We start from the raw sequence: 57,671 nt of genomic DNA on the forward strand, positions 1-57,671 counted from the left end.
AACGCGCGGATGCGCCGGCAGACTTCCATGCCGTCGAGATTCGGCAGCATCAGATCGAGTATCACGAGGGCCGGCTGGTGCTCGCGCACCGCAGCGACGGCGAGGTCGCCGCGCCGCACGACCGTCACCGAGAATTCATAGCCGTCGAGGTATTCGCGGACGAGCTGCGCGAGGCGATCGTCGTCCTCGATCAGCAGCACACGGTATTTGAGCGGAACTTCGTTCATGGTCTCCTCAGGATGCGCGCGCCATCTCGTTCCCGGCAGCCCGATGCACGGTGCGGCACGCGAATTCTATCCGGCGGACCGGCTGCCGGGGCAGCGGGGCGACAATCTCGAACAATCGAACACAATTGCGCACAGATTCTCCGCACATTCAGGACAGTCTCGGCGCAGGGCGGCCCCTAGACTGCGGGCTTCGTCACTTGGATCTCGATATTGTGCGCCCATCCCTTCGCCGCTACCGCTATTGCATGCCGCTCGCCGGCCTGACCCTCGCTGCCGCCGCCCACGCGGAAAACCAGTATTCGTTGTCGCTCGGCGGCGGATTCGCACCGCGCTATCAGGGCAGCAACCAGTATCGCGGCGTCGTCGCGCCGTCGTTTTCCGCCACGTTCGGCAACGGCTTCTTCGTCGACAGCACGCAGGGCGCCGGCTACCGGCTGAACCTGCCGCACGGTGCGTTCGTTTCGGCGGCGGTGAGCTACGACGCGGGCCGCGCGGACGAGAACCGCTTCGACCTGCCGGGCTCCGACTACCTGAAGGGGATGGGCCGGATTCCCGGCTCGGTGCTCGTCGGCGTGCGCGCCGGCGTGACGCTCTTCGATGCGGCGGAACTGAGCATCACGGTCGACACGCCGGTGACTCACACGTCCCGCGGCGTGTCGGGGCACGTCGATCTTGCGGTGCCGGTACTCAAGACGTCGCAGCACGAGATCGTCGTGACGGGCACCGTGCATGCGGGCTCGGGACGCTACATGCAGACCTTCTACGGCGTGACCGACGCGCAATCGATGACGAGCCGGTTCCGGCCGTATTCGGTGAGCGGCGGGATCGACAGCGCGGCGATGGCGGTGGCGTGGAACTGGACGCTGACGCGGCACTGGTCGGTGCTCGCGACCGGCGGCGTGACGCGGCTGCTGGGCCGCGCCGGCGACAGCCCGATCGTGCAGTCGCGCAACACCTACTACGGCATCGCGGGCGTGACGTACAAGTTCTGAGCGGATTGCCGGCGCGGGCCGGCGTGCAGGTGCACAGGATCCAGCTGCGTCGCGCCGTCGCTGCGAGCCGCGTGCGGTAACATGCGGGCGGGTTCGGCGTCAGGCCGGCCCTGCGACGCCGGTGCGCCGAGGCGGCTCGGCCGGGTCGCGAAAAGCCGCCGTTCGCCGGCCGGCTCCATCAGGAAACGGCCGGCAGCGTGCGGAACCGATCACGCATGCGATGCCCGGTCGTGCACGAATGCCGCACAGGGACCGCCGGGCCGCGACAGGGAGAAACCGATGAAGAACACGATCGCGATGCTCGTTGCACTCGTTGCGGGTGCAACCTTTGCAGGATGTGCGGACATGGACACGAAGCACCCCAACGCCACCGCGGGCGGCGCGGCCAGACCTCCTTTGGCGCCGGGCGCCGCGCAGGTATGCAAGGCGAATGCCGCGCCGGACGATGCGCTGGTCGGCAAGACCGAGACCGATGCGACCGCGCTGCTCGACGGCTGTCTGTGGCGCGTGCTCGAGCGTGACGGGAAGTCGTTGCCGGGCACGATGGATTACCGGGAGGAGCGCCGCAATCTCGGCATTCGCGACGGGAAAGTGATCTGGGTGCGGCGCGGGTGAGGCATTCGGCCGCCGACGAAAATCGGTTGCGGTTGATGTCGCTTTCGTGAGTGCGGCTATTGCGGGTATGCACATCGCGCGGCCGATCGGTCGGCAGCACGCGTCGCGATTCATCGCTGCGGGCGCGGTATCGATGGCCGCGGCGGTCGGGCGCCGCGATCCGTTGTAGACGGGGCACGCACGACGCGTCCCGTCACGCCGCGACCGTTCCGGATTGCGGCACCGATGCAGGGGTGTCGACAGTCGTCGCCGGCGTGACGAGCATCACGCCCCGTGCGAGCGGGTCGCTGACCGATGCCGCCAATACCGCTTGTCCTTCCTCTGTCGCGTGATCGGCGGCGACGGCCAGCACAGCGAGCGCGAGCGCCGCGCCGCTTGTCCCGTTGGCGAGCCCGAGGTGGCGACTGCGCTCGGCGGCATCATCGCCCCAGATCTGCTCGCTGACCGTCATGACTTCGGTGCGGCGGCTGCGGCGTTGATCGGCGTCGGTGACGAATCCGGGTGTCGACAGGTCGGGGCGTAACGTCGACAAGCGCGTACCCGCCGTAACAAGCAACTGTTCGAGCGTCGTCGCTTCGGCCTTGCCGTGATCGGCGGAACCCGCGCGGCGCGCGGCCGCGAGCCGGTGGATCGACGGGGCGGACATCGCATGCGGTGTGTCGGGATGGCCGAGCAGCAACGCACATGCGCCTTCGCCGGGCATCATGCCGTTCGGCCGATCGCGGCCGTAGAGCCGGCCTGCGCGATCCAGCGCGTCGACTGCGTCCTGGCTTGCGGTGGAGTCGAACGCGAGGACGACGTGCAGCTCGCCGGACGATTGCAGGTGCAACGCCTGGATCAGTTCGTCGACGACTGCCCATGCTTGCACGGGATCGGCGACCGTGCGCAGTTGCGCACGGACGATGCCAGGCGCGACGGCTTCCCGCGCTGCATGTGCATCGAGCCATGCCGCGAGCGTGGTGGCGACCGGTTGCCAGCGCTCCGGCATCAGCAGATGGAGCCTGAGCGGCGGCGCGTCGGCGGCCGCGCCGGACAACACGGCATGACGCTCGCGCAATTCGTCGAGTGCGTCGGCGGCCAGCAGCAGCCCGCGCCAGTGCTCGTCCTGCAGCGTTTCCTGCGCGTCGGGCGCAAGCAGGCTCGTATCGAACCGGTCGAGCGACACCGATTCGACGGTGCTCGCGAATACGCCGGTTCCGTCCGGGCGTTGCAGTTCGGGATGAAGCGCGACGGAACGCTCTTCACGGGCCGCCGCATCGATGTCTGCGGTGGTCGCCCCCGTCGGCAGCCTCACGCTGCTGTCGAGCAGCAGGGCCGACCACGTGTGCGACGTTGAATCCCGCGGGGCAGAGGCGTCCGTCGATGCGGACGAACTCGGCGGTGCGGCGGCCGCGAGCGCCGGATGCGGGCCGAGCCCCCGGCGCAGCCATGCCAGGCAGACGGCGAGGGCCGCCGGCAGCACGAGCCCGCACGACACCAGTTCCCTGGTGGTGGGTGCATGCCGGGTCGTTTTCCACCAGACGAATACGGCGATCCACACTGCGATGAACAGCGCGGCGACGAATGCCGTCTTGCGCAAGCGCGTGATCATTTCCGTCGATTCTCCCCGTGACGTGCGGCCTCGCGTATCAATTGCCGTCGCTGCCCGCCGTCCGGCTTGCGAGCAGCACGGCGCCGCAGGCCGTCTTGTAGCCGTCGCGCGCGACGCCTTCGCCCTGTACGATCATCGTATCGTCGCCGTCGACGATGTAATTCTGGCCGTGGATCGGACACGTCACCGTGTCGTTGCGGCGCGCAATGCCCCGGCCGTCGACCGACGACAGCGTCGACGCACTGGTCACGGTGCCACCATGGCTGTGCTTGTCCCCAAGGACGATGAAGGGTTGGGTCATCCGGATAGGCCTCCTGGCTGGAATCATCGACGATGCATCGCGACTTTCGCCGCCGGGTGCGGGAGCGCATCGGTCATCGGCAACGTTTTTCGAATCGATTTCGGCTAAATCGGGCATTTATTACCTTTCGGCAATAATTGCCTGTTTCCGATTGAGCCGTAATATAGCTTTCGAACCGAAGGCCGTCATTATCGGACGTGATGCCCGCACGTCAAGGGCTGCTTTTTTAAATCTAGGTCCGTTTGCCTATGGTGCAGCCCGCCTACGTAATCTAAAATAGTAAGCTTGAAATAGGGGTCGCATCATCTGGTCCAGTTGGCGTGCGTTCAGCCAGACAGTGGACGGTGTTGCGGGGCCGCGTGTGTCCTGCCGGTTCGGCATGGCGATCGCGAGGCCGGCAATCGTGCATCATCCCGTGTTGGTCGCACCAATATCTAATTTAAAAACGTCAAATCCTGAGAGAGCGGGACCGCATGAGCGTCATCACGGAATTTGCGTCTCTTTTTGGCGCATTCAATCGCTTGTATTCGCTGGACGGATCCGGCGCGCTGGCCGCATTTCAAATCGAGCGCTGGACCGGCCGCGAATCGCTCTCCGATCTCTTCGAATGGAACGTCGATGCGCTGTCGACGGATCCCGCACTGGATCTCGACGCGATGCTCGGGCAACGTGTCGCGATTCGTACCACGCTCGCGAACGGCACGACGACGCTGCGCAGCGGTCTCGTCGCCGAGGCCGAGTGCAGGGGTTACGACGCAGGCCTCGCTCGCTACCATCTGCAGATCGTGCCGTGGCTCGCCGCACTCACGCATGCGCGCGACGAGCGAACCTTCGTGAACCAGACGCTTGCCGACGTGCTCGACACGGTGTTCGCGCCGTACGCCGGGATCGCGCGGTGGCGCCTCACGCCGGATGCCAGCCGGCGCCTGGATGCGCTGGAGCCCGTTGCGTATCGCGTGCAGTATCGAACCCATACGCACTACGAATTCGTGCAGCATCTGCTGGCCGAGGCTGGCCTCGGGTTCTGTTTCGTCGAAGACGAGGACGCGCCCAGCGGGCACACGATGCTGGTCTTCGACGACAGCGCGCAACTGGCCGAGGACGATACGTCCGCGCGACGCGGCGGGGTGCCGCGCCGCTCGAGCGGGACGGCGACCGGCACCGACGACGTGATCCTCGGAATCGGGCAGTCGCTGTCGCTGACGGCCGATCGCATCACGCTGATCAGCAGCGACTATCGCGTGAACCGGGCGACTACCGCGAGTACGACGCTCGGCCGTCCGGACGGCGCGCGGGAACTCTACGACGACGTCGGCCCGGAGGCGTTCGACAGCTTGCGCCAAGCGGAAGATACGGTACGGCGCCAGGCCGATGCGATCGTGTCGCGCGCCAGTTTCTGGACCGGCTACGGCACGCTGCGCACGGCGCGCGCAGGACGCGCGCTGAAACTCGTCGATGCCGGTTGGCAGCCCGTGCGCGGCGTCGCGGCACCCGAGGATTTTCTGCTGACGCGCGTCGAGCATGTCGGGATCAACAATCTGCCGTCCACCGTCATGGAGGCCATCGAACGGCAACTCGGGCCGTTGCCGGCGACGGCGCTCGATCCGCGCGTGGTTCGGCAAGCGCAGGCTTGCGGCTATGCGAACCGGTTCGATGCGGTGCCGCGAACGCAGGTCTGGCGGCCCACGCTGGCCGACGAAACCGGGCAGCGACTCAATCCGGTTCCGACGGCGCTGGGCGCGCAGACGGCGATCGTCGTCGGGCCGGCAGGCGACGCGCGGCCCGGTTCGACGGGACCGGTGCACGTCGATGCGCAGGGGCGGTTACGCATTCGCTTCCACTGGCAGGCGCAAGACGATGCGGGTACGTATCCGACGCGCGCCATACAACGTCTCGCGAGCGACGGGCACGGCCTTCAGCAGGTACCGCGCATCGGCCATGAAGTCCTCGTGCAGTTTCACCACGGGCTGATCCACCGGCCAATCGTGCTCGGCGGTCTGTTCAATGGCCGCGGCGAAGGCGGCGAGTCGCCTTCGCCGGGCGGAGCGGCCGGCAAGCCGCTCGACGCGTCGATCTACACGCAGGCAGGCGATCATGCGCCGAGCGCGCAGGGCAATCTGGCAAGCGGGCTGAGCCCCGCATGGCATGGCGCCGGCGGCGGCACGGATCGCCACAATCACGCCGGCGCGCTGTCGGGTTTCAAGAGTCAGGGTTTCGACGGGCAAGGCCACAACCAGCTCGTCGCCGACGATTCCGACGGCATGGGACGCCTGCAGATGGCGACCACGCACGCAGCCACGCAATTGAACCTCGGTCATCTGCGTCATCAGGCGGACAACTATCTCGGCAGTTTCCGTGGCCAGGGCGTCGAATTGCGCTCGGACGCATACGGTGCGATGCGTGCGACGCGCGGCCTGCTGGTGTCGAGCTATGCGCCCGCTGGCGCCGCGCAGCCGGTGGGCGATGCGTCCGCGCTGCGGGGGCTGCTCGCGCGGCACACCGCATTGGTTCGGCGATTCGACCGGACGGCCGATACGCATGGGACGCTGCCGTTCGCCGCGCAGCGCGGTGTGGAACAGGCGGGCCAGTCGTCGCTGAACGGTAGCGCCGCGCCGCTCGATGCGCTTGCGCAGAGTTTCGCGACGACGGTCGGCGCGGACGGTTACGCGCAGGCGTCGGCCGACGCCGCCCGGCGGTCGACGGGCAACGCATTGCCGCACACGGGCGACGCCGTGCTCGGCATCGAGGCACGGGGCGGGTACGGGCTGGTTGCCGGGCAGGCGCTGCAATGGGCGGCCGGCGAAACGCTGTCGCTCGGCAGCGGTGGCGACTTCAATCTCGCCGCTGCGCAGCAGCTGCGCATTCACAGCGGGCAGGGCATCGGCTGGCTGGCCGGCGCGAGCCATGCACAGGGTGTCGGCATCGGCATGATCGCCGGCAAGGACGGACTGACGTTGCAGGCGCAGCGCGATGTGCTGGGCCTGCGCGCGCGCGACGATCTGAAGCTCGCCTCCGCGAGCGCGGACGTCGAGATCGCCGCGAAGAAGACCGTGCATCTCGCGGTGAGCGGGGGGGCGCACGTGACGATCGAAGGTGGCCACGTCACGTTCGGTTGCCCCGGCAAATTCGTCGTGTATGCCGCGCAGCATGCATTCGTGGGCCCTGAGCAACTGAATACGCCGTTGCCGCAGTTTCCCGAAAAGGTTTGTGTCGAATGCCTGCTGCACGCGATGCAGTCGGGCAGCGCGCTCGCAGGCAAGGCGATCTGAGCATGACGATCGAGACGACCGACTGGATTGACCGCTATCCCGACGACACGCCGGACCGGCTGAATGCGCTGTTCGAGCGCGTGCCGGCCGACCGGCGCTGGCACCTGCTGCTCGACATGGGTTTCGCGCCGGCGCTGCGTGACCGGATGCCCGCGGTCGAGCGCGACGATGCCGTCGTCGTGTTGTACGAAGGTGTGTACGACGGCGACGACCTGCTGGCGATGTCGCCGTGCCTCGTGCCGTTGCCGGCCGACGCGGCGGCGCGCCGGGCGATGCTGGACACCGTGCTGCGCGAGACGTCCGGACGACCGATGGTGAGCCTGCTGCGCGGCGCGCGCGATACGGCCGCACTCGCCGCGCATCTGCGCGGACAGATGGAGGCGAGTGCGGCGGCCGACGGCGAAGCGTTTCTGGTGCGTCTCGCCGATACGCGTTGCCTGCCCGCATGGCTCGCGGCGCTGACGCCCGCACAGCGCCGCCGCTTCACGGACGGCATCGACGCGTGGCACGTATTCGATCGCACCGGGGCGCTCGTTGCGCTCGATTTCGACACCGTGGGCGAGGCGGCGGGCGGCGATGCGGGCGCCGGGCGCGACGGCGAGCCATACTTGCTCGACGACGAACAGATCGAACGGCTTCGACAGGCTGCGAAGATCGACACGCTGATTTTTCATGTTCGCCAGCGTCCGGAGAGTTTCGGCCGTCTGGTGGCTGTGCCCTCGCAAGTCCATGCGTGTGTGAGTGCGGCATGGGCGCGGCACGACGGTCCGCCGGCGGCGGCGTCGCGAGCCGCGCTCGATGCACTTGTGGCGGCCGGGTATCTGGTGACGGAGCTCGCGCCGGCGATGTCGTCCACATAGAACGATGCGGGTTCGCGTGCATGCGACAGCGCACGTGGTTGATAGCGATCCGCGCCGGACGGCGTCGGAGAAGAGGATGAAAAGATGAGTTTGAATGCCGGTTCCACGACGTTTGCCGCTCGGCTGCTGATGTTCACGGCCATCCTGCTCGGGACGGCCGGATGCTCGCGCGCGACCGACGTATCGCCTGCCGAGTCCAGTGCAGCCGGGGCGTCGAGCGTCGCGAGCGCGGTGGCCGCATCCGGCACGTTGGGGCTGAAGCTGAATGCCCTCAACTACACCGACGTTCCGATCGGCACGTTCTACGTCGACGGCACCTGGGGCGGGACGGTACCGGCGCGTATCGGCAGCGGCGGCGGCGCGATCATCTGCTGTGTCGCGTTGCCGAAACAATGGCATCCGGGGCTGACCGTCAACCTGCAGTGGCGGGACGACGACCTGTACAGGAAGGATCCGAAGGCGCTTGCGAGCCGGGTCGTACCGGTCGAGCGCTACGACACATTCTCGGACGGCTTCCTGTGGGTCCTGTTCTTTCCGCACGATCGAATCAAGGTCTATGCGTCTCAGTGGATGCCCGGCTACCGCGGCTTTCCTGAAAATCTCCAGGCGCCCGACGAAGCGTGCCCGGGGAACTTCACGTTGCGCAACAGCGACCCGCAGTGCCGGAATCCCGACAAGAGGATCACGCGATGAGTTTCCGCTTCGCGAGCGCCGACCGACCTGACGTCGGCGTCGTCACACGCGAGGAGCAGGACGCGATCATGCGTCGGCTGCACGACGACGACGGGATGAGCTGCTGCAAGACGCTGCATGTCGGTATCTTTTTCGACGGCACGCGCAACAACGCCGATCGCGATCGCGCGGGCGGCAAGCACAGCAACGTCGCGCGGCTGTTCGACGTGTTTCCGCGCGACAAGTATCACAGTGCCATTTACGTGGCCGGCGTCGGCACGCCGTTCGTCGACGAGATCGGCGACCAGGGCGTTGGGCTGCAGGCCGCCGCCGGCGCCGCGACGGGATGGGCCGGCGAGGGGCGCATCAACTGGGCGCTGCTGCAGATCCACAACGTCGTGCATGCGCACGCGTTCGGCAATTCGCTGTCCGCGGCGCTCGGCAAGAGCGACAAGGAACTCGCGAAGGCCGTCAGCGTCGACCTGAATTTCAAGGGCATCGATCTCGGCGGCAACCCACCCAAGCCGGGCAGTCTCGGCGACATCAACGCGCGCGGCAGTTCGAGCGTCGGTGCGCTCAAGCTGATGGCCGCCGAGCAGAACGGGATCGAACTGACGTGGGATCGCGACACGATCTGGGCGCAGCTCAAGGGCGAAGTCGATACGGCGAACTGGACCGCGACGATGCGCGCGTGGGACGAGAAACGCCGCGTCGCATTGCGGGCCCGGTGCGCGCAGCTGCAGGCGCGCGTTGGAGATCTGCTGGTGAAGGGCAAGCCGAAACTGCAGCGCATTCGTCTGTACGTGTTCGGTTTTTCGCGCGGGGCGGCTGAGGCCCGCACGTTCTCGAACTGGCTGGCCGACGCGCTGGACCCCGATTTCAGCCTGTGCGGCGTGCCCGTGTCGTACGACTTCCTCGGCATCTTCGATACGGTCGCTTCGGTCGGCATCGCGCAAAGCACGGCCGCGACGCTGTTCGACGGGCACGGCGGCTGGGGGCGCAAGGAGCTGATGGGCGTGCCGCACTACGTGCGCCGCTGCGTCCATATGGTCGCGGCCCACGAGCCGCGCGGATCGTTCCCGCTCGACCTGATCGATGCGTCGCGGGACGGGCATGAGGAGATCGTCTATCCGGGCGTGCATTCGGACGTCGGCGGCGGTTACGGGCCGGGCGAGCAGGGGCGCGGCACCAGCGATGCGGACAAGCTGTCGCAGGTGCCGCTGCTCGACATGTATCGCGAAGCGCGCAAGGCCGGTGTGCCACTCGATATCAAGGGGCCCGGTGTCGCTGCCGAAGCGGCGGCGGCGTTCGCGATTTCTCCCGCGCTCAAGCGCGCGTTTTCCGCCTATGTGAGCACGAGCGCCGACTATTACTACGCGAAGGAGCACGGCACGCCGGGCCTGATGCGCGCGCACTACGGGCTTTACCTGCGCTGGCGCAAGATGCGGCTCGACAATTTGCGTTCGCAACCGTCGTTTCTCGCCGCCAAGGCTGCCTATCCGCAGGATGCCGTCGATCTCGACAGCGCGAACGAGGAGCTGCGGCTCGAATGGCGCGACCTGCTCGAGTGCGAGAAGGAAGGCGGACCGACCGTGAGTCGGTACGCAGGCAACACGGTCAGCCGGAAGATCACGCAGAACCCGAAGGCGGCGGCCGTCATTTCGCCGGCCGTCCTGCCGATCGCCGCAGGCCTGCAGTCCGCGATTCCGTTCGTCGGCCCGCTGGTGCGCGCGAGCGCCAAGCGTGCCGAGGATTTCTTCCAGTTGCAGCTCGAAGAGAAATGGAAGCAGTGGCTCGAGGTGCGGGGCGACTGGAACATGGGGCCGCCGCAAGCGCCGATCAGCGCGCTGTACGACAACTTCATGCATGACTCGCGCGCGTGGTTCAAGCCGCTGGGCGACGATGACGACGTGTGGAACCTCAAGCAGATCAAGGCGCTGAAAACCCGTCAGGCCGAGTTCGAGCGCCGGCACGCCGAATGGAAGAAGCGCCAGCAACTCGGCGTGCCGGGACCGGCGCAGATCATGCAGATGATGGGGGCGGGTGCGCTCGGGCTCGGACCGGCCGCCAACGTCGCGCCGGAGCCTGAACCGCGTTCGCCGCTGACCGCGCAGCAGGCCGACATCCTGAAACGTTACGACGCCGCGCAGCAGGCTGCACGGAAAGCCCGTGCGGCCCGGGATGCCACCGCGCCGACCGACAGCGCCGTGTTGACCGACCCGAAAGTCACCGGCGGTCTCGCGCTGCAGGACTCGGGGCGCGAGTTTTCGTTCGTCTGGGGATATCTGCGCTGGCGCACCGTCTACGTGAACGGCGTACGCTGGGACGCGCCCCATGTGCCGAGCGTGCAGGAAGACATGGAGGCGATGCGTCAGCAGATGCAGCGCAACGTCGACATGAGCAAGCTGTTCCGATGAACCGATTGGATACGAACCAGCCGGCGCGACACGCATTCGCGCGCGATTGCCGAGAAACGACATGGATCTAGTTGCCGCATTAACGGGGTACGGGCAAGCGACCCGTCATATCCAGATCGATACCGCGATGCCGGGCGCCTTCGTGGTCGAGCGCTTTCACGGTCGTGAGGGGATCAGCGAATCGTTCCGGTTCGAGATCGACGTGCTGTCGAGCGAGCCGTTTCTCGATCTCGCGCCGCTGATCGGCAGCGCCTCGCGGCTGCGTCTCGCGACGGCGGCGGGCGAACGATGCTGGAACGGTTACATCACGCATGCCGCTTATGCGGAGAGTGACGGCGAGTTCACGCGTTATCGGCTCACGATGGAATCGTGGCTCGCGCTGTTGCAACTGCGCCGCAATTGCCTGTATTTCGTCGACCTCGATGCCGAGGGGATCTGCGAGCGCGTGTTCGGCGACTATCCGGAAGCGCACTGGCGCTATGAACGCGTCGAGCCGCTGCGATCGTATCGCTTGCGCGGCCAGTATCGCGAAACCGATCTCGATTTCGTGTTGCGGCAGCTGTCCGAGGCCGGGTTGTCGTTTCGCATCGAGCACGGGCAGGACGCGGGGAAGGCGCCGTCGGGCGACCATACCGTCGTTGTGTTCGACCGCCATGCACGGCTGCCCGACGGCAGCGCGATCGCATTCAATGCGCAGGACGTCGGCGATCCGGACGGCGTGATGACGCAATTCTCCGATCGGCGTCAGCTCGTGCCGGATCGCGTGGTGGCGACGAGCTGGAAAGCCAGGGAACTTCATGCGCTTGCCGGCCAGGCTCAGCAGCCCGCCGATGCCGGCGCGCCGCTATTGCCGGTGCGGGAAATCTACGACGGCCAGCGCGCCGGCCGCTTCGACACGAGCGGCGATGCGCAGCGTTACGCCGAACAGCGTCTCGACGCGCTGCAGCTCGCGAAGCGGATCTACCGTGGCGGCGGCTCGTCGCGCACGCTCGAGACCGGCAAGGTCCATACGCTGAACGACTATCTGGGAGGCCCCCTGCGATTCGTGCCGCTGTCGATCGAGCACGAGGCCGTGAACAACCTCGGCGCGCAAATCGGGCAGTTGTTCGGACGCGGCGAGCTCGACAAGGGCCTGTATCGCAACCGCTTCGTCGCGGTGCCGGAAGGCACGCCGATCGTGCCGCCGTTCCGCGACCGGCCGACTGTGTACGGGGTGCAGACCGCAATCGTGGTCGGCGAGCCGGGTGGGCGCGTCAGCAGCACGCGCGATCACCAGGTCCGCATCCAGTTTCCGTGGATGCGCGGTGTCGCGCCGCTGCCGGGCGGCTTGACGGATACGGCAAGCCGGTCCAATCCGGCCGGCCACGCGCCGGGCGATCACCGTTCGGGCATCCTGGCTCGCGTCGCCGAACAGGCGGCCGGGCCGAATTTCGGTCATGTGTTTGCGCCGCGTGTGGGGGCGGAAGTGGTGGTCGGCTTCGAGTCGGGCAACATCGATGCGCCGGTCGTGCTCGGCCAGGTGTACGGCGGGCGCGTGCGTCCGCCGTTCTCGGCCGGCGAGGGCAGCGATGCGAACCATTCGGGAACGCTGACGGGCCTGCAGACGCAAACCCTCGACGGGCAACCCGGCAGTCGCTGGGTGATGGACGATGCGGCCGGACAACTGCGTCACGAGTTGAGCAATTCGACTGCCGACACGCGCCTCGCGCAGGGCTATCTGATCGACCAGCAGGGTACGATGCGCGGCGCCTATCGCGGTGAAGGCTTCGAACTGGCGACGCAGGGCTGGGGTGCCGTGCGGGCCGGCGCGGGCGTGCTGCTGTCGAGTACTGCGCGCCGGCTCGGCGCGTCGACGCAGATGGATGTCGCCGAACGCGTGGAGCAATTGAAGGACGCGGCGAAAACGGCGCAGGAACTCGACACGGCGGCGATCGGTGCGCAGGCAGTCGGCCTGAGCGCGAACAAGGTGCAGACCGATTTCCTCAAGGCGATCGATCCTGCGCAGGACGGCAAGTATGCGGGCAGCGTGGGCGGTCAGAGCGCGACCAAGCCGACCGGGACGCAGCGCGACGGCGGCGATCCCGTCGAGCGATTCGCGACGCCCGCGGTGCTGATGGAGTCGCCGGAGAACATCGTGGTGACGACGCCGGACAGCGCGGTGTCGTATGCGGCGCAGCACGTTCATCTGACGTCGCAAGGCGACGCGCACGTGGGCGCTGGCGCCACCGTGGCCGCGGCGACGGGCGATGCGATGAGCCTGTACAGCGTGGCGGGCGGGCTCAAGGCGATCGCGGGGGAAGGGCCGGTGAGCGTCGAGGCGCATGCGTCGACGATGGAGATTCTCGCCGACCAGACCGTGCGCGTGACGTCGACCGACGAGCGCGTCGACGTGCTCGCGCAGGAAGCGATCGTGCTTCAGCAGGGGCCGAACCGGATCACGCTGAAAGGTGGCGACATCGTCGTCGAGACGCCGGGGCAGTTCGCGGTGAAGGCAGGTGGGCATCCATTCCCGGGGCCGCGCGCGACGAGCGTGAAGCTGCCGGCGCTGCCGGTGTTGCCGCAGGGCGATCCGTGCGACTTTCTCGTGCAGGCGCTGGCGGCGAGTCCGGCGGGGAGAGGGGCGGTGGCGGGGGGAAGTGCGGCGGGTGCGGCGAGCTCGATCGCCGGTGCGACGCTACCGACACCGCGCGGTGCCGTCGGCGCGGCGCAGGCATTTTCCCGTGCGCCCGGTCAACCGCTGCCCGCGCCTTCCGCGGCCGCACCCACGGTGGCGGATGGGGGATCGGGTCCCTCGCTCGGTTATTCGACGCCGCCACCTGTGTCAGGAGAACTGGGGGGCATGCCGAAAAAAGGTGCGGCTGCGCACAGTGGGCCGTGCAACCTTCACGTTCCCGCGATCAAGAAGGAAGAGCACACCGTCAGTATGGGGGCCGCGGACTATTATGAGACGGACGAGGGCGGCAATCCGAAGTTGAAGGATGGGAAACCCAACTGGCTTGAATATGCGGCATCGACCGGGACGTACGATATCGGCTATGCACCTGCGACGGCGACGTTGACGGCCACCGTCCGTATCAAGGTTCATTTGAAAGATCAATACTGGATCAACCAGGGGCGCGTCCATATGGATCCGTCGACGGGCAAGCCGTTTTCGGTGCCGTACAACAGCGATGGCATACGAGAAGGCTTGATCATCAGGGTAGTGGATCGACCCGGTGGTCTTGCTGCCGTGTCGGGCTTCAAGAAGCGCATCGAGGAAGGACTGAACCGGGGGAATTACTCGATGCAGCCGAAGGCGTGTCCGCTCGGCAAGGCATGTACATGCAAGGTCAAGGTGAAACTTGAAGTCGAGCTCGTTCAAACCGGGAGATGCCATGCTGAGATCAATCTCTTTCCCAAGGTGACGCGGGCGAACTCGGCGAATTGGGGGGAAGTGCAAGTCGAGTGGAACCCGCGGCAGCAACGGTATGTCCCGGTATCGACCCAGAATGCGATCGCGCATGAGAGCGGGCATCTGTTTGGCTGGCCGGATGAGTACTTTACTGACGGTGGCGCCGTGTTCGGGAAGTACATCAACTCGCGACATCTGGTCGACGTGACGATGGCGCAGCTTGACGACAACTGGCAACGCTCCACCGAAACGAACTTGATGGGCCGCGGAATGTTCCAGCAAAAGCCGGAAATTCCGAAGTACTACATGTACGGCTTCCGTGACTGGTTCAACGAAAAGACCGGAATTGACTGGGAAGTGCTGAAATGAAGCGCTCTTTTCTCGTCGTTGTGATGTCGATGATTTCTTTCGGAGTGTTGGACATGGCGCTTGCACAAGATCGCGCGGATTATTTCGAGATTCGTAGTGGACAGGGGCAGATGAATCCGTCGCCGTCGATGGTCTTCACAGCCGATGGCCACAAGGTGTCGTATTTTTCGCGGGGTCGGGATATCGACCCGATGCCGCCATCGAGTTACTTTGGAATCGGAAAATATACGGCGAGTCTCACAGGAACCTATCGCCAGCATGTCGATCTGGTGAAGGCGACGTTGAGCAGTAGGGCGATTCCCCAGATCCATGCAGTCAATAAGGGGGCCGTGCTCGTCTATTCGTTTGACAAGGGCGGCCACCATTACGAGGGTACGTACAACTACCAGTTCGACGATCAATTCAACGACAAGCTCTCGGTACTTTACGATCTTGCCCATGATTTGCTGGCGCACGGCACCCCGGAAATCAATCTGCATCCGACATTCTCGGTGCGGCCCGCGCAAGAGCATCTTGTGATCGAGGTAACGTTCTCGAACGATGGCAAGCAGGACGTGACGGTCGACGGTCCGGATCGTTGGTCGGCGGATTTGGCGCGTCCCGATTTGCAATATGTGCAGATCGGTGGCGGCAGCGACAATGTGGAATTCGACGTCAGGCTCGTCAGCAAATATCTGAGCGACACGTCCCGCCGTTACCGCCACGAAATCGTCGTCAAGCCGGGCCAGCCCGAGCGGGTGGAATTTGTCGTGCCGTACGCAGCGCTGACCTTTACCGATCATTCGGCAATGCGGCGTGTCGATGCCGGGAACTACCTCTTCGTCGGCACGGTGAACCTCGACATCCTTCGTCCGCAGGAAATGGACGGGCGGTTTTTTACGCCGATGGACCGGCTGGAAAACGTGAAACTGACGGGGAAGTGATCCTGACGTGATGCAGGCTACGCGGATCTTCGCCCCGAATTGTCGATTCGCTCCGACTCGAATCGCATACCGGTCGAACTCGAATCCAGGAGCGAAGGCGGCATGAGGTGCGCATCGATGGACCGGAGATGTGGACAAACAATCTTGCGATCCCGAGTCGGCAATGAGTCGAAGGCTGGCAGAGCAACAGCGCGGGAGCGGCGTGATGCAGATTGACGTTTCGTCGTGTGTGGTGCCGATCGGGATATGGACATCATGCCGCCGGCGAAGTATGCGGGCATCGAAAAATACACGGCAGAACTGATTTGAGACATAGCCCCGCGAACCCTGAACTCACCCATCATGTCGACCGAATCTAACCTCATCCAGACATTCTTCCGCGGCTGGTCGCAGCACGACCGGTTCCTGTGGCTGACCACGCCCCTCGGCGTGGACAAGCTCGTCGCCGAGAGCCTGCGCGGATGGGAGTCGCTCGATCGCGGCGGCTTCCGGTTTCAGATCACCGCGCTGACCGAGCGGCCCGACGTGCCGCTCGACAAGCTGATCGGTGCGCCGATCCTCGTCGAGTGGCAGGGCGCGGACGGGCAGGACACGCGGCGCCCGTTCCACGGCCATGTGACGGCCGCGGAACTCGTCGGCTACAACGGCGGGCTTGCGCGCGTGCGGCTCGTCGTCGAACCATGGCTCGCGCTGCTGCATCAGCGGGTCGACAGCTACAACTTCCTGAACGCGAGCGTGGTCGAGATCAGCGAGCAGATCTTCGCGCACTACGCGCGTGGCGCGATCGCGCCGGCATGGCGCTGGGCGCTCGCCGACCCGACGAAATATGCGAACCGCAGCCTGACTGCACAAGCCGGCGAATCGGACTTCGCGTTTCTCGAACGACTGTGGGCGGAAGAGGGCATCTTCTACTGGTTCGAACACGAAGGCGACGCGCAGTCGACGGACCTTGGCAAGCACACGCTCGTGCTGGCCGATACGAACCAGCGCTTCGCGCCCGCTGAACCCGAAGTCATCGGTTTCCACCAGACGAGCGACGGCGACCCGCGCGGCGGCATTCGGCAATTCCTGAACGCGCGCCGCTGGCGCATCGGCAGCGTGGCGCGCGCCAGCTGGGATCATCGAAGCCTGTCGACCCGCCCGTCCGGCGTGCGCGCGAGCGGCGCGGTCGCGCCGGGCGAGGATCGCGATGTCGCAGGCCCGTACGCGTTCCAGACCGCTGCAATCGGCGACCAGCGCGCGCAGCAGCAACTCGATGCGCAGCGCGTGGCGGCGCTGCAGACCGAAGGCAGCGGCACGCGTCGCGATTTGCGGCCGGGGCTGCACTTTGCGATGTCGCAGCATCCGTCGCTCGATCCATCGCGTGCGTTCGTGTGCTTGCGCGTCGAGCACGACGCGCGTGCGAACGTGAGCGCCGACGTGCACGGCGCGATCGCTCAACGGCTCGGCGCGATTCCGCCGATGCTCGATGCCGCGCCCGGCGAGCCGGGCGGCGCGCAGGCGCTGCACGCGGCATTCGACGCCACGACGCATGCTGGCGGCGCGTTGGTAGACGGCGACGAGGTGTACCGGAACCGCTTCGCCGCGCTGCCGTTCGACCAGGCTTACCGGCCGTTGGCGCCGAGCGGGCACGGTGCACGCGTGCATCCGGTCGCGGTGATGCCGGGCGCCCAGACGAGCATCGTGGTCGGCGGGGGCGATCCGGTTCATACCGAACGCGATCACCGGATCCGGATTCAACATCATGCGCAGCGCGGGCAGAATTCCGCGAGTCGCGAGGAACACCCGCGCGCGTCGAACGCGCCGGCCGACCGCGGCGCGGGCACCTGGACGCGCATGGTGACGCCAGTCGGCGGCGACAATTGGGGTGGGGTGAGCGTGCCGCGCGTCGGTCAGGAAGTCTGGACCGAATGGCTGGAAGGCCAGCCCGACCGGCCGGTCGCCGTCGCTGCGCTGTACAACGGACAAGGCAACATGGACGCGCAGCACAATGCGCTGGCGGGCGGCCCGAGCGGCAGCACGGCCAATGCGGCATCCTGGTTTGCCGGTAACGACCACGCGGCCGTGCTGACCGGCTTCAAGACGCAGGACCTGAGCGCGAGCCAGACCGGCACGGGCGGCTCGCGGCAATTCATGCTGGACGATACGGCCGGCCAGTCGAGTGCGCGCCTTTATACGACCGATCATGGCAGCAGCCTGACGCTCGGGCACATCAAGCAGGTGGAGGACAACCGGCGTTTGGCCGATCGCGGCTACGGCGCCGAACTGTCGACGCAGGCGGCCGCTGCGCTGCGCGCCGGCGCCGGCTTGCTGATCAGCACGGCGCCTGGCGTGAATCAGATGGACGCGAGTGCCGCGAGCCAGCTGCTCGCGCAGCAACGCGAGATGCTGCAAGGGCTCGCGAATTCAGCGCGCAAGCAGGGTGCGGAGCCGGGCACGAGCACGGCGCAGCCACGTGGCGCGACCGTCGACGGCACGACATCGCAACTCGCGGCGATCGAGGGCCTGCGGCAAAGCCAGGTGTCGATCGGCGCAACGCGGGAAGGCGGCGGCGCGGGCGGTGCCGGCGGCGGCGGTGCGGTTGCGTGGCAGCATCCGCATCTCGTCGCGCACGGCGCGGCCGGCGTCGCCGCGCTGACGGCGCAAAGCCACGTGTGGACGTCGGGCACGCAAACCGTGCTGAGTGCCGGACGCGACGTGCAGCTCACGGTCGAGGGCAAGTCGAGCATCGTCGCGAAGGAAGGCATCGCGCTGTACACGCACGGGATCCCGGGCGGCAGCCGCCCCGTGCCGGCCGCCGGGATTGCGCTTCACGCTGCGACGGGCGCCGTCACCGTGCAGGCGCAGAATGCCGGGACGCTCGACGCCAGGGCGCAGCGTACGGTGACTGTATCGAGCGCGCAGGCAAGTGTCGCGCTGCAGTCGCCGAAACGGCTGCTGCTCACGGCGGCCAACGCGTTCCTGAAGATGGAAGGCAACGATATCGTGATCGGCGCGCCGGGCAAGGCGACGTTCCATGCGGCCCAGCACACGCTGACCGGCCCGCGGTCCGCGAACGTCCAGTTGCCGTCGATGAACAAGCCCGCATGCGTCGAATGCATGCGGGATCTCGCGCATCGCCACGAAGCGATTGCTACGCGCGGATGACGACGATGACCGCGCTGCTCCAGGCATGGGAAACGACGGCGGCGGCCGAGCATGCGGCGTTTCCGGATGCCCATCGCTATCTGTTGACCGATGCGTCGCAGTTGCCGATCAACGCGGCGCCCTGGCGCGAGTTGATTGCGCAAGGACAGGTTCACAACGTGCTCGCTGGCCAGCCCGAGGCGAGCAACCCGGAGGTCTGCGCGCTGGTGTGCGACTATCGTGCGCCGCACGTGCCGGCGTTGCTCGAACGGCAACTCGCGCGGCGGCCGTTCGCGTTTCTGTCGCTGGTCAGCGTATATCCGCTCGATGAACTCGTGCCGAAACTCGGCGTCAGGACGCGCGTGACCCTGCCCGACGATCGCGACGGGCTGCTGCGGTTCTACGACGCGGCGGTGTTCCAGACACTGGCGGGCGCGCTGTCCGAGTCGCGCTATCAGGCGCTGTTGTCGCCGTGCGTGTCGTGGACCTGGGTGCGTCGCGATGGCGCCGTCGGTACGGTGCGGCATCCGCGCCGGCACGAACGAATCTTCTACGCATGCGTGGATGCCCGCGAACTCGACGCTTTGCGGCACGAGAGCCGGCCCGACGCCGTACTCGCCGAATTGCGACGCAACGGCCGGATCCCCGTCGACGCGGATCCGTTCGACACTTACGCACGCATGCGCCGTCTGATCGGTGTGCTGGACGCGCAGGGGTTGAGTGACGATCGACTCGCTTACCGGATCGGTGCGACGCTAGCGATGGTTGGCCACGTGGAGCTTGGCGATGAGAGCGTCGTCGCCGAGTGCATCGCTGCGTATCGGCATGATCACGACGCGTTGTGCGACGCATTGCTCGATCGCCTGATCGATCAGAGCGACCCCGCGGATGCCGAGACGAAACAGGGGGCGCAGCGATGAGCGTGCCGGCGTTGTTGTCACTGCGCGGCCGGGCCGGGCGCTTGCAATGGTGGTGCGTGACCGTGCCGTTGTTGCTCGCCGGCTCCGCGCTCGATGCGCTCGCCGATTTACCCACCGCGCAGCGGGCCCAGACGTTCGTCGATGTCGTCGGCTGGGCATTCGCGATCGTGATGATCTGGATGCTCGTGGCGGTGTCGGTCCGGCGATGGCACGACATCGGCAAGTCCGGATGGTGGACGCTTCTTCATGCGATCCCGGTCGGAGGCGCGTTCATCGCCATTGCGATGAACGGGTTCTATCGCGGGGACGACGCGCGCAACCGGTTCGGTCCGCCATCGCCGGATGCAGCTAACAACGACAGAAGTGTGTGAGGGTATCGATGAAATTCAGAGCAGGGATGCACGTTTTGGCGCTGGTCGGGCTCGGTGTGCTTGCCGCATGCGGCAAGCACGGCGTCGACGTATCGGCGGAGCCGCATAACGTGTGCGTCACCGGATACAACGAGTACGGTCGCAAGCTCCACGAATTCTGGCTCGACAACGAGCATAAGTCAGGATGCTTCGGCAATCCGTCGGCACGCGAGGACGGTGAGGCATTCGGCGGTGGCGGCGGTTTCGCCTGCGGCTGCAAGGTGACGCCGGGGCAGAAGGTGAAGCTGTTCTGGGAATTCGCGCAGCCGCTGGACGACATTCAGCGCGGTATCCAGCCCGAGCGCAAGACGATCGACGTGACCATTCCTCAGCCGGAATCGCCGACGTCGCGCTATTTGCGTGTGTATTTCCGCAAGAACGGCACGGCCGAGCTGCAGTGGGTCGACGACATGAATGCACCCGAGCTCAAACCGACGCAGGAGAAGTAACTGCCATGGCCGAAATCAACCTGAAGAAGGACGCCGTCTCCGCAGAGACGGACCGCGTCAAGGCGGAGGCCGAGCAGATGTGTCCCGCATGCGAACACATGCTGTGGGTCAGTTTCTATTTCGACGGATTCGGCTTCGGCGAGAAGGACGGGCCGCGAACCAATATCTTGAAGCTGTTCAACGCCGCGTACGACAAGAAGAACAAGAACATGCGGCGCTTCTACTATCCGGGACTCGGCGCGGATTTCGACCCCGAGGCCGGTGTGCTGCGCGAGGTCCTGAAGGACAAGGCGACGGATACGGTCAGCGAGAAGGCCGGCGACAAGCTCAAGGAGCAGACGGTCGACAAGGCCAAGGAAAAGGCGCAGAAGGCGGCCGAGGATGCGTGGAAGCAGAGCGGCAAGATCAGCAATCCGACGTTCGGAAATCGTGTGAGCGACACGTTCGATACGCTGGTCGGCAAGACAAAGGACGGCTTGGGCGACGCGCGCAAGCGGATCGAGCGCGTGATCGAGCGGCCCGGGTCGGAAAAGAATCGCGCGCTGCGCTATCTGCGGCACGAATGGAAGGGCTTCTGGCGCGACGTCGTCAAGTATCCGTACCGGATTCCGAAAACCGTGCTGAAGGAGGTCGGCAAGGAAACACTGGGCGCGGCGGCCGAGTCGTTCCGGCTCACGCGCGATACGAAGCTGGGCGCCGCACTGTTCAATACGGGCGTGGATACGCGCCTGAAGGCGGCCGAAGAGGATTTCAAGGCGGCGGTGGCCGGCGCGAAGCAGGCCGGCACGGTGAACAAGATCCATGTCGCGATCTTCGGCTACGACATGGGCGGCGGCCTTGCACTGGCCTTTGCCAAGCAATTGCTCGACGAGGTGGCCAAGGGCGGAAAATACGACGGCGTACCGGTGAAGATCAAATTCATGGGGCTGTTCGATTGCGTGACGAACCGCTTCGACGACAACCTGCTGACGGGCTACATCCCGTTGAGCAACGCGGTGTCGTCGGATCTGATCCTGTCGCCGGACATCGAGAAATGCGTGCACTACGCGGCCGCCCACGAACTGCGCGTGTACAAGCCGCTGACGATGCTCGGTGTCGACCCGTCCGACATGCGCGGTCGGCGGCAGGAACGCTTGTTTCCCGGCGCGCAGGTGGACGTGGGCGGCGGCGCGATCGAAGGCGAGGACGGTATTTCCGACAAGCTGGCGCGCGTGCCGCTCGAGATGATGTACCACCGCGCGTACGGCGCGGGCGTTCCGATGCCGAGCCTGACCGCGCTGGCGAACGAGGACGGTGCGCTGTATCAGCAGATCGTCGCACCGCTCGAGATCCAGAATTTCCAGCTCGACTACCGGCTGGCAGTCAAGAAGCTCGTGGCGACGACGCGCGAGATTCCGCCGCTGACGCCACTGGGCACGGGCATCGGCTATCCGTCGGCGACGCTCAAACCGTCGATCGGGCCGCTCGATTTCCTCAATCCGAAGCCCGTGCCCGACATGACGGACGGTTGCCGCGTGCCCGATCCCGCGCCGCCGCGCCCGATCGTCGTGACCGATCTGCCGAAGGACATCCAGGGCGAACTCAAGGGCCACATGGTCGTATATATCCAGTGGCTGCGCATGTGGTACGACCAGGCCGAGAATCGCACGGCCGCGGCACAGCGCAAGCCGGGCTGGCTCGGCGGTGCGGCCAATCCGCTGGCGTACGGACGTTACGAGAAGCTGGTGCGCGAGATCGATTACCAGAAGCAGCACGGTACGCGCCCGGGATACGGGTTCGATGGCAAGCAGGCAATGAAGCAGCTCGGCGGCGAACTGCCACCGTCGATATTCAACACCGATCCGCAGGCGCAAGCGCTGTTCTGGCTCTGGAATAATCCGGGCGAACGCCTGCCTCAGGTCGAGGCGATGTATCCGCTGTTCGTGAAGCACGTGCACGACAGCATGGCCGAGAGCGATGTCGAGGCGGTGTGGAGCCACCTCGTGTCGATCAAGAACTACATGAACACGCGGGCAATGCAGAAAATCGCGACCGCACCCGACAAGTCGTTCCTGGACCGAGTCGCGGACGTGTACCAGTCGCTGGTATCGACCGTATCGGCACCGTCCGGCACGACGGTCGTTCGATAGTCTGCCGCTTGCCGACTCACGCCGATTGCCGAGACGCAACCGGCCCGTACGTTACTTCGAGATATACCAGAGCGCGTCAGTGCTGACGCGCGTAGCCGGCGTTGCAGCAGCCGGCGCCTGGGGCATCGCCGGCGGCGGCGTATTCGACGTTACCGCGGTGGGCCACGTGGCCGGCATGTTCGATGGCGCCGACGCGGGCGCGCCATTCGCCGTGCTCGCTGTCGATGCCGATCCCGACGTCGACGGCGTATTCAGATACCACAGTGCGTCGGCCGACGCCGTGCGCTTGGTCGATGCATTCGCGGCCTGTTGTTTCGCCGCCGGCGCAGTGGCTGCAGCCGTTGCCGTCGTCGCGCCCGAACGCTGCGTTCCCGTTCCAGCCCCGCCCTGAGCGGTCATCCCTGCCGCACCCCGCTGCGCGCGCGCTTCGAACGGCCCGAGCTGGAAGATCAACGTTTGCGCGGGACGTGTCAGAACGGCATACGGGAATTGCAGCTCCCACGACATCAGCACGCGTCCCGACGACGTTTCGGTGAAGATCGCCGGTACGTGCTTCATGTCGCTGAACTGCACGTAGATCCGCGCGCCGTCGTCGAACACCTGGGTCGGCTTGGCCTGGTCGGCGCCGGTCACCGTCCATCCGAAGTTGTACGTACCGGCAGGCCCGGCGGGGCCGCCCTGCGGCGGCGGAGGCGGCGCGGCCGGCGATATCGACCGTGCACGCGTGACGGGCGGCGCCGACACGCTCAGGCTTGCGAACGGGTTGTACGTCTGCGCCTGTTGCGGCGGCGTGAAGGACGGTGGAAGGATGGGCATGGGAGTATCCGGCGAATCCGGCATGGTCCGGATTGCATCATAGACCTTGCGCGCGTACGCGAGGCGCTTGTCGGGCGACGCGGAGTTGTACGCGCCGATCGCGTTCCAGTTGGGGCCAAGCTGGCGGATGTTCTGCGACAGGATCCACGCGCCGACGTACGCGTTCGTGCACGCATCGAACAGGCTTTCCCGCGTGATGCCTTCGCGCGCGAGCGTCGGCAGCCACGTGCTGTTGATCTGCATCAGCCCGATGTCGACCGTGCCGTTGGTATTCGTGTTCACCGCGTTCGGATTCATCCCCGATTCGACCTGCGCGATGCCGCGCATCAGGCTGACGCTCACGTGCTGGAACGCGGCCGCGTCGTCCAGGCAATCGGCCCGCGCGACGCCGCAGAGCGCGCACGAGAGCGCGATCGTCGAGGCGACTGTCAGCGTGTCGCGGCTGAGCGGGCGAGTGATATGACGCGGCATGGCAGGATGGGGCGGAATCCGGCCGCCCGGTGCAAGGAAATTACGCAGACGCGAAGTGTGCCATAGCAAGCGGGCAAATGGCTCGCGTCAAACTTTCCTTTGCATTTGTCCACGCGTGCGCCGCGCATTTTTATCGCGCCGGATCACGGGTCGAGACGATGGCCGATCGGTAAAAATGGCTGGCATTTGCGCGCATGCGATTACAACGGCAGCGACTGGATCCTGACGTATTACGTCAGTTGCGCGATGAAACTGGCGATGAACGGAGCGAAAAGGGGAAATCGTCCAACAGCCGTTGCCGAGGCGAAGGAAAGCGGCATGAAAAACGGCGGCCGAAGCCGCCGTGTGCGCGATGCGAAGGCGCCGGCCACGCCGCGCGTAGCCGGCCGTCTCGAGCATGCCGTCAGAAGCGGTGACGCAGGCCGAGGTTGACCATCGTCTGCGAGCTCGTGCCCGCATAACCGTACGATCCGATCGATGCCTGCGCGGCCATCGAGCCGCCGTTGCCGTCGCCGGTCTGGCCGCTCGCGTGCTGGTACGCGGCGGTCAGGTAGACGTCGGTGCGCTTCGACAGGCTGTAGTCGGCGCCGGCCGATACCTGGTGATAGGTCGCCGACGTGTCGCCGCCCGAGCGCGTGTAGCTGTAGCCGACGCCGACGAGCAGCGCATTCGTCGCCTGGTAGTTCACGAAACCTTGCCCCGTGTTGTAGTGCTCGTTCGAGCCGAACACCGAACTTGCGTCGCGGCGGTACTGCGCGTTGCTGTAGCCGAGGCCGAACGTGAACGGGCCGGCGACGTACTGGCCCGCGATGCGGGCGATGCCGAGCGAGTGCGCGCTGGCATAGCCGCTGTTGATCGGGCCGTCGAACGTGCCGTCCGACGAACTGGTCCAGCCGTTGCGCAAGCCGTTCGACGCGGGGCTGTTGGTCGCGTGGAAGTAGCCGCCCGCGACGCTGAACGGCCCGTTGTTGTACGACACGGCAGCCGAGTACGATTGCGCGGCGCCGGTGCTGCCGGCGATGCCGCCGAACGAATACATCGCCGAGAACTGCAGGCCCGCATAGACGGCCGACGTGTACTTCACCGCATTGTCGACGCGAAAGCTGTTGTCGTAGTTGTCGACGTCGCCCGGCGTCGCGAACACGCTGCCGAGGTAGTTGTCGGCGGTGATGCCCTGCACGAGATCGACGAGCGGATCGTACTGGCGGCCGAACGTGAGCGTGCCGTAGCGGTCGCTCGTCAGGCCGACGAAGGCTTGCCGGCCGAAGAGACGGCCGCCCTGGCCCTGCCGGCCGTTGCTCGGGTCGAAGCCGTTCTCCAACTGGAACAGCGCCTTCAGCCCGCCGCCGAGATCCTCGGTGCCTTTCACGCCCCAGCGGCTGCCGGCCAGATTGCCCGCGCTGCTGTTGCCGAGCATCCACGCGTTGTCCTTGCCTTGCGCATGGTTCACATAGGTGAGCGACGTGTCGATCACGCCATACAGCGTGACGCTCGACTGCGCATGCGCGACGGGCATCGCCGTGATCGACGCGAACGAAATCAGCGAGAGGGTCGTGCGTTTCATTTTCATCTCCTTGCGCATGGTGGGTTCGTGATTCGGAATGGCAGGAGACTACAGAGCCGCAATAAAACGGCAAAAATGAAATTCTTCGTTGTGGCCTGATGCCGACAGGCACATTCCCGGAAACTCACTTTTGAGGGATTTGGATTATTGAGCGGTGTGTATCAATGGATTGCCGTTTCTCGATTTTTCCATTGCGTTTTGCGCGGGGTGTGATAATTCGGCGCGATATTCGGGTGAATGCCCGCAGGCGCGATATTGTTATCGATCCGTCAAATCATTATTTAACGAATCGAATTGGCCGGCCCGGAACGAATGTGATAACCGCGCGCGATTCGCATCCGGCGGCGGTATCGACTTCGCCATCCGTCGCTGCGTCAGCGTCGCTCGCGTACCGAAACCGCGGTCACCATCTCGTTTTGTATATAATAATCATTCTCATTTACAAAATGGTTGACGCCTGCGCACCCCGGAACCCGGCCATGTCCGCTGACAAACTGTCCCTCCATCGAGAAATCGACGCCCTCCATGCCGGCCGCCACGTGTGGCTGCGCGGCTGACCACGCTGCAGGTCCGACCATACAATCGCCGCGGCCGTTACGCCGGCGCGCGGCTTCGACAGGAATCCAGATGAATCTGAAGACGAAGACCGGCGCGCGCCGCCGCTTGTTGCGCACGATCGTCGGTGCGGTGCTTGCGCTGTCCGTGGGCGTCGGCGTCGGCGCGGGCGCGTCGGCACCCGCATTCGCCGCCGATGCGCCGCAGCCCGTCACGCGCGTCGCGATGCTCGTGCAGTTGCACGGCCCGAACCTGAAGGTCGACGAACGCATCGGCCAGCATCTCGGCGAACGCGGCTACGCGGTGCGCCTGATCGACGAGGCGGCCACGCCCGATGCGGCGCGCGACGCCGATCTGGTGGTGATCTCGTCGACGGTATCGTCGAAGAACGTGCGGCCCGGCTGGCGCACGCTCGACAAGCCGCTCGTGACGTGGGAAAACGACCTGCTCGACGATCTCGCGATGACGGGCAAGCGGCACGACGTCGACTTCGGCGAAACGGGCAAGGAGCGCTACCTGTGGCTCGTCAATGCGCCGCATCCGATGGCGGCCGGGCTGCCGGCCGGCGCGACGAACGCGTACGGCAAGCAGGCGCCGATGAGCTGGGGCAAGCCGGGGCTCGGCGCGATCACGATCGCGACCGTGTACGGGCAACCCGACAAGGCCGCGATCTTTGCATACGAGAAGGGCGCGACGATGGACTACGAAACGCTCGCGCCGGCGCGCCGCGTGATGTTCTTCCTCGACAACGACACGTTCACGAACCTGTCGCCGGCCGGCATCGCGCTGTTCGACGCGGCGGTGGATTGGGCGGCCGGGCGGCGCTGAGCCGCCACGCGTCGATCACGCGGCCGGCAACGGGCGCCGCCGCGACGCTGCGTCGATGAGTTGCGCCAGCGTCTGCGCGGGTTCCGACATCGTGCGCCGTGCGCGATGCACGAGCCCGATGTCGCGGTGAAACGTGTGATGCCCGAGGTCGATCGCGCGCACGCCGGCCGGCCAGCGGCGATAACCGGCGGTCTGCGGCACGATCGCGACGCCGACGCCGTTTTCGACCAGCTTGACGATCGCGTCGAGCTCGTCGAGTTCGCAGGTGTCGCGCACCGCGATGTGCATCTTGCGCAGAAAGCGGTCGACCTGACGGCCGCCGAACGACCCGCGGTCGTAGCGCACGAACGGCTCGCGCGCGAGCAGGGCGGCCCAGTCCTTGCCTTTCACGCCGCGCGGCACGATCAGCCGGAACGGCTCCTGCGCGAGCGTCGTCCAGTGCAGGTCGCTCTGCAGCGCGAACGGCGGCCGGATGATCGCGGCCATGTCGATTTCGCCCGCATCGACCCGGTTGACCAGCTCGATCGACAGCCCGGGTATCACGCGTGTCCGGCACGCGGGATGCAGGCGATGAAACTCGGCCAGCGCGGCAGGCAGCAGCGCGCTCTGCACCGATGCGATCGCGCCGATGGTCACGCGCACGGCGGCCGGCGAGCCGGGCGCGGTCGAGCTCAGGTTCTCGTACAGGCCGATCAGCGCCTGCGCCTGGTCGAGCACGTGATGGCCCCGCTCGTTGAGCCGCGCCGATCGCCCTTGCCGATCGAACAGCGCGAAGCCGAGTTCGGCTTCGAGACGCTGCATCTGCGCGCTCACGGCCGCTTGCGTGAGTCCGATACGATTGCCGGCCGCGGCAAAGGTGCCTTCCCGGGCGACGGCGACGAGGGTTTTCAGCTCGCGGATCATTCATCGATTCCGTTTGTGAATCGCAAAATTATATATTGATTTAATTTTTGCTCGGCCTTGTCTAACATGGTGCGGTCCTCGCGCCACGCGAGCATTTCTTCACGAGGCCATCATGAGTCTTTCCCCGTTTCACCTGGCGATTCCGGTCTACGACCTGCCGGCCGCACGCGATTTCTACGGTCGCGTATTTGGGCTCGCGGAGGGGCGCTCGAGTGCACAGTGGGTCGACTTCGACTTTTACGGGCATCAGCTCGTGATCCACGAGCATCCGAAAACCGCATCTCAGGAAGGCGCGCATACGAATGCGGTCGACGGTCACGACGTGCCGGTGCCGCATTTCGGGATCGTGCTCGACTGGGCGAGCTGGGAAGCGCTGGCCGAACGCTTGCGCACGTTCGGCGTGACGTTCGCGATCGAGCCGTATGTACGGTTCCAGGGGCAGGTCGGCGAACAAGCGACGATGTTCCTGTTCGATCCGTGCGGCAATGCGCTCGAATTCAAGGCGTTCCGCGACATCGGCCAATTGTTCGCGAAGTAACCGGCAGCGGCGCGGCGCCGATCGAAATCGGATGAGAGAATGCAGCCGGCGGCCCGAGCGCGCGCAGGTGCGACGGCCGGCGCCGCGCCGCACGGCATCCGTCCGTGCGCGCCGTTCTCCAAGGAACCCGTATGGACAGTCACATCGCTCCGGTGGAGCTGAAGAAAGCCTACCGTCTCCTCAATCACGGCCCGACCGTGCTCGTGTCGGCCCGCCACGAAGGCGTCGACAACGTGATGGCCGCCGCCTGGGCGTGCGCGCTCGATTTCCTGCCGCCGAAGCTGACCGTCGTGCTCGACAAGTCCGCGAAGACGCGCGAACTCGTCGAGCGCAGCGGCACGTTCGTGATTCAGGTGCCGACGGCCGCGCAACTGCAGCTCACGCATGCGGTCGGCAGCCACAGCCTCGCGCAGCGGCCCGACAAGCTGCGCGAAGCGGGCGTCACGCTGTTCGACGTCGAAGGTCACGACCTGCCGTTCGTCGCCGGCTGCTCGGGATGGCTCGTGTGCCGGTTGATTCCGGAGCCGCACAATCAGCAGACCTACGATCTGTTCATCGGCGAGGTGGTCGGCGCATGGTCCGACACGCGCGTGTTCCGCGACGGCCACTGGTATTTCGAATCGGCCGACCCCGCGCTGCGCAGCCTGCACTACATCGCGGGCGGCAATTTCTATGCGATCGGCGAATCGCTGCACGTCGATCCGGACGCGCAGTAAGCGCCGGACGCACTGTCGCGGATCGGGCGCGCTTCATGCGCGCTTTTTCAATTCCGCGAGCATGAGGTCGGCGAACGCCTGCGCGACGCGCGGCAGCGTGCGCCCGCGCTTCACGACGAGCGCGATCGGCCGTACGAACGCGCGATCGTCGATCGGCTTCGCGACCAGGTCGGGCTCGGCGCGCACCTCCCGTGCGGTCGCGGGCAGGATCGTCACGCCGAGGCCGCCGCGCACCATCGCGACGGCCGTCATCATGTAGGTGGGCTCGCATGCGATATCGGGCGTGCAGCCGGCCGCTTTCAGCGCAGCATCGACGACGCTGCGCACGCTCGTGCCCTGCGCGGTGAGCACGAGCGGCACGCCGGCGACGTCGGCGGTGCTCACGCGGCGCTTGCGCGCGAGCGGATGATCCTTCGGGCATACGGCGACGAGCCGGTCGGCGCCCGCGTACAGCACCTCCAGCGTCGCATCGAACGTGTCGCCGCCGGTCAGCCCGAGATCGGCTTCCTCGTTGCGCACCAGCGCGGTGACGAGGCTCGCGACGCCGTCGCGGATCTCGAAGCCCGCGCGCGGCACGTCGCGCCGGAACGACTGGATCAGCTCCGGCAGCACGCTGGACGCGAAGGTCGGCAGGCAAGCGAGCCGCACCGTGCCGCTCGTGCCTTCGCCGAGCGCGCGCGCATCGCGCAGCACGCGCTCCATGTCGTCGAGCGAGCGCTGCAACAGCGGCAGTAACTCGCGCCCGGTCTGCGTGAGGGCGACGCTGCGGCTGTTGCGGTCGAACAGGCGCGCGCCGACGATGTCCTCGAGCCGGCGAATCTGCACCGTCAGCGCCGGCTGCGACAGATGCAGCCGCGCGGCGGCGCGCGTGAAGTTGCCGGCGTGCGCGACGGTGACGAACGCGCGAATGTCGCGAAGATTCAGATCCATAACGGTTCGTGATTGCTGCGATCAAATCATTTCAATTGTGCTATCGCTGCGCCGACCTTACGCTCGTCTCCAACAAAAGACAAGGTAGGAGACACCGATGCTGCCGTTACTCGGGCTGGGCACGATCGTCGTGCTGCTGGCCGCGATTCTGTCGAAGCGGATGTCGCCGCTCGTCGCGCTGATCGTCGTGCCGATCGCCGCGTCGCTGCTCGGCGGCTTCGGGCTGCACACCAGCAAATTCGTCATCGACGGGCTGAAGGGGCTCGCGCCCGTCGTCGGGATGTTCGTGTTCGCGATCCTGTATTTCGGGACGATCACCGACGCCGGCACGCTCGATCCGATCATCGACCGGATCCTCGGCGCGGTCGGCACGCGGCCGACGCGCATCGTGATGGGCACGACGCTGCTCGCGCTGCTGATCCACCTCGACGGCTCGGGTGCCGTCTGCTTTCTCGTGACGATTCCTGCCGTGCTGCCGCTGTACGACCGATTGAAGATGGACCGGCGCGTGCTGGCCGCCGCCGTGTCGATGGCCGCGGGCATCAACTTCCTGCCGTGGACCGGGCCGATGATTCGCGCGTCCGCGTCGCTGCACCTGCCGGTGTCGGCGCTGTTCAATCCGCTGATTCCGGTGCAGGCGATCGGGCTCGTGTTCGTGTTCGGCGTCGCGTACTGGCTCGGGCGGCGCGAGGAGAAACGGCTCGGGCTGTCGCGCAACGATGCGTCGATTCCGTTGCCCAAACGCGAGCTGACCGCCGACGAGCAGGCGCTGCGCCGGCCGCACCTGTTCTGGTTCAACCTCGTGCTGACGTTCGTCGTGCTCGGCACGATGGTCGTGATGGGCGAGAAGATTCCGCCCGCGATCATGTTCATGGTCGGGCTCTGCATCGCGCTGATGGTGAATTACCCCGACGTCGACATGCAGCGAAAGCGCATCGACGCGCATGCGCGCGCTGCGCTGATGATGGCCGGCATCCTGCTCGCGGCCGGCGTGTTCACCGGGATCATGCAGGGCAGCGGGATGCTGAAGGCGATGGCGCAGGCGGCGGTCGGCTTCGTGCCGCCGTCGATGGCGGGCCATATCCCGGTGGCGCTCGGTCTCGCGTCGATGCCGCTCAGCATGCTGTTCGATCCCGATTCGTTCTACTTCGGCGTGTTGCCGGTGATCGCGGAAGTGGCCGGCCAGCTCGGCGTGCCGGCCGTGCAGGTCGGGCAGGCGGCGCTGCTCGGCCAGATGACGACGGGGTTCCCGGTCAGCCCGCTCACGCCCGCGACGTTCCTCGTCGTGGGCCTGTGCGGGATCGAGCTGGCCGAGCACCAGAAATTCACGTTTCCGCTGCTGTTCGGCGCGTCGATCGTGATGACGATCGCCAGCGTCGCGCTCGGCATCTTTTGATTCTTCCCGGCGGCGCATTTCGCCGGACGACGGTACGGACATGACAGCCATGCAAACTGAACGACGCGTGCGAATCGGCGCGGGCGCCGGCTACTCGGGCGATCGGATCGAGCCCGCGGTCGAACTGGCCGAACACGGGCAGCTCGACTATCTGGTGTTCGAGTGCCTGGCCGAGCGCACGATCGCGATCGCGCAGCAGGCGCGCCGCAACGATCCCGCGCTTGGCTACGATCCGCTGCTCGACGCGCGGATGCAGGCGGTGCTGCCGGTCGCGGCGGCCAGGCGCGTGCGGATCGTATCGAACATGGGTGCGGCGAACCCGTGCGCGGCCGCACGGCGTACCGCGCAGATCGCGCAGTCGCTCGGCATCGCGGGACTGACAGTCGCGGCGGTCGAAGGCGACGACGTGCTCGACGTCGTGCTGCGCGGCGCGTTCCGTTTCGAGGAATCGGGCGATGAAGTCGCCGCGTATCGCGACCGCATCGTGTCCGCGAACGCGTATCTCGGCGCCGCGCCGATCGTCGATGCGCTCGCGGCCGGCGCGGACGTCGTGCTGACCGGCCGCGTCGCCGACCCGTCGCTGTTCGCCGCGCCGCTGATCCATGCGTTCGGCTGGCGGATGGACGACTGGGACACGCTCGGCCAGGCGACCGTCGTCGGCCATCTGCTCGAATGCGCGGGGCAGGTGACGGGCGGCTATTTCGCCGATCCTGGCTACAAGGACGTGCCGAATCTCGCGCGGCTCGGCTTCCCGATCGGCGAGGTCGCGGCCGACGGCTCGGTCGTGATCACGAAGGTGCCGCATGCGGGCGGCCGCGTGAGCGCGGCGACCTGCAAGGAACAACTGCTCTACGAGATTCACGACCCGTCGCGATATCTGCAGCCCGACGTCGTGGCCGATTTCACGCGCGTGGCAGTCGCCGAGGAAGCGGCCGATCGCGTGCGCGTGACGGGCGGGCGCGGCACCGCGCGGCCCGATACGCTGAAGGTGTCGGTCGCGTATGTCGACGGCTGGATCGGCGAAGGCCAGATCTCGTACGGCGGCCCGGGCGCGCTCGCCCGTGCGCGTCTTGCACTCGACATCGTTCGCGAGCGGCTCGCGCTGACCGGCGTCGCGGCGAGCGAATTGCGCTTCGACCTGATCGGCGTCGATGCGCTGTATGGCGACGCGACGCCGGCCGCGCGCGGCGAGCCGGCCGAGGTGCGCGTGCGGGTGGCCGGCCGGGCGGCGAACGCCGCCGAAGCCGCGCGGATCGGCAACGAAGTCGAGACGCTCTATACGAACGGGCCGGCCGGCGGCGGCGGCGCGTTCAAGTCGACGCGCGAGGTGATCGCCGTGCAATCGGTGCTGCTGCCGCGCGCGGCCGTGACGCCGTCGTTTTCATTCGTGGAGGCCTGATGCAACTGCGTGAACTCGCGCATGCGCGCACCGGCGACAAGGGCAATACGCTGAACGTGTCGGTCATCTGCCGCGATCCGCGTCATTACGATCATCTGCGCACGCATCTGGATGCGGAGGCGGTCAAGGGATGGCTTGCGGGCATCGTCCACGGCGACGTCGTGCGCTACGAGTTGCCGGTGCTCGGCGCGTTCAACTTCGTGCTGCGCGATGCGCTCGGCGGTGGGGTGACGCGCTCGCTCGCGCTCGATGCGCACGGCAAGTCGATCAGTTCGGCGCTGCTCGCGATCGAGGTGCCGGATCCGGCGTAACGCTGGCGTAGTGCCGGGACGGGGCCGGGCGCTCACGGAATCGGGCACGCGCGGCGACAAGACCATTCATACGCACTACACGGTGAAGTTCGACGCCGCGTGCGGGCGTCAAGTCGTGCCGAAGGCGCTGCGCGACGGATACTGAGTCGTCGCGCGCCGGAACGGGCGGCGTTACGCCGCCCGCGCATCACACGTACAGGTAGCGCACGAGGTGAAAGAACACCGGCGCGGCGAAGCAGATCGAATCGACGCGATCGAGCATGCCGCCGTGGCCGGCGATCATCGAGCCCCAGTCCTTCGTGCCGAGCGAGCGCTTGACGGCCGACAGCACGAGCCCGCCGACGAAGCCGGCGATCACGATCGCGAGCGAGATCCCGAACGCCGCGCCGAAGCCGAACGGCGTCACGCGATACAGCGACGCGCCGCACAGCGTGGCCAGCAGGCCGCCGCCGACGAAACCCTCGATCGTCTTCGACGGCGACAACTGCGGCGCGATCTTGCGGCGTCCGAACAGTTTGCCGACCACGTACTGCAGCACGTCGCTGATCTGCACGACGAACAGGAAGAAGAACAGCAGGAGCGCGTTCTGCCCCGCGTAGTGCGGAATGTCGAGGATCAGCACGGCCGGCGCGTGGCTCAGCCCGTACACGCACACCATCAACGCCCAGTTGATCTTCGCGTTGCGGCTCAGGAATTCGCGCGTGTCCTGCGTGAGCGCCGATACGAGCGACATCGCGAAGAACAGGTGCACGGGCACGAAGATCGAGTACATCCCGTACCAGTTGATCCCGAGCAGCAGGTACTGCACGGGGATCGCGACGAAGAACGCGATGAAGAGCGTCGTATGGTCGCTCGCCGTGGTCGGCGTGAGCGTGATGAATTCGCGCAGCGTCAGGTACGACAGCAGCGCGAACACCAGATACGTGACGTTGTTGCCGAGGCCGATCGCGATGGCCATGATCGCGATCATCGCCCACCATGCGCGGATGCGCTGGTTCAGGTTGACGATGGTCGCGCTCGTGCCGCCGCTGCGCGCGCCGAGGATCGCGCCGATCACTGTCGCGACGACGAGCACGCCCGTGACGCCCGCGACCAGTTCCCAGAAGAGGGTTCGCATGGTTGATATCCGGAAAAGGGAGGAGGGGGCGCCGCGTTCAGCCGGCCGGCCGCTGCGGCGGCGCGAGCGCGATGACCGCGTCGCGCATGCGGGCGAGGAACGTCGGCTTGTCTTCCTGAGCGCCGAGCGCTTCGTTCGCGCCGAAATGCACCTTGCAGATCAGCGGCACGGGCCAGATCGCACCCTTCGGCATGATGCGCTGCAGGTTCTCCAGATAGACGGGCGCGAGCGCGACGTCCGGGAACTCCGTTGCGAGATGGAACAGCCCGCTCTTGAACGGCTGCGGCAGCACGTCGGCGCCGCGCGTGCCTTCCGGGAAGATGATGATCGAGTGACCCTGCCGCAGCGCATCGCGCACCGGGTCGAGTGGATCACCGCCGCTTTCGCGATGACGGTCGATCAGCACGACGTTCAGCAGCTTCTGCGCGATGTGGCGCTTCAGGTTGCTGCTGTCCCAGTAGTCGCGCGCGGCGACCGGCCGCACGACTGCACGCACGTCGCGCGGCAGCGCGGCGAGGATCGCGAGCGTGTCGATGTGGCTCGTATGGTTCGAGAAATAGATCTTCTGCGTCGGCGACGGCGGCGCCTGATGCCAGACGGGATACGCGCCGGCGACGAGCCGCACGATGGACAGCAGGAAGTCGCGCTGCCAGACGTTGAGAATGTTCATCGGCGCGCCGGCTCCTGCATGCATGCCCGGCCCGCTGCGCACGCGCGGCGGACGGAACCCCGGAATGTCGGCGCGGCAGGATGCGCGCCGGATCGCTCTCGTTTAGATTTTTTCAAGTTCGTGGCTGCCTGTCGCAGGTCCGCGATAATCGGACGATTCGCCGTTGCACGCTGTTGCATCGCGGCGAATGCGCCGGTCGGCGGCGTGATAATCGGCTGTTGCACGAGTGCCCGTTTGCAGTTCGAATCGATCTCGCTGCGATCGGGCCAGCGGATTATCGCGAGTTTCGACGAAAAACGCCAGATTGGCGCCGCCGGGGGCCCGGGCCGCATGCTTGACGCAGCGAGGCCGCTCGGCGACGATGAGGGCCGTTCAATCCAGGCCGGCGACGGCCGTTTCGCCGCCCGGGGCATGGCGGCGGGAAACGTATCCGATCGTGCCGCGCGAATAATACGAATACGAAACGATGAGCCTCTACGCACTCAAACCCAAATTCCAGGACCGTCTGCGCCCGTTCGCGAATTCGCTCGCCGAACGCGGCGTCACCGCCAACCAGGTCACGCTGTTCGCGGCCGGCGGCTCGATCGTCGTCGGCGCGCTCGCGGGGCTCGGCGTGTTCGCCCGCGTGCTGTTCCTGCTGATTCCGTTGTGGCTGTTCGCGCGGATGGCGCTCAATGCGATCGACGGGATGCTCGCGCGCGAGCACGGGCAGAAGAGCACGCTCGGCGCGTACCTGAACGAGCTGGGCGACATCGTGTCCGATGTCGCGCTCGTACTGCCGTTCCTCGCCATTCCCGCGTTTGCGCCGGCGGACGTCTGGCTGTTCGCGCTGACAGCGGTGATCGTCGAATGCGCGGGGCTGATCGGCCCGCTCGTCGGCGCGACGCGCCGCTACGACGGCCCGTTCGGCAAGAGCGACCGGGCGCTGGCCCTCGGCGCGTTCGCGCTGTGGATCGGCTTCGGTTTGCCGGTCGGCAGTGTCGCCGCGTGGCTGTGGCGGCTGCTGATCGTGCTGTCGATCGTGACGGCGGTGCGGCGCGTCCAGGCGGGCATTGCCGAAGCGGGCGGCTGACGGGCCGGGCGCCGGAGGGCGGCGCCACACGATTCGAACAACGAAACGAGAGAGATCGCATGAGCACACGCACGGCCCGTGAGGCCGACTTCGTCACGCACGACGGCGAAACGCTGTTCTATCGGCACTGGCCCGCGACGGGCGCACGCTGCCGCGGCGCCATCGTGCTGCTGCATCGCGGGCACGAACATTCGGCGCGCGTCGCGCACCTCGTCGACGAGCTCGACCTGCCGGATTTCGCTTTTTTCGCGTGGGACGCACGCGGCCACGGCCGCTCGCCGGGCGCGCGCGGCTACAGTCCGAGTGCGGCTGCGTCGGTGCGCGACCTGCAGACCTTCGTCGAGCATATCCGCGACACGCACGGCATCGCGATCGAGGAGATGGCCGTGGTCGGCCAGAGCGTCGGCGCGGTGCTCGCGGCGACCTGGGCGCACGACTATGCGCCGCCGATCCGCGCGCTCGTCGTCGCGTCGCCGGCGTTCCACATCAAGCTCTACGTGCCGTTCGCGCGACCGGGGCTGCGGCTGATGCACAAGCTGCGCGGGCTGTTTTACGTGAACAGCTACGTGAAGCCGAAATTCCTCACGCACGATCCCGAACGGATCGCGAGCTACGCGTCCGATCCGCTGATCACGCGGCCGATCGCGGTCAACATGCTGCTCGACCTGCACGATACCGCGCAGCGGATCGTCGCCGACGCGGCCGCGATCACCGTGCCGACGCAATTGCTGATCTCGGGCGCCGACTGGGTCGTGCATCGCGGCCCGCAGGACCGCTTCTTCGAACGGCTCGGCTCGGCGCGCAAGGAGCGCATCGTGCTGCCGGGCTTCTATCACGACACGCTCGGCGAGCGCGACCGTGCGCAGGCGCTCGCGCCGCTGCGTGCGTTCGTGCTGCGCGAGTTCGATGCGCCGAGCCCGCGCGTGTCGCTCGCCGATGCGGACCGGCGTGGCGCGTTCCACGACGAATACGCGGCGCTCGTCCGGCCGCCGGCCAACGTGTTCGCCCGTGCGTACTGGGCCCTCGCGCGCGCCGGCCTGAAAGCCGGCGGCGCGCTGTCGGACGGCATCGCGCTCGGGCTGCGGCTCGGCTTCGATTCGGGTTCGACGCTCGACTACGTGTACCGCAATCGCGCGCAGGGGCGACTCGGCGTCGGCGCGCTGATCGACCGCACGTATCTCGATTCGCCGGGCTGGGTCGGCATCCGCCAGCGCAAGGTGCATCTGCAGGAATTGATCGGCGCGGCGATCGGCCGCCTGCGCGGGCACGGCTCGCCGGTGCGGATCGTGGACATCGCGGCCGGCCACGGGCGCTACGTGCTCGACGCGATCGCGATGGCCGCCGAGCGCGACGGCGCGGCGCCCGACGACATCACGCTGCGCGACTACAGCCCGCCGAACGTCGAGGCCGGGCGCGTGCTGATCGCGCAGCGCGGCCTCGAGCCGATCGCACGCTTCGAGCGCGGCGACGCATTCGACGAGGCGTCGCTCGCGACGCTCGAGCCGCGGCCGACGTTGGCGATCGTGTCGGGGCTGTACGAGCTGTTCGGCGAGAACGCGCTGATCGAGCGCTCGCTGCGCGGGCTCGCGCAGGCCGTGCCGCCAGGCGGCTATCTCGTCTATACGGGGCAGCCGTGGCATCCGCAGCTCGAATTCATCGCGCGCGTGCTGAACAATCACCGCGGCGAGTCGACCTGGGTGATGCGCCGCCGTTCGCAGGCCGAAATGGACGAGCTCGTCGCGCGGGCGGGCTTCCGCAAGCTCGACCAGCGGATCGACGAGATGGGAATCTTCACGGTCAGCCTCGCGCAGCGGGTCGACGCGTCATGAGCGCGCTCGGCGGCGGCGCTGGCGCGGGGAGCGGGCTGGCCGAGCCGGCGGCCGGCGCGCGCGACGCGTCGTTTGCGCTGCGCGTCGGCTGGCTCGCGCCGATGGGCGCCGTATTCTTCTCGACGTACGGCTTCGCGAACTGGCTAGCCGCCCGCCGCGCCGCGGTGCCGACGTTCGCGTTCGGCTGGGAGCATGCGATCCCGTTCGTGCCGTGGACGATCGTGCCGTACTGGTCGATCGACCTGCTGTATGCGCTGTCGTTCTTCTTCTGGACGCGCCGCGACGATCTGCTCGATCACGTGAAGCGGCTCTTGACCGTGCAACTGGTGTCGGTCGCGTGCTTCATCGCGTGGCCACTGCGCTTCGGCTTCGAACGGCCCGACGCGGGCGGCATGGCCGGTGCGCTGTTCACGCTGCTGATGGGCTTCGACAAACCGTTCAACCAGGCGCCGTCGCTGCATATCGGCTTGCTCGTCGTGCTGTGGGCCGTCTATGCGAAGCACCTGCGCGGCACGTTCGCGCGCGTCGTGCTGCATTCGTGGTTCGCGGCGATCGGCGTGTCGGTGCTGACGACCTACCAGCATCACGCGATCGACGTGCCGACCGGGGCGGCCGTCGGCTGCCTCGCGCTGTTCTTGTTTCCGTTGCGCGATGCGACTGGCCGATTGCCGGGCGCCGACGCGTCGCCGTGCGCGGCCAGTCGCGCGCTCGCGCGCCGCTATGCGTGCGGTGCCGCGCTGGTCGCACTCGCGGCGCTGGCGTGCGTGCCGCGCGCGCCTGGCTGGGCGCTGGCGGCAGGGTGGGTCGCGCTGGCGCTCGCCTGCGTCGCCTGGGCCTACCGGCGCGGCGCGCCCGGCGCGTTTCAGAAAGATGCGCACGGGCGGTTTCCGGTTTTCATCGGCTGGCTGCTCGCGCCGACGATCGCCGGCGCGTTCGTCAATTCGCGGTTGTGGACGTTCCGGCAGCCGGCGCCGGTGCGGATCGACGAACGCGTGTCGATCGGCCGTACGCCGACGACGCGCGACATCCGGCGCCACGGCTTCACCGCGCTGGTCGACCTGACCGCCGAGATGCCGCGCTGGGCCGCGGCCGATGCATCGTTCGTGTATGCGTGCGTGCCGCAGCTCGACCTCGTCGCGCCGACGGCGGCGCAGCTCGCGCGGGCCGTCGCGGCGCTCGAACGCCTGCATGGCGAAGGGCGCGACGTGCTGGTCTGCTGCGCACTCGGCTACGGGCGCAGCGTGCTGTGCGCGGCTGCCTGGCTCGCGGCGCGGCGCGGGCTGACGAATGCGCGCGACGCGCTGGCCGCGGTGCGCGCGGTCCGGCCGCATGCGGTGTGGTCGGAGGAGGGCGTGGCCGTGCTGCAGCAGTGGATCGATCGCCGTTGCGACGGGGGGGACGGGTGATGCGCGATCCGTGCGCTCCGTTCAGGATTGCCGCCGCGCGCGGCGCGCTCGATGCGGGCGTGTGGGCGATCGCGGCCGCGCTGGCTGCGGCCGGCGCGGGCGGGTGGATCGCGGCGGGCTGGCCGCCGGCGACGCTCGCCCGCGTGCTGCTGGCCGCCGTCAGCACGGGATCGGGGATCGCGGCGCTGTGGTACGCGGTGCGCATCGAGATCGATCGGCGGCTGTTCGCCGCATTGGCGCGGGCGGCGGGAAGTCATGCATCGGTCGACGACGGGCTCGCGGCGCTCGACCGCGCGCTCGTCGATCTGGGCTGGATCGACGCAGCGAAGGCGGGGCGCACGCTCGACGCGCGCGTGCGCGGCGCGGTCCGGCTGTGCCGGGCTGCCGTGCTCGTCGCGGTCGTGCAGTGGATCGTCGTCGGGATCGCGATCGCGGGGCGGCCGATCGGCTAGCGATGCGTGCCAGGCGTCATGCGGGCGCGGAGCGCCGCGACCGCATTCGCTTGGCTTTGTACATCGCCCGATCCGCCCGCTCGATCAGCGCATTCATGTCGGTGCCGTCGGCCGGCGGCGTCGCGATCCCGATCCCGATGCCGATGCCGACACCGAGCCGCAGCGCATGTCCGTCGAATCGGAACGATTTGCCGACCTGCCGCGCAAGCCGTGTGCTTCGCCCATGCGCGGAGGACAGGGTGGTGGGGTCGACGATTTGATCCAGGTCAGTTTTCCGCGAAGAAAATCCGTCGCGCGGCGCGTGCTTGCGGTAGCATACGCGCCGCCCGCGGCAGCGTGTTCCGCGCGGTCTGCAAGGATCGCGGCCGAGGCCCGGCGAGCCGTCCCGCGCCGGCAATATGCCGGTCCGGCCGTCCGACGGGCAACGGCGCAATTCTTGCCATTCACGCTTCCTGCGCAACATTTCCGACCGAATTGAGGTTTTTTCGCTTCTCAGTCGCGAATCGCGGTGAGTTTCGTTCTATTTTTGAGATAGTGTGACGAATGGGCGGGCGCCGGTGCCAGGCGCTTCGCCACGCGACGAACGGATCATTGAAGAATCCGCCGCGTCGTTCCGATAAATCAATCAGGCCATATCCGCGTTACACGACGCGCAACATATATGAGGGGAAGCAGAGGGGATGCGCACTCACGGGCATAGCTGCTTTGCGCGCGTCGATTTCGACGCGCAGGATGACCGGACGATCGTGACGCAGCGGAGCGGCGCATGAAGCCGGCCGTGTCGCTGTTCGTCCTGGCGGCCGCGATGACCGGCGCTTTCCACGCGGCCGTGCTGTCTGCCGCGCCGATGCCGGCCGCCCCCGCCGCCGCTTCGGCGGTCGCTGCCGGTCACGCGGCGGCGCCCGATGCAGCGCCGGCCGCGGTGCCCGCGGCGGCGCCGACGGCGGCCAGCGCGTCGGCCGCCGGCCTGCCGGCGACGACCGTGCATGTGCCGTTCGCGTCGCTCGGCGCGTTCGATCCGCTCCGCCTGCGCGGCGCCGACGACGCTCGCACGATCAACGCCGGCGTGCGGCTCGATCGCGTGATCACGGGCGCGCGGTTGCGCCTGACCTACGCGTATTCGCCGTCGCTGGTGTTCCCGCTGTCGCACCTGAAGGTGTCGATGAACGGCGAGGTGATCGCGACGGTCCCGTTCGACGCCGCGCGCGCGGGCCGCACGGTGACGCAGGAGATCCCGATCGATCCGCGCTACTTTTCCGATTTCAACCAGATCGGCCTGCGCCTGATCGCGCACTACACGCTCGACCACTGCGAGGATCCGGCGAACTCGGCGCTGTGGGCGGACGTGAGCCCGACGAGCGAGCTGATCCTCGACGAATCGCCGGTGCGCTTGCCGAACGATCTCGCGCTGCTGCCCGCGCCGTTCTTCGACCGGCGCGACAACGGCCGCGTGCGGCTGCCGTTCGTGCTGCCGGCCACGCCCGATTCGGCGACGCTGCGCAGCGCGGGCGTGCTCGCGTCGTGGTTCGGCGCGCTGGCCGACTACCGGCATGCGCGCTTCCCGGTGTCGGCCGCGCTGCCGGCCGACGATCAGGCCGTCGTGGTCGGCACGGCCGCGACGCTGCCGGCCGGTCTCGCGCTGCCGCCGGTGGGCGGCCCGCTGCTCGCGGTCGCCGACAACCCGGCCGCGCCGGGCCGCAAGCTGCTGGTCGTCACGGGCCGCACGGCGGCCGAGGTCGACGACGCGGTCGCGACGCTCGTGCTCGGCCGCGCGGCGCTGTCGGGACCGGCGGCGACGGTCGCGCACGTCGATCTCGGCGCGCCGCGCAAGCCGTACGACGCGCCGCGCTGGCTGCCGGTGAATCGGCCGATCGCGTTCCGCGAACTCGTGAACGACCCGCGCCAGCTGGAAGTGCGCGGCACGACGCCCGACGCGATCCGGCTGAACCTGCGCGTGCCGGCCGATCTGCATTCGTGGAACGGCGCGGGCGTGCCGATCACGCTGCGCTACCGCTATACGGCGCCGACCGTGCAGGACAATTCGACGCTCGCGGTCGAGATCAACGATCAGCTCGTGAAGTCTTACCGGCTCGGGCCGGCTCATGCGGAGGACGCGCACGGTCGCATGCAGCTGCCGCTGCTGGCGGTGCCGGAAGGGCGCGTGACGAGCGACGTCGACATTCCCGCGTTCCGCGTCGGCAGCGGCAATCAGCTGCAGTTCCGCTTCACGCTCGATTCGCAGAAGACGGGCCTGTGTTCGAGCACGGCCACCGAGCCGCAGCGCGCGGCGATCGATCCCGATTCGACGATCGACTTCTCGCACTTCGTCCATTACGCGCAATTGCCGAATCTCGCGTTCTTCGCGAACAGCGGCTTCCCGTTCACGCGCTTCGCGGACCTGTCGCAAACGGCCGTCGTGATGCCCGACCGGCCGTCGCCGCAGGAGCTCGAGGCCTACCTGACGATGCTCGGCCACATGGGCGAATGGACCGGCTTTCCGGCGCTGCGCGTGCAGGTCGCGCGGCCCGGCGACGTCGCCGCGCTGTCGGGGCATAAGGATCTGCTCGTGATCGACGGCTCGCCGGCGTCGCCGCTGCTCGCGCACTGGGGCGCGGCGCTGCCGCTCGCGATCGGCGAGCAGGGCGGTGCGGGTGGCGCGGGCGCGACGCGCGTCGCGTTCACGGTGAAGGAGCGCTGGCGCAACGGCGTAGGCGTCGCCGACGGCGGCGCGCACGTCGAACAGACCGGCCCGCTCGCGGCGCTCGCCGGGTTCGAGCTGCCGGGCAGCCGCGGCCGCAGCGTCGTCGCGCTGACGGCGACCGACCAGCGGCGCCTCGGCGATCTGCTCGACGTGTTCGAGAACGCCGGGCTCGTGTCGCAGTTGCAGGGCGACCTCGCGCTGGTGCGGCCGGGGCAGGTCGACAGCTTGCGGGTTGGCGAGCCGTACGTGGTCGGCTTCGTGCCGTGGTATGCGCGCGTGTGGACGCAGGCGGCGCGGCATCCGGTCGTGCTCGGCGCGGTCGGTGTCGTCGCGGGGCTGCTGCTCGCGCTCGGCGTGTTCAGCGTGCTGCAGCGAATCGCCGCGCGTCGACGGGGGATGTAACGGATGGCGCGGGCAATGACGAAGCGACGGGCAACGCAGCCGGCGCGGCGTGCCGGCGCGACGCTCGCGCTGGCGGTCGCGGTGACGTGCGCGGCGGCTGGCATGGCCACGCGCGCGCACGCCGCGGGGGCCGGTGCAGCCGATGCGGCGGGCGCGGGGTGCGGCGCGGCGTGGCCGCGCTGGGATGCGTTCAAGCGCGATTTCGTCTCGGCCGACGGCCGCGTGATCGATGTCGGCTCGGCCGATTCGCGCACGGTATCGGAGGGGCAGGCGTATGGACTTTTCTTCGCGCTGGTCGCGAACGACCGGCGCATGTTCGACACGATCCTCGCATGGACCGAGAACAATCTCGCGCAGGGCGACCTGAGCGCGCATCTGCCGGCGTGGCTGTGGGGCCGCGCGCCCGACGGCGCGTGGCGCGTGCTCGACGCGAACGCGGCGTCGGACGCCGACCTGTGGATCGCGTATGCGCTCGTCGAGGCCGGACGGCTGTGGCACGAGCGCAGCTATACGGCGCGCGGCGCGCTGCTCGCGAAGCGCGTGCTCGACACCGAGACGGCGACCGTGCCGGGCCTCGGCCTCACGCTGCTGCCGGGGCCGACCGGGTTCAAGCTGGCCAACGGCCAATGGCGCGTGAATCCGAGCTATTCGCCGCCGCAGGTGATCCGCGCGCTCGGCGCGCGGCTGCCCGACGACCGTCGCTGGGCCGCGCTGGCATCCAGCACCGGACGCGTGCTGCTCGACACCGCGCCGAAGGGCTTCTCGCCCGACTGGGCGTTGTATCGCGCGGGCAAGGGTTTCGGGCCCGATCCGGACACGCAGGCGCAGAGCGCTTACAACGCGATCCGCGTGTACTTGTGGGCCGGCATGCTGGACCGCGCCGATCCGCTCGCCGCGCCGCTGCTCGCGCGCTTCGCGCCGTTCGCCGACCATATCGCCGCGCACGGCGCGCCGCCGGAGCGGGTCGATACGACGACGGGCGTCGCGGGGCCGAACGACGGCAACGGCGGATTCTCCGCGGCGGCCGTGCCGTTTCTCGACGCACGCGGCCAGCACGCGCTCGCGGATGCGCAGGCAGCCCGCGTCGACACGCTCGCGCGCCAATCGGCGCCCGGCTATTACACCAGCGTGCTGACGCTGTTCGGCCTCGGCTGGCGCGACGGCCGCTACCGGTTCGGGGCGGACGGCACGCTCGACACCCGCTGGGGAGGCCGTTCGTGCGCCGCCCGCTGAAGTGCGCCGTGCCTCACGTCGCGGGATTCGCGTGGCTCGCGTCGTCGGTGTGCGCGGCGGCGCCGGGCGTGGCGTCGGGCGCGGCGATGGCGAACCCCGCGGCACCGGCGGCCTCGGCTGCGGCCGATGCGCGGCGCGAGCTCGATACCGCGCGGATGTGGGGCATCAAGCATCGCGACGATCTCGCCCGCGATGCGCTGCGCAAGGGCCTGCTGATCGCGCCGGGCGATCCCGAGCTGCTGGCCGAACAGGTGCGCGTGCTGCTGCGGCTCGGCGACGCGAAAGGCGCGCAGGCCTCGCTGGCGCGGCTGCAGGCGCAGGCGCCGAATGCGCCTGCGACGCGGCGGGTGGCCGACGAATACCGCGTCGCGACGAGCGGGCGCGGCGAGATGGCGCAGATCCGGCTGCTCGCGCGCAGCGGCCGCGCCGACGAGGCGGCCCGGCGGATCGTCGCGCTGTTTCCGAACGGCGCGCCGGCGGGGGCGCTCGGCGCCGAGTATTACCAGATCGTGTCGAATGCGCCGGGCGGGCGCGCGCCGGCGATCGCCGCGCTGCGCCGCGCGGTCGCCGCCGATCCGCGCGACACGAGCGCATCGGTCGCGCTCGCGCGGCTGTTGAACCAGCGCGACGACACGCGCGCGGAAGCGAACCGGATCGCAGCGTCGCTCGCGAAACGCGCCGACGCGGACCATACGGAAGCGATGGCGCTGTGGCGGCGCGTGCTGCAGTCGGCCGGCAGCGACCCGGCGTATCTCGATGCGCTGCAGGCCTATCTCGCGCTCGCACCGGACGACACCGAATTCCGCGATCGCGCCGCCGGCCTCGAGCGGCAGCGCGATGCGCAGCGCCGGCTCGAACGCGATCCCGACTACATCGCGCAGCAGCGCGGGTTGCAGGCGCTTGCGCGCGGCGACCTAGCCGCCGCCGATCCGCTGCTTGCGCGCGCCGCGCGCTCGCGCCCGGACGACGCCGATGCGCTGGGCGGGCTCGGCTTGCTGCGTCTGCGCGAAGGGCGGCACGACGAAGCGCGCGCGCTGTTCGCGCGGGCCGCGACGCGTGCGACCGACCAACGCGGCAAATGGCTGGGCCTCGCGCGTACCGCGCAGTTCTGGGGGCTGCTCGCCCAGGGCCGCGAAGCGGCCAGCGCGGGCCGCCCGAAGGATGCCGAACGCGCCGCACGTGCGGCGCTCGCGATGCAGCCGGACAACCCGGACGCGAAGCTGCAGCTCGCCGATGCGCTGCTCGCGCAGCGCGACTGGGCGCAGGCGGAGCCGCTGCTGCGCGGCTTGCTGGCCGCACGCTCGCCGAGCCTGTCGGCCGTGCGCGACACGGCCACGCTGTATGAAAACACCGGCCGTGCGGACCGGATCGGCCCGCTGCTCGACGCGCTGCAAGGGCGCGTGACGGGCACCGACGAGCGCCGCGCGCTCGACGGCCTGCGCGGCGACCTGCTCGCGAAGGAGGCGCGTGCGCTGGCCGACAAGGGCGCACGCGGGCCGGCCGCGCAACGCTACGAGGCGGCCGTGCGCGCGGCGCCCGACGCGCCGTGGACGCGCTTCGCGCTCGCGCGCCTCTATCGCGACATGGGGCTGCCGCAGCTCGGCCGCACGGTGATGGACGACGGGCTTGCACGGAGCGACACGCCCGAGATGCGCTACGCGAGCGCGCTGTACCGCAACTCGCTCGACGATGTCGCGGGCGCGCAGGCCGCGCTCGCGCCGATCGACGATGCGCACCGTTCGGACGGCATGCGCGCGCTGGCGCGCAAGCTCGATGCCGAAAGCGCGCTGGCCGACGCGCGCGGCGCGCATGCCCGCGGCGACCGCGCGGCATTCGCCGCCACGCTCGCGCACGCGCAGGCGAGCGCGCCGGACGATCCCGACATGCTCGCCGCGATCGGCGCGCAGTGGATCGACGCGGGCGAACCCGAGCGCGGCCTCGCGCCGCTGCACGACTGGATCGCCGCGCATCCGCGCGAAGCCGACGCGGACGTGCGGCTGCGCTACGGCGACCTGCTCGGCAGCGCCGGGCGCGACGATGCGCTCGCCGCGTGGCTCGACACGCTGCGCCGCGACCCGGCGCTGACGCCCGCGCAGACGGCGCGGCTCGAGGACCAGTCGCTGCGGCTCGTGCTGCGGCAGACCGACGATGCGATCGCGCGACAGGACTATGCACGGGCGCGCATGCTGCTCGATCGCGCGAGCCCGGCCGGCCGGGCGGACAAGCGTTACGCGCTCGAACTCGCCGATCTCGAACGCGCGCAGGGCCATTACGGCGCCGCGCGCGAGGCGCTCGGGCCGGTCGTGGCGCACACGCCGGACGACGCCGATACGCAGCTCGCGCTCGCGCGGATCGACGAGGACAGCGGCAACCGTGCCGCCGCGCGCGAGCGCGTGCTGGCCGTGCTGGCGCGCACGCCGGACGACGACGTCGACACGCAACTGTCGGCCGTGCGCCGCCTGAACGCGCTGCGTAGCCCGGACGACGCCGCGCTGGTGACCGAGCGGCTGCAGGCCGCGTATCCGGCCCGCGCCGACGTGACGGTCGCGGCCGGGCGTGTGGCCGAGACGCAGGGCCGCTATGACGACGCGGCGTCGCTGTACCGGCTGTCGCGGTCGCAGGAACGCACGACGGGCGTGAGCCCGGGCCGCGACGGGCTCACGCCCGCGCAGGCCGCGTTCGCGGAACTCGAGCAGCGGCGCAATCCCGAGATCGAGACCGGCTGGATGCCCGCATACAAATCGGGCGACGAAGGCATCTCGTCGTATCGCGCGCAGCAGGTGCCGATCTACCTGCAGATGCCGATCCGCTACGACGGGCACGTGTTCGCGCAGATCGACACCGTGCATCTCGACCCTGGCACGCTCGACACGAGCGATCCGGACGCGTATTCGCTGAAGACGTTCGGTACCTATGCGGCGCTCAGGGCACGGACGAATCCGCCGGCCCCCGCGCTGCTCGCGAATCCGCCGGGCTCGCTGCACCAGTCGACGACGGGCGTCGCGCTCGGCGCCGGCTATCTGTCGGATGCGTGGCGCGTCGATCTCGGCACGTCGCCGCTCGGCTTTCCGGTGCATTACCTCGTCGGCGGCGTGCGCTATCGCTTCGACGCGGGCCCCGCGAGCTTCTCCGTGAATGCATCACGGCGGCCGGAAACGAGCAGCGTGCTGTCGTACGCGGGGATGCGCGACCCGTGGACGGGCGCGGTGTGGGGCGGCGTGCGCCGCGACGGCGTGAGCCTGCGCGCGTCGGTCGACGTCGGCCGCACGAACCTGTTCGCGGAACTCGGTGCGGGCGTGCTGTCCGGCCGCAACGTCGAACGCAATGCGGAAGCCACGCTGCGCACCGGCTTCACGGTGCCCGTGTACGAGCGCGCGACGATGAAGGTCAGCACCGGGCTCGTCGGCAATGCGTGGCACTACGCGCAGAACCTGCGCTACTACACGTACGGGCAGGGCGGTTACTACAGTCCGCAGCGCTATCTGTCGCTCGGCGTGCCGATCGAATGGGCGGGGCGGCACGATGCGCTGTCGTGGGACCTGACCGTCACGGGCGGGATCTCGAACAGCTACGAGAAGGATTCGCCGTATTACCCGACGTTCTCCGATCAGCGCGCCGCGCAGGTGGCGGCCGGGTTCGTGTACGCGGGCAGTTCGACGCGCGGCGTGTCGTTCTCGTACGGCGTGAACGGCATCTTCGAATATCGCGTGAACCCGCACCTGAGCGTCGGCGCGCAGTTGCACGTCGACCGGTCGCACGACTATGCGCCGAGCTCGGCGCTCGTCTACCTGCGCTATGCGTTCGACGCACGCGCGCCGCGCAACTGGCTCGTGACGCCGACGCCCGTGCGGCTTTATTCGGATTACTAGGGGAACGTCGTGAATACGGAATTCGATGCCGCCCGCTCCGCGCCCGGCGCCACCGGCCTGGCCGACCGCCTGCGCGCGCTGTTGCGCGTGGGGCCGGGGGGCGGCCGCGCCGGCGCATTGAGCCGGCTCGCGATCGACGGTTTGCCCGACACGTGGACGCAACTGGAAGCCGGCGGCCTTTATGCGATCTACGCGGCCGGCGGCACGCCGGCATGCGATGCGCTCGTATGGGAAAGCGCGCGCCAGGCGCGCACGCGCGACGTCACGATCGTATTGGCGCGCGATCCGGCGCGCGTCGCCGCGCAGATGGCATCGCTCGGTTTCGCGGGAGGCGCACAGCCGGCCGGCTGGCCGCGCAACCTGAACGTGCTGGCGATGCCGGCGGCGGCCCAGCCGGCCGACGACGGCGCCGACGCCGGCTTGGCCGGCAACGCGCCGCGCCGCGCGGCGCCGGGCGCGTTCGCGCGGCTGACCGGCGGCTTGCGCGCGATGAAGCGCTACGGGCTGCATGCGCGTTCGCTGTATTTCGTCGAAGGCGCACAGCGCTGGTTCAGCTGGGACGATCCGGCCGCGCTCGCGGACGAAGCGTACGCACTGGCCGACTGGTGCCGCGCGCGCCGGATCGCGCTCGTGCTTTTGCTCGACCCGGAAGCGACCCGTGCGGGCGGCGCCGCCCGCGCCGACGATGCGCCGCTCGTGCGCGATGCGGATCGCACGCAGCGCGGCGACTTCCACGGTATCTGTTCGGGCGTCGCGCAGTTGCAGCGCACGCACGGCGAGCTGCTGTGGGTCGTCGATTTCTGGCGCGCGGGCGACACGCTCGCAGCCGGCGAGGTGCGGCCGCTGCGCTTCGCGCCGGGCGGCCGGCTGTCGGCGAACGTCGATGGCGGCGCGACCGAACCGGCGCGGCGGATGAAGCTCGCGCACGACGAGGATCGCGTGGTGGTCAGCCGCGCGGTGCTCGACGGTGCGAGCCGCGTGCCGGACGGCTGGGAAATCGTCGACGACAACGCGGCCGTCGCCGCCGCGTGCGCGCATGCGCAGGCCGCCACCGCGGTGCTCGCGTTCCGTTCGCATCCGCAACTCGAAGCGCTGTGCGCGGACGTGCACGCGCTGCGCCGGCAGTGCGGCGGCGCGCTGAAGATCGCGGTCGTCGAGCGCGGCGAGGTGCTGCGCCAGCAGTTCGAGGTGCTCGTGCTGAGCGTCGGCGCGAACCGCGTCGTCGCGCGCGATCTGCCCGCCTCGCGGATGCAGGCCGCCGTGCACGCGCTGCACGGCCAGCTTTACGCGCGGCCCGTCGCGGCCGACTATCGTGCGGCGCTCGCGGCCGCGCTCGGCGATTCGGTGCTCGGCTATCTGCCGGTCGGCGCGTTCTGCCAGCGGGTTCGCGCGGTGCTCGACCGCGGCGCGGTGCTCGCGCTGCCGCATACGCTCGCGAAGCTCGCGCTGTTGCCGGGCGTGTCGCACGTCGACGCGCTGCGACACTGCCGGCCGCGCCGCACGGGCGACATCGTGACGGCCGATGCCGGACACCTGTTCGTGTTCCTGTTCGCGTGCGAGCCGGTCGACGCCGACGACGCGCTCGCGCGGATCTTCGACGTGCCGGTCGATACGCTGTCCGACCGCGTCGTATGCCTCGGACAGGGCAGCATCGACACCGAGCTCGACGCGCTGACGGCCGAGAATCGGCGTGCGCCGATCGCCGACTACAGCGACCTGTTCGCGGCGACGCAGCCGGCGGGCGGCGCGCGCGCCGCTCGCGGCGCGGCGTTGCCCGACGCGAGCGAGGTGAGCGACGCGATCGATGCGATCGATACCGTCGTCGCGCTCGACGCGATGGGCGTGCCGCAGGCGTCCGCGCCCGCGCCCGCGCCCGCCGTCGCCCCCGCGGCGCCGGACCCCGTCGTTCCCGCCGCGCGTGCGCGCGGCGCCGTCCGCAGCGCGATGCCGCTGCGCAAGCAGGAGGACGCATGATCGCCGACCTCGTCATCGGCTTCGTCGTCGGTATCGCGATTGCGGTGCCGGTGTGGATCGTCGCGCAGCACCTCGGCATCGGCCGCGGCTTTTCCGCGCCGCGCGGCATCGACCGGCGCGACGCGGTACCGTGCGAACTCGTGCCTGTCGTGCTGCGCGGCCGCCTGCTGCCGGGCGCCGGCGGCGATGATCGCGACAACCGCGACAATCGCGACAGCGAGGCGGCACGATGAAGACGATCGCCGTTGCTTCGACGACGGGCGGCGCGGGCCGCACGACGCTCGCCGCCGCGCTCGCGGTGCTGCTCGCGCGCCGCGGCCGGCCGGTCGTCGCCGTCGAATTCGATGCACAGAACCTGATGGGCGCGGCGCTCGGCCTCGACACGCTGGCCGAACACGGTCTCGCGCACAGCCTGCTGGGCGGCGCCGAGCCGTGGCACGCGCACACGTGGCGCAACACCGACGGCGTGCTGTTCGTGCCGTACGGGCAGGTCGATGCGGCCGGGGCTGCCGCGTGCGATGCGCGGCTCGCGGCCGATCCGGCCTGGCTGTCGCGCGCGCTCGACGAGATCGCGTTGCCGCCCGACGGCGTCGTGCTGATCGACACCGCCCGCTATCCGTCGCCGCAGGCCGGGCAGGCGATCCGGTGCGCGGACCTGACGCTCGTCGTCGTGCCGCCCGAGCCGGCCGCCTGCGCGACGACGGCCGCGCGGCTCGGCGCGTTGCGGGCCGGCCGTGGCGAACTGCAGATCGTCGTGAACCGGCTGAACCCGGCGCGCGACATGCAGCGCGACGCGCTGGCGATGCTGCGCGCGGTCGCCGGGCCGGCATCGATGCTCGAGCAGCGCATCCACGTCGACGCGGCGGTGCCCGAAGCGCTCGCGCGCGGCAGCTGGATCTTCGACGACGCGCCTTATTCGCAGGCGTCGCACGACCTGAACGGCGTCGCGAACTGGGTCGATGCATGGCTCGCGGCGGCCGTCGCGGGCCGTGCCGGAGCGGCGCGATGAAGGCCGCGCTCGCGTCGCGACTGCGCGCGTTCGGCCGTCGGGCGGCCGACTGGTGCGCGCGCGGCATCGGGCTGCCGGCGCAACGCACGCGGGTCGACTGGCTCGTGCGGCTGTTCTTCCACGCACCGCCGCCCGGCCGGCCCGATCGCGTGCGCCGCTGGGTGCGCGTCGCGTTCCTGAGGCTCGCACGAGACTGGGGCGTGCTGCAGCCGCTCAGCGTGCGCGAATGGCTGTGGCGCGCGATCGTGCGCGCTCCGCGCGCGGCCGACGGCCGTCCCGTGCACGATCCGCTCGCGTGGTTCGACACGTTCGTGGTGCCCGTCTACGTGGCCGGGCGCGCGCTCGGGCGGCGCGTCGACGCGATGCTCGAGCGTCTGCCGTGGGCGCGCTGGGGCGGCTGGCTCGATGCGCGCGCGAACGGCGTCGGCCGGCGCCGCTGGCTCGCGCCGCTGCTGCTCGCGGCCGGCGCGGTGCTGTGGGCGGCGGCCGGGATGTCGCCGCTGATGCCCGGCGCGCAGTTCGCGTTCTTCGCGATCGTCGCGGTGCTCGCGCTCGCGCTGCGCCGGCTGCCCGGCCACCTGCCGACCCTCGCGCTCGCGTCGCTCGCGCTGCTGGCGGCCGTGCGCTACGTGTGGTGGCGCACGACCCAGACGCTCGATTTTCGCGGCCCGGTCGAAGCCGTCGCCGGCTATCTGCTGTACGGCGCCGAAGCCTATACGTGGATGATCCTGCTGCTCGGCTTCGTGCAGACCGCGTGGCCGCTCGATCGGCCGATCGTGCCGCTGCCCGACGATCCGGATACCTGGCCGACCGTCGACGTCTATATCCCGACCTACAACGAGCCGCTGTCGGTCGTGAAGCCGACGGTGTTCGCCGCGCAGAGCATCGACTGGCCGAGCGCGAAGCTGCGCGTGTACCTGCTCGACGACGGCCGGCGTCCGGCGTTCGCGGCATTCGCGGCCGAGGCCGGCATCGACTATCTGACGCGCGACGACAACCGCCACGCGAAGGCCGGCAACATCAACCGTGCGCTGCCGCAAACGCACGGCGAGTACATCGCGATCTTCGACTGCGATCACGTGCCGACCCGCTCGTTCCTGCAGACGACGATGGGCGTGTTCCTGCGCGACCCGAAGTGTGCGCTCGTGCAGACGCCACACCATTTCTTCTCGCCCGATCCGTTCGAGCGCAACCTCGGCACGTTCCGCGAGGTGCCGAACGAGGGCAACCTGTTCTACGGCCTCGTTCAATCGGGCAACGACCTGTGGAACGCGACGTTCTTCTGCGGATCGTGCGCGGTGCTCAAGCGCAGCGCGCTGGAAGAGGTCGGCGGCGTCGCGGTCGAGACCGTGACCGAGGATGCGCATACGGCGCTCAAGCTGCATCGGCGCGGCTACACGTCGGCGTACCTGCCGACCGTGCAGGCGGCCGGCCTCGCGACCGAGAGCCTCGCCGGCCACGTGAAGCAGCGCACGCGCTGGGCGCGCGGGATGGCGCAGATCTTCCGCATCGACAACCCGTTCCTCGGGCGCGGGCTCGGCCTGATCCAGCGGATCTGCTACGGCAACGCGATGCTGCATTTCTTCTACGGGATTCCGCGGTTGGTATTCCTGACGATCCCGCTCGCATACCTGTTCTTCCACCTGTACTTCATCAACGCGTCGTCGCTCGCGCTCGCGAGCTACGTGATCCCGTATCTCGTGCTCGCGAACATCGCGAATTCGCGGATGCAGGGGCGCTACCGGCATTCGTTCTGGGCCGAGGTCTACGAATCGGTGCTCGCGTGGTACATCGCGCTGCCGACCACCGTCGCGTTCTTCAGCCCGAAGCACGGCAAGTTCAACGTGACCGACAAGGGCGGCAAGATCGACGAAGGTTACGTCGACTGGTCGACGTCGAAGCCGTATCTCGTGCTGTTCGCGCTGAACGTGCTCGCGATCGTCGCCGGCCTGTGGCGGCTCGTGACCGAGCGGGGCGACGAGGCGTCGACGATCCTGATCACGCTCGGCTGGACCGTGTACAACCTCGCGATGCTCGGCGCGGCGCTGGCCGTCGCGCGCGAGACGAAGCAGGTGCGCGTCACGCACCGGATCGCGATGCGGGTGCCGGCGATGCTGCTGCTCGCCGACGGCTCGACCGCCGCATGCTTCACGAGCGACTACTCGACCGGTGGCCTCGGCCTCGAAGCGGTGCCGGGGCTGCCGCTCGCCGTCGGCGACACGCTGACGGTGTGCGTGACGCGCGGCGACCGCGCGTTTCCGTTCCCGGTGCGCGTGACCCGTGCGACGCCGACCCACGTCGGCGTGAGCTTCGAGGAACTGACGCTCGAGCAGGAGCGCCAGCTCGTGCAATGCACGTTCGGCCGCGCGGATGCGTGGCTCGACTGGCACGAAGGCGCGCGGCCCGACACGCCGCTCGGCGGACTCAAGGAAGTGCTGCGGATCGGGCTGGACGGCTATGTACGGATGTGGAAGGGTGCGGCGCGCGGCCTGCAGGCCATGCTCGCGCCGAAACTCGATCGCGCGCGCGACTGACGCGGCGCGCATCATGGAGTGGGTTAGATGACGTTCTGGAATCTGTATTTCATCCTGAAGTTCGCGCTGTTCGCGACCGGGCACCTGCAGCCGTTCTGGCTCGCGAACCTCGCGTTCGCGGTGGCGCTGGCGGCGAGCGCGCCGCTGCGGTCGCGCGCGTGGCGCATCGTCCGGCAGGTCGTGGCGATCGCGATCGCGGTGCCGCTGCTCGCGCGCGAGCTGCATGCGCCCCCGCTCGCCCGTCTCGCGGAGGCCGTGCGCGAGGTCAGCACGTTCCGCCTCGACTACTGGATGGAGCTGTTGCCGCGCCTGTTGCCGCCCGTGCTGGCGCTGACGATCGTCGGCGTGCTGATCGGCTATTTCATCGTCAACCGCTGGCTGCGCGTCGCGACGTTCGTGGTGGTCGCGCTGGTCGCGATGCCGATGTGGCAGGCCGGCAGCGGGCTGATGGCGCGCGTCGCCGCGCCGGCCCAGCAGCAGGCGAGCGCGGCGGGCGCCACCCGCGTCGACCAGCCCGAGGATCGCAACGCGGCGCTCGCGACGTTCCGCACGCAGGAGTCGCAGCGGCAGGTCGCGTTCGGCCATCTCGGCAGCGATCCGGCCGCGCAGTTCGACGTGATCGTGCTGCATATCTGCTCGCTGTCGTGGGACGACCTCGATGTGGCGAAGGTGCGCAACCATCCGATGCTGAGCCACTTCGACTACCTGTTCACGAACTTCAGCACGGCCGCGAGCTACAGCGGCCCGGCGGCGATCCGCGTGCTGCGCGCGAGCTGCGGGCAGGAAGCGCATGCGGACCTGTACAAGCCCGCGCCGCAGCAGTGCCACCTGTTCTCGCAACTGGCGGGCGCCGGCTACACGGTGCAGTCGCTGCTGAACCACGACGGCCATTTCGACAATTTCCTGCAGGTGATCCACGACAACATCGGCGTGGCCGATGCGCCGATGATCTCGAACGCGGCCGCGCCGGTCGCGATGCACGCGTTCGACGGCTCGGCGATCAAGGAAGACTATGCGACGCTCGCCAACTGGTACGCGCAGCGCGCGGCGGTGCCGGGGCCGGTCGCGCTGTACTACAACACGATCAGCCTGCACGACGGCAACCGCGTGGTCGGCAGCGCGCTGACGAGCATCGACTCGTATCCGCAGCGCGCGACGAAGCTGATGACCGACTTTGACCGGCTCGCCGACCTGATCGCGCAATCGGGCCGCCGCGCGGTGATCGTGTTCGTGCCCGAGCACGGCGCCGCGTTGCGCGGCGACAAGAACCAGGTCGCGGGGCTGCGCGAGATTCCGACGCCGCGCATCGTGCATGGGCCGGTCGGCGTGCGGCTCGTCGGTTTCGCCGGCAATCACGGCGCGACGACCGTGATCGAGCAGCCGACCAGCTTCCTCGCGCTCGCGCAATTGCTGTCGAACCTCGTGTCGAACAGCCCGTTCAAGCCGGGCGCGACGCTCGCGCAATACGCGACCGATTTGCCGCGTACGCGGATGATCGGCGAGAACGAGGGCACGGTGACGATGCAGACGGCCGCGGGTTACGCGGTCAAGACTCCGGACGGCGTATGGATCGACGAACAGTAACGATTACCGGCGAAGGCGACGACGATCGTCTGTCGCAACCGAACGACGTGATCGGCCTCGCGCGGCATCTGCCCGCGCTCGATCCCGAGCGCTACGTCGACGAACAGGCGCGCCGCGCGTTCGACGCGTCGCTCGAACGCTGGCCGACGCTCGCGAAGCTGATGGGATTGAAGCGGTAAATGCACGACGATCGGCACGACGGCCGGAATGGCTGCCGGCCGTCGTCGGTGCGTCGGGACGGGACGCTTATTGCGTCTTGCGTTCCGGCTGGCGCGTCCATTCGCTTTCTTCGCCCGGCACCTTGCCGAACGTCTGATCGGCCCACGCGGCACGTGCGGCGTCGATCTTCGCGCGTTGGCTCGACACGAAATTCCATTCGATGAACCGCTCGCCCGGCAGGTGTGCGCCGCCGAGCAGCATCACGCGTGCGCCGTGCGTGCACGCGAGCGCGACGGTCGCGCCCGGTTCGAGTACGGCCATCGTCGCGCTCGCGAGCGGCGTGCCGTCGACGGTGAGATCGCCATCGACCAGATACACGCCGCGTTCGTCGTGCTCCGCATCGAGTGCGAGCCGTGCGCCCGGCGCGAATTCGGCCACCGCATAGAGTGTCGGCGAGAACACGGCGACCGGCGACGCGCGCCCGAACGCGGTGCCCGCGATCACGCGCACGGTCACGCCGTCGCGCGTGAACGACGGTAGCGTGTGGGCCGCGTGGTGAACGAACGCGGGCGCGGTGTCTTCATGCTCGACCGGCAGCGCGACCCAGGTCTGGATCCCGTGCACCGGCTGCTCGTGCGGCCGATCCTCGTCGGGCGAGCGCTCCGAATGCACGATGCCGCGGCCGGCCGTCATCCAGTTCACGTCGCCCGGCACGATCTTCTGCCGGAAGCCGAGGCTGTCGTGATGCATCAGCGAGCCCTCGAACAGGTAGGTGACGGTCGCGAGCCCGATGTGCGGATGCGGCAGCACGTCGATGCCGCGGCCGGCCGGCAACACGGCCGGCCCCATCTCGTCGAAGAAGATGAACGGGCCGACGAGGCGCGCCGCGCGCGCGGGCAGCACGCGCCGCACGACGAGGTTGCCGATATCGCTTTCGCGCGGCGTGAGCAGGGTCTTGATCGAGGCGGACATGGTGGGCTGGGTCGTGGTCAGGGGGAATGCGTCAGGCGATCGCCGTATCGATCGCGATCGGATGCGTGAGGATCTTGTGCACCGGGCAGGCATTCGCGATCTGCAGCAGGCGTTCGCGCTGCTCGTCGGTCAGGTCGCCGTCGAGCGTGATGCGGCGCACGATCGTGCTGCCCGCGCTGCCCGCTTCGTGCGCGAGCTTCACGTGCACTTCGTCGAGCGGCCAGCCTTTTCGTTGCGCGTACATCTTCAGCGTGATCGCGGTGCACGCACCGAGACTCGACAGCAGCAGCGCGACCGGCGTCGGCGCCGCATCGCCGCCGCCGAGCGACGCGGGTTCGTCGGCGCGCCACTGATGGACGCCATCGCTGAAGTGGACGAGGTAATCGACCGGGCCGATGCTCGCTTCGACGGACAGTTCGCTCATTGCGGTTCCAGGTGGGGAAAGGGGACGGGCCGGCCGGGCAGGCCGGGCGTTACGGTTCGAGCAGGCGCTGCAGCCGCAGCTCCTCGAAATCGAGCTCCGATTCTATGCGGTGCAGCACCGCGTCGTCGACCTTGCCGTCGCGATGCAGGTCGAGCAGCGCGCCGCGCGACACGCCAACCAGTTCGAGCTCGACGCGCAGCATCCGCGCGCGTACGTCCGCGGGCGCCGCTCCGTCGCGGTGCGCGCGTTCGTTGAACGCGACGCGGTTGCGGTATTCGGTCAGCAGCCGGTCGAGCGATGCACGTTCGAGGCCGGCGCCGCGCTGTTCGCGCGCATCGAGTTCGGCGAGCGCCGCGCCGAACGTGTGCGCACGCACCGCGTGTTCGGACATCGTGCGGCGCCCGGCCGGGCGCAGCTTCAGTGCGCGGATCAGCGGCGCGAGCGTGCCGCCCTGCACGACGAGCGTCGCGATGATCAGCAGGAACGTGCTGAACAGGATCAGGTCGCGGCCGGGGAAGGTGGCGGGCAGCGCGATCGCGGCCGCGAGGCTCACGACGCCGCGCATGCCCGACCAGCCGAGCACGACGGCCTCGCGCCACGACCACGGCGCGTGGCCCGTGCGCCGGGCGCGCAGGCGGCCCGGCAGCCACATCGCGACGAACACCCACACCACGCGCGCGCCGATCGCGGCGGCCGTCGCCGGCAGCGCGACCCGCAGCCCGGCCGTCAGCACCGCGCCTTCGTGGTTCACGCGCGCGAGGATCGCGTGCAGCGCGAGGCCGATCAGGATGAACACGAGCGCGTCGAGCACGAACACGATCGCTTCCCACGTCGCCTTCGCCTTGATCCGCATGTCGGCGTCGAACACGCGATGCTGGCGCACGCCCAGCACGAGGCCGCAGGTGACGACCGACAGCACGCCCGAGCCGTCGACGGCTTCCGCGATCCCGTAACTGCCCCATGCCATCGCGAAGGTCACGACGATGCCGAGCATCGGCTCGCGCAGGCGTTGCAGCACCCAGCACATCGCATGACCGCATGCGAGGCCGACTGCGATGCCGATCAGCGTGAGCGAGAAGAACAGGCCGGTGGCGCTCGCCGCCGTGATCGACGCGGCGAGTGCGGCCGACACGGCCATCTGGTACAGCAGCAGGCCCGACGCATCGTTGACGAGGC

Annotated in this window: 46 protein-coding genes and 1 pseudogene (2 of these 47 running past the window's edge); 34 read left to right on the forward strand and 13 right to left on the reverse strand. The window is 68.6% G+C overall.

Features of this window, described 5'->3' with window-relative positions; translation table 11 throughout:
* A protein-coding gene (locus WT97_RS22115; RefSeq protein ID WP_060354427.1) for a response regulator crosses the window boundary here: on the reverse strand, positions 1–227 show its 5' end (the start). 499 nt of this gene lie to the left of the window's left edge; 227 of the gene's 726 nt are visible here — the first part of the coding sequence; the start codon lies at positions 225–227; the stop codon falls past the left edge of the window.
* A gap of 245 nt (positions 228–472) precedes the next feature.
* Between WT97_RS22115 and WT97_RS22120 the strand changes: the two genes are divergently transcribed.
* Both WT97_RS22120 and WT97_RS22125 read left to right on the forward strand, forming a co-directional pair.
* Complete coding sequence (locus WT97_RS22120) at positions 473–1,219, forward strand: MipA/OmpV family protein (protein WP_060354428.1); 747 nt, start codon at positions 473–475, stop codon at positions 1,217–1,219.
* A 279-nt stretch (positions 1,220–1,498) separates the two neighbouring features.
* The gene (locus WT97_RS22125; protein WP_059502048.1) at positions 1,499–1,834 is read left to right on the forward strand and encodes a hypothetical protein; all 336 of its coding nucleotides are present in this window, start codon (positions 1,499–1,501) and stop codon (positions 1,832–1,834) included.
* 193 nt (positions 1,835–2,027) lie between these two features.
* Here WT97_RS22125 and WT97_RS22130 read toward each other — a convergent pair whose 3' ends face one another.
* On the reverse strand, positions 2,028–3,425 hold the full coding sequence (locus WT97_RS22130) for a hypothetical protein (RefSeq protein WP_060354429.1): 1,398 nt from the start codon (positions 3,423–3,425) through the stop codon (positions 2,028–2,030).
* Positions 3,426–3,462: 37 nt separating this feature from the next.
* On the reverse strand, positions 3,463–3,726 hold the full coding sequence (locus WT97_RS22135) for a PAAR domain-containing protein (RefSeq protein ID WP_060354430.1): 264 nt from the start codon (positions 3,724–3,726) through the stop codon (positions 3,463–3,465).
* Between the two features lie 473 nt (positions 3,727–4,199).
* On the opposite strand from WT97_RS22135, the gene WT97_RS22140 reads away from it, so the two are divergent.
* From WT97_RS22140 to WT97_RS22190, 11 genes are all read left to right on the forward strand, one after another.
* A complete protein-coding gene (locus tag WT97_RS22140) occupies positions 4,200–6,995 on the forward strand; it encodes a type VI secretion system Vgr family protein (protein WP_060354431.1) in 2,796 nt (931 codons plus the stop codon).
* A gap of 2 nt (positions 6,996–6,997) precedes the next feature.
* Entirely contained in the window at positions 6,998–7,855 is an 858-nt protein-coding gene (locus WT97_RS22145) for a DUF4123 domain-containing protein (protein WP_060354432.1), read from the forward strand.
* Positions 7,856–7,939: 84 nt separating this feature from the next.
* Positions 7,940–8,548, forward strand: coding sequence for a DUF3304 domain-containing protein (locus tag WT97_RS22150; RefSeq protein ID WP_059792479.1), 609 nt, complete (start codon positions 7,940–7,942; stop codon positions 8,546–8,548).
* Positions 8,545–10,944, forward strand: a complete 2,400-nt coding sequence (locus WT97_RS22155) for a DUF2235 domain-containing protein (protein WP_060354433.1) — start codon at positions 8,545–8,547, stop codon at positions 10,942–10,944. The genes WT97_RS22150 and WT97_RS22155 overlap by 4 nt, the downstream gene beginning before the upstream one ends.
* Before the next feature lie 61 nt (positions 10,945–11,005).
* Complete coding sequence (locus WT97_RS22160; RefSeq protein WP_060354434.1) at positions 11,006–14,704, forward strand: type VI secretion system Vgr family protein; 3,699 nt, start codon at positions 11,006–11,008, stop codon at positions 14,702–14,704.
* Positions 14,701–15,627: a hypothetical protein gene (locus WT97_RS22165; protein WP_059792486.1), complete on the forward strand. Its 927-nt coding sequence runs from the start codon at positions 14,701–14,703 to the stop codon at positions 15,625–15,627. Before WT97_RS22160 ends, WT97_RS22165 begins: the two co-directional genes overlap by 4 nt.
* A gap of 342 nt (positions 15,628–15,969) precedes the next feature.
* Positions 15,970–18,774 (forward strand): type VI secretion system Vgr family protein, encoded by a 2,805-nt coding sequence (locus WT97_RS22170; RefSeq protein WP_060354435.1) that lies wholly within the window; start codon positions 15,970–15,972, stop codon positions 18,772–18,774.
* A 5-nt stretch (positions 18,775–18,779) separates the two neighbouring features.
* Positions 18,780–19,673: a DUF4123 domain-containing protein gene (locus WT97_RS22175; RefSeq protein ID WP_257128548.1), complete on the forward strand. Its 894-nt coding sequence runs from the start codon at positions 18,780–18,782 to the stop codon at positions 19,671–19,673.
* Entirely contained in the window at positions 19,670–20,044 is a 375-nt protein-coding gene (locus WT97_RS22180) for a DUF805 domain-containing protein (RefSeq protein ID WP_059792492.1), read from the forward strand. The genes WT97_RS22175 and WT97_RS22180 overlap by 4 nt, the downstream gene beginning before the upstream one ends.
* An 8-nt stretch (positions 20,045–20,052) precedes the next feature.
* Positions 20,053–20,532 (forward strand): DUF3304 domain-containing protein, encoded by a 480-nt coding sequence (locus WT97_RS22185; protein WP_059792494.1) that lies wholly within the window; start codon positions 20,053–20,055, stop codon positions 20,530–20,532.
* Between the two features lie 5 nt (positions 20,533–20,537).
* The gene (locus tag WT97_RS22190; protein ID WP_060354437.1) at positions 20,538–22,661 is read left to right on the forward strand and encodes a phospholipase effector Tle1 domain-containing protein; all 2,124 of its coding nucleotides are present in this window, start codon (positions 20,538–20,540) and stop codon (positions 22,659–22,661) included.
* A 51-nt stretch (positions 22,662–22,712) separates the two neighbouring features.
* On the opposite strand, the gene WT97_RS22195 is transcribed toward WT97_RS22190, so the two are convergent.
* Positions 22,713–23,948, reverse strand: a complete 1,236-nt coding sequence (locus WT97_RS22195; protein WP_060354438.1) for a transglycosylase SLT domain-containing protein — start codon at positions 23,946–23,948, stop codon at positions 22,713–22,715.
* Positions 23,949–24,047: 99 nt separating this feature from the next.
* On the opposite strand from WT97_RS22195, the gene WT97_RS34270 reads away from it, so the two are divergent.
* Entirely contained in the window at positions 24,048–24,380 is a 333-nt protein-coding gene (locus tag WT97_RS34270) for a hypothetical protein (protein ID WP_156440309.1), read from the forward strand.
* On the opposite strand, the gene WT97_RS22200 is transcribed toward WT97_RS34270, so the two are convergent.
* Positions 24,352–25,512, reverse strand: coding sequence for a porin (locus WT97_RS22200; protein ID WP_060354458.1), 1,161 nt, complete (start codon positions 25,510–25,512; stop codon positions 24,352–24,354). The two genes, WT97_RS34270 and WT97_RS22200, sit on opposite strands and share 29 nt — an antisense overlap.
* Positions 25,513–26,139: 627 nt before the next feature.
* Here WT97_RS22200 and WT97_RS22205 point away from each other — a divergent pair.
* A complete protein-coding gene (locus tag WT97_RS22205; RefSeq protein WP_060354439.1) occupies positions 26,140–26,895 on the forward strand; it encodes a hypothetical protein in 756 nt (251 codons plus the stop codon).
* 15 nt (positions 26,896–26,910) lie between these two features.
* Here WT97_RS22205 and WT97_RS22210 read toward each other — a convergent pair whose 3' ends face one another.
* Entirely contained in the window at positions 26,911–27,798 is an 888-nt protein-coding gene (locus WT97_RS22210) for a LysR family transcriptional regulator (RefSeq protein ID WP_060354440.1), read from the reverse strand.
* 112 nt (positions 27,799–27,910) lie between these two features.
* Here WT97_RS22210 and WT97_RS22215 point away from each other — a divergent pair, with 112 nt between their 5' ends.
* Both WT97_RS22215 and WT97_RS22220 read left to right on the forward strand, forming a co-directional pair.
* Positions 27,911–28,336: a VOC family protein gene (locus tag WT97_RS22215; protein WP_059502055.1), complete on the forward strand. Its 426-nt coding sequence runs from the start codon at positions 27,911–27,913 to the stop codon at positions 28,334–28,336.
* A gap of 131 nt (positions 28,337–28,467) precedes the next feature.
* Positions 28,468–29,052 carry a flavin reductase family protein gene (locus WT97_RS22220; protein WP_060354441.1) on the forward strand — a complete coding sequence of 195 codons (585 nt, stop codon included), beginning with the start codon at positions 28,468–28,470 and terminating at the stop codon, positions 29,050–29,052.
* Between the two features lie 33 nt (positions 29,053–29,085).
* Here the strand turns inward: WT97_RS22220 and WT97_RS22225 are convergent, their stop codons facing one another.
* Positions 29,086–29,982: a LysR family transcriptional regulator gene (locus tag WT97_RS22225; protein ID WP_059792504.1), complete on the reverse strand. Its 897-nt coding sequence runs from the start codon at positions 29,980–29,982 to the stop codon at positions 29,086–29,088.
* A 97-nt stretch (positions 29,983–30,079) separates the two neighbouring features.
* On the opposite strand from WT97_RS22225, the gene WT97_RS22230 reads away from it, so the two are divergent.
* The 4 genes and pseudogenes from WT97_RS22230 to WT97_RS34990 all read left to right on the forward strand — a co-directional run.
* Positions 30,080–31,378, forward strand: a complete 1,299-nt coding sequence (locus tag WT97_RS22230) for a CitMHS family transporter (protein WP_060354442.1) — start codon at positions 30,080–30,082, stop codon at positions 31,376–31,378.
* Positions 31,379–31,418: 40 nt separating this feature from the next.
* Positions 31,419–32,777 carry an acyclic terpene utilization AtuA family protein gene (locus WT97_RS22235; RefSeq protein WP_060354443.1) on the forward strand — a complete coding sequence of 453 codons (1,359 nt, stop codon included), beginning with the start codon at positions 31,419–31,421 and terminating at the stop codon, positions 32,775–32,777.
* Positions 32,777–33,088, forward strand: a complete 312-nt coding sequence (locus WT97_RS22240; protein WP_060354444.1) for a hypothetical protein — start codon at positions 32,777–32,779, stop codon at positions 33,086–33,088. Before WT97_RS22235 ends, WT97_RS22240 begins: the two co-directional genes overlap by 1 nt.
* A gap of 31 nt (positions 33,089–33,119) precedes the next feature.
* Positions 33,120–33,233: pseudogene (locus WT97_RS34990) on the forward strand (topoisomerase IV); the annotation flags it as partial.
* A 42-nt stretch (positions 33,234–33,275) separates the two neighbouring features.
* On the opposite strand, the gene WT97_RS22245 reads toward WT97_RS34990, so the two are convergent.
* Positions 33,276–34,205, reverse strand: coding sequence for a phosphatidate cytidylyltransferase (locus tag WT97_RS22245; RefSeq protein WP_059502067.1), 930 nt, complete (start codon positions 34,203–34,205; stop codon positions 33,276–33,278).
* A gap of 37 nt (positions 34,206–34,242) precedes the next feature.
* Entirely contained in the window at positions 34,243–34,875 is a 633-nt protein-coding gene (locus WT97_RS22250) for a lysophospholipid acyltransferase family protein (RefSeq protein ID WP_059502129.1), read from the reverse strand.
* A gap of 466 nt (positions 34,876–35,341) precedes the next feature.
* On the opposite strand from WT97_RS22250, the gene WT97_RS22255 reads away from it, so the two are divergent.
* From WT97_RS22255 to WT97_RS22270, 4 genes are read left to right on the forward strand one after another with little or no spacing between them, the layout of a single operon-like run.
* On the forward strand, positions 35,342–35,947 hold the full coding sequence (locus tag WT97_RS22255) for a CDP-alcohol phosphatidyltransferase family protein (RefSeq protein ID WP_060036401.1): 606 nt from the start codon (positions 35,342–35,344) through the stop codon (positions 35,945–35,947).
* 59 nt (positions 35,948–36,006) lie between these two features.
* Positions 36,007–37,776, forward strand: a complete 1,770-nt coding sequence (locus tag WT97_RS22260) for a bifunctional alpha/beta hydrolase/class I SAM-dependent methyltransferase (protein ID WP_059502070.1) — start codon at positions 36,007–36,009, stop codon at positions 37,774–37,776.
* Complete coding sequence (locus tag WT97_RS22265; RefSeq protein WP_060354445.1) at positions 37,773–39,182, forward strand: phosphatase PAP2/dual specificity phosphatase family protein; 1,410 nt, start codon at positions 37,773–37,775, stop codon at positions 39,180–39,182. The genes WT97_RS22260 and WT97_RS22265 overlap by 4 nt, the downstream gene beginning before the upstream one ends.
* The gene (locus WT97_RS22270) at positions 39,182–39,634 is read left to right on the forward strand and encodes a hypothetical protein (RefSeq protein ID WP_059502074.1); all 453 of its coding nucleotides are present in this window, start codon (positions 39,182–39,184) and stop codon (positions 39,632–39,634) included. Before WT97_RS22265 ends, WT97_RS22270 begins: the two co-directional genes overlap by 1 nt.
* A gap of 16 nt (positions 39,635–39,650) precedes the next feature.
* Here WT97_RS22270 and WT97_RS35125 read toward each other — a convergent pair whose 3' ends face one another.
* Entirely contained in the window at positions 39,651–40,097 is a 447-nt protein-coding gene (locus tag WT97_RS35125) for a diguanylate cyclase domain-containing protein (protein ID WP_082751470.1), read from the reverse strand.
* A gap of 303 nt (positions 40,098–40,400) precedes the next feature.
* Between WT97_RS35125 and bcsB the strand changes: the two genes are divergently transcribed.
* Genes bcsB through WT97_RS22320 form a run of 9 tightly spaced genes read left to right on the forward strand, consistent with a single transcriptional unit; the run spans position 40,401 to position 55,119 of the window.
* Positions 40,401–42,737 (forward strand): cellulose biosynthesis cyclic di-GMP-binding regulatory protein BcsB, encoded by a 2,337-nt coding sequence (bcsB, locus tag WT97_RS22280; RefSeq protein ID WP_060354447.1) that lies wholly within the window; start codon positions 40,401–40,403, stop codon positions 42,735–42,737.
* Positions 42,738–42,740: 3 nt separating this feature from the next.
* Positions 42,741–43,970, forward strand: coding sequence for a cellulose synthase complex periplasmic endoglucanase BcsZ (bcsZ, locus tag WT97_RS22285; protein WP_060354448.1), 1,230 nt, complete (start codon positions 42,741–42,743; stop codon positions 43,968–43,970).
* Positions 43,955–47,839: a cellulose synthase subunit BcsC-related outer membrane protein gene (locus WT97_RS22290; RefSeq protein WP_060354449.1), complete on the forward strand. Its 3,885-nt coding sequence runs from the start codon at positions 43,955–43,957 to the stop codon at positions 47,837–47,839. The genes bcsZ and WT97_RS22290 overlap by 16 nt, the downstream gene beginning before the upstream one ends.
* Before the next feature lie 9 nt (positions 47,840–47,848).
* Positions 47,849–49,813, forward strand: a complete 1,965-nt coding sequence (gene bcsE, locus WT97_RS22295) for a cellulose biosynthesis protein BcsE (protein WP_060354450.1) — start codon at positions 47,849–47,851, stop codon at positions 49,811–49,813.
* Positions 49,810–50,046: a hypothetical protein gene (locus WT97_RS22300; RefSeq protein ID WP_059502086.1), complete on the forward strand. Its 237-nt coding sequence runs from the start codon at positions 49,810–49,812 to the stop codon at positions 50,044–50,046. Before bcsE ends, WT97_RS22300 begins: the two co-directional genes overlap by 4 nt.
* Complete coding sequence (bcsQ, locus tag WT97_RS22305) at positions 50,043–50,822, forward strand: cellulose biosynthesis protein BcsQ (protein ID WP_060354451.1); 780 nt, start codon at positions 50,043–50,045, stop codon at positions 50,820–50,822. The genes WT97_RS22300 and bcsQ overlap by 4 nt, the downstream gene beginning before the upstream one ends.
* A complete protein-coding gene (gene bcsA / locus WT97_RS22310; protein WP_060354459.1) occupies positions 50,819–53,356 on the forward strand; it encodes a UDP-forming cellulose synthase catalytic subunit in 2,538 nt (845 codons plus the stop codon). The genes bcsQ and bcsA overlap by 4 nt, the downstream gene beginning before the upstream one ends.
* Positions 53,357–53,383: 27 nt before the next feature.
* A complete protein-coding gene (bcsG, locus tag WT97_RS22315) occupies positions 53,384–54,940 on the forward strand; it encodes a cellulose biosynthesis protein BcsG (RefSeq protein ID WP_060354452.1) in 1,557 nt (518 codons plus the stop codon).
* The gene (locus tag WT97_RS22320; RefSeq protein ID WP_059502092.1) at positions 54,922–55,119 is read left to right on the forward strand and encodes a hypothetical protein; all 198 of its coding nucleotides are present in this window, start codon (positions 54,922–54,924) and stop codon (positions 55,117–55,119) included. Before bcsG ends, WT97_RS22320 begins: the two co-directional genes overlap by 19 nt.
* Positions 55,120–55,186: 67 nt before the next feature.
* Here the strand turns inward: WT97_RS22320 and WT97_RS22325 are convergent, their stop codons facing one another.
* The 3 genes in view from WT97_RS22325 to WT97_RS22335 are tightly spaced (at most 49 nt apart) and all read right to left on the reverse strand, a layout consistent with a single transcriptional unit that may run on beyond the window.
* A complete protein-coding gene (locus WT97_RS22325) occupies positions 55,187–56,071 on the reverse strand; it encodes a pirin family protein (protein ID WP_060354453.1) in 885 nt (294 codons plus the stop codon).
* A gap of 31 nt (positions 56,072–56,102) precedes the next feature.
* On the reverse strand, positions 56,103–56,495 hold the full coding sequence (locus WT97_RS22330; protein ID WP_060354454.1) for an OsmC family protein: 393 nt from the start codon (positions 56,493–56,495) through the stop codon (positions 56,103–56,105).
* A gap of 49 nt (positions 56,496–56,544) precedes the next feature.
* Positions 56,545–57,671, reverse strand: the 3' portion of a protein-coding gene (locus WT97_RS22335) for a sodium:proton antiporter (RefSeq protein WP_060354455.1). Its footprint extends 454 nt past the window's final position; only the last 1,127 of its 1,581 coding nucleotides appear in the window; the start codon falls outside the window, past its right edge; its stop codon occupies positions 56,545–56,547.

This window comes from Burkholderia sp. MSMB1459WGS (assembly GCF_001534535.1).
Lineage (GTDB): Bacteria > Pseudomonadota > Gammaproteobacteria > Burkholderiales > Burkholderiaceae > Burkholderia.

What these genes read in the sequence shown, in the direction of transcription:
- WT97_RS22120 (WP_060354428.1), top strand. Translation starts at nt 473, where the DNA reads ATGCCGCTCGCCGGCCTGACCCTCGCTGCCGCCGCCCACGCGGAAAAC.
- WT97_RS22125 (WP_059502048.1), top strand. Translation starts at nt 1,499, where the DNA reads ATGAAGAACACGATCGCGATGCTCGTTGCACTCGTTGCGGGTGCAACC.
- WT97_RS22130 (WP_060354429.1), bottom strand. Translation starts at nt 3,425, where the DNA reads ATGATCACGCGCTTGCGCAAGACGGCATTCGTCGCCGCGCTGTTCATC.
- WT97_RS22135 (WP_060354430.1), bottom strand. Translation starts at nt 3,726, where the DNA reads ATGACCCAACCCTTCATCGTCCTTGGGGACAAGCACAGCCATGGTGGC.
- WT97_RS22140 (WP_060354431.1), top strand. Translation starts at nt 4,200, where the DNA reads ATGAGCGTCATCACGGAATTTGCGTCTCTTTTTGGCGCATTCAATCGC.
- WT97_RS22145 (WP_060354432.1), top strand. Translation starts at nt 6,998, where the DNA reads ATGACGATCGAGACGACCGACTGGATTGACCGCTATCCCGACGACACG.
- WT97_RS22150 (WP_059792479.1), top strand. Translation starts at nt 7,940, where the DNA reads ATGAGTTTGAATGCCGGTTCCACGACGTTTGCCGCTCGGCTGCTGATG.
- WT97_RS22155 (WP_060354433.1), top strand. Translation starts at nt 8,545, where the DNA reads ATGAGTTTCCGCTTCGCGAGCGCCGACCGACCTGACGTCGGCGTCGTC.
- WT97_RS22160 (WP_060354434.1), top strand. Translation starts at nt 11,006, where the DNA reads ATGGATCTAGTTGCCGCATTAACGGGGTACGGGCAAGCGACCCGTCAT.
- WT97_RS22165 (WP_059792486.1), top strand. Translation starts at nt 14,701, where the DNA reads ATGAAGCGCTCTTTTCTCGTCGTTGTGATGTCGATGATTTCTTTCGGA.
- WT97_RS22170 (WP_060354435.1), top strand. Translation starts at nt 15,970, where the DNA reads ATGTCGACCGAATCTAACCTCATCCAGACATTCTTCCGCGGCTGGTCG.
- WT97_RS22175 (WP_257128548.1), top strand. Translation starts at nt 18,780, where the DNA reads ATGACCGCGCTGCTCCAGGCATGGGAAACGACGGCGGCGGCCGAGCAT.
- WT97_RS22180 (WP_059792492.1), top strand. Translation starts at nt 19,670, where the DNA reads ATGAGCGTGCCGGCGTTGTTGTCACTGCGCGGCCGGGCCGGGCGCTTG.
- WT97_RS22185 (WP_059792494.1), top strand. Translation starts at nt 20,053, where the DNA reads ATGAAATTCAGAGCAGGGATGCACGTTTTGGCGCTGGTCGGGCTCGGT.
- WT97_RS22190 (WP_060354437.1), top strand. Translation starts at nt 20,538, where the DNA reads ATGGCCGAAATCAACCTGAAGAAGGACGCCGTCTCCGCAGAGACGGAC.
- WT97_RS22195 (WP_060354438.1), bottom strand. Translation starts at nt 23,948, where the DNA reads ATGCCGCGTCATATCACTCGCCCGCTCAGCCGCGACACGCTGACAGTC.
- WT97_RS22200 (WP_060354458.1), bottom strand. Translation starts at nt 25,512, where the DNA reads ATGAAACGCACGACCCTCTCGCTGATTTCGTTCGCGTCGATCACGGCG.
- WT97_RS22205 (WP_060354439.1), top strand. Translation starts at nt 26,140, where the DNA reads ATGAATCTGAAGACGAAGACCGGCGCGCGCCGCCGCTTGTTGCGCACG.
- WT97_RS22210 (WP_060354440.1), bottom strand. Translation starts at nt 27,798, where the DNA reads ATGATCCGCGAGCTGAAAACCCTCGTCGCCGTCGCCCGGGAAGGCACC.
- WT97_RS22215 (WP_059502055.1), top strand. Translation starts at nt 27,911, where the DNA reads ATGAGTCTTTCCCCGTTTCACCTGGCGATTCCGGTCTACGACCTGCCG.
- WT97_RS22220 (WP_060354441.1), top strand. Translation starts at nt 28,468, where the DNA reads ATGGACAGTCACATCGCTCCGGTGGAGCTGAAGAAAGCCTACCGTCTC.
- WT97_RS22225 (WP_059792504.1), bottom strand. Translation starts at nt 29,982, where the DNA reads ATGGATCTGAATCTTCGCGACATTCGCGCGTTCGTCACCGTCGCGCAC.
- WT97_RS22230 (WP_060354442.1), top strand. Translation starts at nt 30,080, where the DNA reads ATGCTGCCGTTACTCGGGCTGGGCACGATCGTCGTGCTGCTGGCCGCG.
- WT97_RS22235 (WP_060354443.1), top strand. Translation starts at nt 31,419, where the DNA reads ATGACAGCCATGCAAACTGAACGACGCGTGCGAATCGGCGCGGGCGCC.
- WT97_RS22240 (WP_060354444.1), top strand. Translation starts at nt 32,777, where the DNA reads ATGCAACTGCGTGAACTCGCGCATGCGCGCACCGGCGACAAGGGCAAT.
- WT97_RS22245 (WP_059502067.1), bottom strand. Translation starts at nt 34,205, where the DNA reads ATGCGAACCCTCTTCTGGGAACTGGTCGCGGGCGTCACGGGCGTGCTC.
- WT97_RS22250 (WP_059502129.1), bottom strand. Translation starts at nt 34,875, where the DNA reads ATGAACATTCTCAACGTCTGGCAGCGCGACTTCCTGCTGTCCATCGTG.
- WT97_RS22255 (WP_060036401.1), top strand. Translation starts at nt 35,342, where the DNA reads ATGAGCCTCTACGCACTCAAACCCAAATTCCAGGACCGTCTGCGCCCG.
- WT97_RS22260 (WP_059502070.1), top strand. Translation starts at nt 36,007, where the DNA reads ATGAGCACACGCACGGCCCGTGAGGCCGACTTCGTCACGCACGACGGC.
- WT97_RS22265 (WP_060354445.1), top strand. Translation starts at nt 37,773, where the DNA reads ATGAGCGCGCTCGGCGGCGGCGCTGGCGCGGGGAGCGGGCTGGCCGAG.
- WT97_RS22270 (WP_059502074.1), top strand. Translation starts at nt 39,182, where the DNA reads ATGCGCGATCCGTGCGCTCCGTTCAGGATTGCCGCCGCGCGCGGCGCG.
- WT97_RS35125 (WP_082751470.1), bottom strand. Translation starts at nt 40,097, where the DNA reads ATGTTGCGCAGGAAGCGTGAATGGCAAGAATTGCGCCGTTGCCCGTCG.
- bcsB (WP_060354447.1), top strand. Translation starts at nt 40,401, where the DNA reads ATGAAGCCGGCCGTGTCGCTGTTCGTCCTGGCGGCCGCGATGACCGGC.
- bcsZ (WP_060354448.1), top strand. Translation starts at nt 42,741, where the DNA reads ATGGCGCGGGCAATGACGAAGCGACGGGCAACGCAGCCGGCGCGGCGT.
- WT97_RS22300 (WP_059502086.1), top strand. Translation starts at nt 49,810, where the DNA reads ATGATCGCCGACCTCGTCATCGGCTTCGTCGTCGGTATCGCGATTGCG.
- bcsQ (WP_060354451.1), top strand. Translation starts at nt 50,043, where the DNA reads ATGAAGACGATCGCCGTTGCTTCGACGACGGGCGGCGCGGGCCGCACG.
- bcsA (WP_060354459.1), top strand. Translation starts at nt 50,819, where the DNA reads ATGAAGGCCGCGCTCGCGTCGCGACTGCGCGCGTTCGGCCGTCGGGCG.
- bcsG (WP_060354452.1), top strand. Translation starts at nt 53,384, where the DNA reads ATGACGTTCTGGAATCTGTATTTCATCCTGAAGTTCGCGCTGTTCGCG.
- WT97_RS22320 (WP_059502092.1), top strand. Translation starts at nt 54,922, where the DNA reads ATGGATCGACGAACAGTAACGATTACCGGCGAAGGCGACGACGATCGT.
- WT97_RS22325 (WP_060354453.1), bottom strand. Translation starts at nt 56,071, where the DNA reads ATGTCCGCCTCGATCAAGACCCTGCTCACGCCGCGCGAAAGCGATATC.
- WT97_RS22330 (WP_060354454.1), bottom strand. Translation starts at nt 56,495, where the DNA reads ATGAGCGAACTGTCCGTCGAAGCGAGCATCGGCCCGGTCGATTACCTC.